The organism is Streptomyces sp. NPDC017225, from assembly GCF_044331465.1.
Taxonomy (GTDB): Bacteria; Actinomycetota; Actinomycetes; order Streptomycetales; family Streptomycetaceae; genus Streptomyces.
In genome coordinates this window covers 112,375-170,045 of the sequence record NZ_JBIRNE010000007.1, presented here as the reverse complement: position 1 = coordinate 170,045, position 57,671 = coordinate 112,375, and the positions used below count along the sequence as shown (strand labels likewise).

The 57,671-nt window shown below is 71.7% G+C and carries 42 protein-coding genes, 1 tRNA gene and 2 pseudogenes (2 of these 45 only partly in view); 12 read left to right on the top strand and 33 right to left on the bottom strand.

Translation table 11 applies throughout. The features are described from left to right. A protein-coding gene (locus tag ACH4NX_RS18225) for a dihydrofolate reductase family protein (RefSeq protein ID WP_351395725.1) crosses the window boundary here: on the bottom strand, positions 1-402 show its 5' portion. 171 nt of this gene lie to the left of the window's left edge; only the first 402 of its 573 coding nucleotides appear in the window; its start codon is at positions 400-402; its stop codon lies beyond the left edge, outside the window. 193 nt (positions 403-595) lie between these two features. On the opposite strand from ACH4NX_RS18225, the pseudogene ACH4NX_RS18220 reads away from it, so the two are divergent. Next, positions 596-1,354 (top strand): annotated as a pseudogene (locus ACH4NX_RS18220) (3'-5' exonuclease); the annotation flags it as partial. Between the two features lie 20 nt (positions 1,355-1,374). Here the strand turns inward: ACH4NX_RS18220 and ACH4NX_RS18215 are convergent. The 6 genes from ACH4NX_RS18215 to fusA all read right to left on the bottom strand — a co-directional run bounded on the left by ACH4NX_RS18215 (position 1,375) and on the right by fusA (position 10,714). Further along, positions 1,375-3,033 (bottom strand): class I SAM-dependent DNA methyltransferase, encoded by a 1,659-nt coding sequence (locus tag ACH4NX_RS18215; protein ID WP_398128028.1) that lies wholly within the window; start codon positions 3,031-3,033, stop codon positions 1,375-1,377. A 146-nt stretch (positions 3,034-3,179) separates the two neighbouring features. Beyond that, a complete protein-coding gene (locus ACH4NX_RS18210) occupies positions 3,180-4,520 on the bottom strand; it encodes a M64 family metallopeptidase (RefSeq protein WP_398128027.1) in 1,341 nt (446 codons plus the stop codon). Between the two features lie 648 nt (positions 4,521-5,168). Further along, positions 5,169-6,185, bottom strand: a complete 1,017-nt coding sequence (locus ACH4NX_RS18205) for an alpha/beta hydrolase (protein WP_398128026.1) — start codon at positions 6,183-6,185, stop codon at positions 5,169-5,171. A 120-nt stretch (positions 6,186-6,305) separates the two neighbouring features. Then, positions 6,306-7,940, bottom strand: a complete 1,635-nt coding sequence (locus ACH4NX_RS18200) for a phosphodiester glycosidase family protein (protein ID WP_398128025.1) — start codon at positions 7,938-7,940, stop codon at positions 6,306-6,308. A gap of 157 nt (positions 7,941-8,097) precedes the next feature. Next, positions 8,098-8,262 carry a hypothetical protein gene (locus ACH4NX_RS18195; RefSeq protein WP_351396120.1) on the bottom strand — a complete coding sequence of 55 codons (165 nt, stop codon included), beginning with the start codon at positions 8,260-8,262 and terminating at the stop codon, positions 8,098-8,100. A 319-nt stretch (positions 8,263-8,581) separates the two neighbouring features. Beyond that, complete coding sequence (gene fusA, locus ACH4NX_RS18190; RefSeq protein WP_398128024.1) at positions 8,582-10,714, bottom strand: elongation factor G; 2,133 nt, start codon at positions 10,712-10,714, stop codon at positions 8,582-8,584. Positions 10,715-11,420: 706 nt separating this feature from the next. On the opposite strand from fusA, the gene ACH4NX_RS18185 reads away from it, so the two are divergent. Then, positions 11,421-12,449, top strand: a complete 1,029-nt coding sequence (locus ACH4NX_RS18185) for a phosphotransferase family protein (RefSeq protein WP_398128023.1) — start codon at positions 11,421-11,423, stop codon at positions 12,447-12,449. 258 nt (positions 12,450-12,707) lie between these two features. Here ACH4NX_RS18185 and ACH4NX_RS18180 read toward each other — a convergent pair whose 3' ends face one another. Beyond that, complete coding sequence (locus tag ACH4NX_RS18180; RefSeq protein ID WP_398128022.1) at positions 12,708-13,616, bottom strand: NADP-dependent oxidoreductase; 909 nt, start codon at positions 13,614-13,616, stop codon at positions 12,708-12,710. A gap of 217 nt (positions 13,617-13,833) precedes the next feature. Here ACH4NX_RS18180 and ACH4NX_RS18175 point away from each other — a divergent pair, with 217 nt between their 5' ends. Next, the gene (locus ACH4NX_RS18175) at positions 13,834-14,190 is read left to right on the top strand and encodes a MerR family transcriptional regulator (RefSeq protein ID WP_398128021.1); all 357 of its coding nucleotides are present in this window, start codon (positions 13,834-13,836) and stop codon (positions 14,188-14,190) included. 413 nt (positions 14,191-14,603) lie between these two features. On the opposite strand, the gene ACH4NX_RS18170 is transcribed toward ACH4NX_RS18175, so the two are convergent. From ACH4NX_RS18170 to ACH4NX_RS18080, 19 genes are all read right to left on the bottom strand, one after another. Further along, a tRNA-Leu gene (locus ACH4NX_RS18170) sits at positions 14,604-14,688 on the bottom strand. A gap of 465 nt (positions 14,689-15,153) precedes the next feature. Further along, positions 15,154-16,380, bottom strand: a complete 1,227-nt coding sequence (locus ACH4NX_RS18165; RefSeq protein ID WP_398128020.1) for a sugar phosphate isomerase/epimerase family protein — start codon at positions 16,378-16,380, stop codon at positions 15,154-15,156. A gap of 115 nt (positions 16,381-16,495) precedes the next feature. Then, the gene (locus tag ACH4NX_RS18160) at positions 16,496-17,947 is read right to left on the bottom strand and encodes a nucleotide pyrophosphatase/phosphodiesterase family protein (protein WP_398128019.1); all 1,452 of its coding nucleotides are present in this window, start codon (positions 17,945-17,947) and stop codon (positions 16,496-16,498) included. Continuing rightward, positions 17,944-19,131 carry a metabolite traffic protein EboE gene (eboE, locus tag ACH4NX_RS18155; protein ID WP_398128018.1) on the bottom strand — a complete coding sequence of 396 codons (1,188 nt, stop codon included), beginning with the start codon at positions 19,129-19,131 and terminating at the stop codon, positions 17,944-17,946. The genes ACH4NX_RS18160 and eboE overlap by 4 nt, the downstream gene beginning before the upstream one ends. 3 nt (positions 19,132-19,134) lie before the next feature. Beyond that, positions 19,135-19,983 (bottom strand): TatD family hydrolase, encoded by an 849-nt coding sequence (locus ACH4NX_RS18150; protein WP_351396097.1) that lies wholly within the window; start codon positions 19,981-19,983, stop codon positions 19,135-19,137. Then, positions 19,983-20,720 carry an EboA domain-containing protein gene (locus tag ACH4NX_RS18145; RefSeq protein WP_351396094.1) on the bottom strand — a complete coding sequence of 246 codons (738 nt, stop codon included), beginning with the start codon at positions 20,718-20,720 and terminating at the stop codon, positions 19,983-19,985. The genes ACH4NX_RS18150 and ACH4NX_RS18145 overlap by 1 nt, the downstream gene beginning before the upstream one ends. Before the next feature lie 14 nt (positions 20,721-20,734). Then, a complete protein-coding gene (locus ACH4NX_RS18140) occupies positions 20,735-21,652 on the bottom strand; it encodes a sugar phosphate isomerase/epimerase family protein (protein WP_398128017.1) in 918 nt (305 codons plus the stop codon). Then, positions 21,649-23,019: an SCO3242 family prenyltransferase gene (locus ACH4NX_RS18135; RefSeq protein WP_398128016.1), complete on the bottom strand. Its 1,371-nt coding sequence runs from the start codon at positions 23,017-23,019 to the stop codon at positions 21,649-21,651. Before ACH4NX_RS18135 ends, ACH4NX_RS18140 begins: the two co-directional genes overlap by 4 nt. After that, positions 23,016-24,314, bottom strand: coding sequence for an inositol-3-phosphate synthase (locus ACH4NX_RS18130; RefSeq protein WP_398128015.1), 1,299 nt, complete (start codon positions 24,312-24,314; stop codon positions 23,016-23,018). Before ACH4NX_RS18130 ends, ACH4NX_RS18135 begins: the two co-directional genes overlap by 4 nt. Positions 24,315-24,444: 130 nt before the next feature. Then, positions 24,445-28,161, bottom strand: a complete 3,717-nt coding sequence (locus ACH4NX_RS18125; RefSeq protein ID WP_398128014.1) for a ThuA domain-containing protein — start codon at positions 28,159-28,161, stop codon at positions 24,445-24,447. Positions 28,162-28,427: 266 nt separating this feature from the next. Then, positions 28,428-29,426 (bottom strand): sugar phosphate isomerase/epimerase family protein, encoded by a 999-nt coding sequence (locus tag ACH4NX_RS18120; protein WP_398128013.1) that lies wholly within the window; start codon positions 29,424-29,426, stop codon positions 28,428-28,430. Between the two features lie 16 nt (positions 29,427-29,442). After that, a complete protein-coding gene (locus ACH4NX_RS18115; protein WP_398128012.1) occupies positions 29,443-30,720 on the bottom strand; it encodes a Gfo/Idh/MocA family protein in 1,278 nt (425 codons plus the stop codon). A gap of 88 nt (positions 30,721-30,808) precedes the next feature. Beyond that, positions 30,809-31,855 (bottom strand): substrate-binding domain-containing protein, encoded by a 1,047-nt coding sequence (locus ACH4NX_RS18110; protein WP_398128011.1) that lies wholly within the window; start codon positions 31,853-31,855, stop codon positions 30,809-30,811. 17 nt (positions 31,856-31,872) lie between these two features. Then, a complete protein-coding gene (locus ACH4NX_RS18105) occupies positions 31,873-32,892 on the bottom strand; it encodes an ABC transporter permease (protein WP_351396070.1) in 1,020 nt (339 codons plus the stop codon). Further along, positions 32,889-34,406, bottom strand: coding sequence for a sugar ABC transporter ATP-binding protein (locus tag ACH4NX_RS18100; protein WP_351396067.1), 1,518 nt, complete (start codon positions 34,404-34,406; stop codon positions 32,889-32,891). The genes ACH4NX_RS18105 and ACH4NX_RS18100 overlap by 4 nt, the downstream gene beginning before the upstream one ends. Positions 34,407-34,608: 202 nt before the next feature. Then, positions 34,609-35,790, bottom strand: a complete 1,182-nt coding sequence (locus tag ACH4NX_RS18095; RefSeq protein ID WP_398128010.1) for an ROK family protein — start codon at positions 35,788-35,790, stop codon at positions 34,609-34,611. 417 nt (positions 35,791-36,207) lie between these two features. Continuing rightward, positions 36,208-37,155: a beta-ketoacyl-ACP synthase III gene (locus ACH4NX_RS18090; RefSeq protein ID WP_351396062.1), complete on the bottom strand. Its 948-nt coding sequence runs from the start codon at positions 37,153-37,155 to the stop codon at positions 36,208-36,210. A 157-nt stretch (positions 37,156-37,312) separates the two neighbouring features. Continuing rightward, positions 37,313-37,456, bottom strand: a complete 144-nt coding sequence (locus ACH4NX_RS18085) for a hypothetical protein (protein WP_398128009.1) — start codon at positions 37,454-37,456, stop codon at positions 37,313-37,315. After that, entirely contained in the window at positions 37,425-38,765 is a 1,341-nt protein-coding gene (locus ACH4NX_RS18080; RefSeq protein WP_398128008.1) for an OFA family MFS transporter, read from the bottom strand. The genes ACH4NX_RS18085 and ACH4NX_RS18080 overlap by 32 nt, the downstream gene beginning before the upstream one ends. A 174-nt stretch (positions 38,766-38,939) precedes the next feature. Between ACH4NX_RS18080 and ACH4NX_RS18075 the strand changes: the two are divergent. The 3 genes and pseudogenes from ACH4NX_RS18075 to ACH4NX_RS18065 form a co-directional block, all read left to right on the top strand. Next, positions 38,940-39,112: pseudogene (locus ACH4NX_RS18075) on the top strand (Fe-S-binding domain-containing protein); the annotation flags it as partial. A 21-nt stretch (positions 39,113-39,133) separates the two neighbouring features. Then, complete coding sequence (gene fdhD / locus ACH4NX_RS18070) at positions 39,134-39,982, top strand: formate dehydrogenase accessory sulfurtransferase FdhD (protein WP_398128007.1); 849 nt, start codon at positions 39,134-39,136, stop codon at positions 39,980-39,982. Between the two features lie 309 nt (positions 39,983-40,291). Next, complete coding sequence (locus ACH4NX_RS18065; protein ID WP_398128006.1) at positions 40,292-42,166, top strand: exo-alpha-sialidase; 1,875 nt, start codon at positions 40,292-40,294, stop codon at positions 42,164-42,166. A gap of 20 nt (positions 42,167-42,186) precedes the next feature. Here ACH4NX_RS18065 and ACH4NX_RS18060 read toward each other — a convergent pair whose 3' ends face one another. After that, positions 42,187-43,230, bottom strand: a complete 1,044-nt coding sequence (locus ACH4NX_RS18060) for a bile acid:sodium symporter family protein (protein WP_398128005.1) — start codon at positions 43,228-43,230, stop codon at positions 42,187-42,189. A 169-nt stretch (positions 43,231-43,399) separates the two neighbouring features. Here ACH4NX_RS18060 and ACH4NX_RS18055 point away from each other — a divergent pair, with 169 nt between their 5' ends. The 3 genes from ACH4NX_RS18055 (at position 43,400) to ACH4NX_RS18045 (ending at position 47,259) form a co-directional block, all read left to right on the top strand. Continuing rightward, the gene (locus tag ACH4NX_RS18055) at positions 43,400-44,281 is read left to right on the top strand and encodes a LysR substrate-binding domain-containing protein (RefSeq protein WP_398128004.1); all 882 of its coding nucleotides are present in this window, start codon (positions 43,400-43,402) and stop codon (positions 44,279-44,281) included. 231 nt (positions 44,282-44,512) lie between these two features. Beyond that, entirely contained in the window at positions 44,513-46,339 is a 1,827-nt protein-coding gene (locus ACH4NX_RS18050; protein ID WP_351396043.1) for an AMP-binding protein, read from the top strand. A gap of 83 nt (positions 46,340-46,422) precedes the next feature. Further along, positions 46,423-47,259 (top strand): aldo/keto reductase, encoded by an 837-nt coding sequence (locus ACH4NX_RS18045; RefSeq protein WP_351396040.1) that lies wholly within the window; start codon positions 46,423-46,425, stop codon positions 47,257-47,259. 105 nt (positions 47,260-47,364) lie between these two features. On the opposite strand, the gene ACH4NX_RS18040 is transcribed toward ACH4NX_RS18045, so the two are convergent. Further along, entirely contained in the window at positions 47,365-48,273 is a 909-nt protein-coding gene (locus ACH4NX_RS18040) for a class I SAM-dependent methyltransferase (protein ID WP_351396037.1), read from the bottom strand. 152 nt (positions 48,274-48,425) lie between these two features. Then, entirely contained in the window at positions 48,426-50,168 is a 1,743-nt protein-coding gene (locus ACH4NX_RS18035; RefSeq protein WP_351396034.1) for a glycoside hydrolase family 6 protein, read from the bottom strand. Between the two features lie 507 nt (positions 50,169-50,675). On the opposite strand from ACH4NX_RS18035, the gene ACH4NX_RS18030 reads away from it, so the two are divergent. Next, the gene (locus ACH4NX_RS18030) at positions 50,676-53,597 is read left to right on the top strand and encodes a glycoside hydrolase family 48 protein (RefSeq protein WP_398128003.1); all 2,922 of its coding nucleotides are present in this window, start codon (positions 50,676-50,678) and stop codon (positions 53,595-53,597) included. Between the two features lie 326 nt (positions 53,598-53,923). Next, on the top strand, positions 53,924-54,169 hold the full coding sequence (locus ACH4NX_RS18025; protein ID WP_398128002.1) for a hypothetical protein: 246 nt from the start codon (positions 53,924-53,926) through the stop codon (positions 54,167-54,169). Positions 54,170-54,184: 15 nt separating this feature from the next. Here ACH4NX_RS18025 and ACH4NX_RS18020 read toward each other — a convergent pair whose 3' ends face one another. The 3 genes from ACH4NX_RS18020 to ACH4NX_RS18010 form a co-directional block, all read right to left on the bottom strand. Next, positions 54,185-56,062, bottom strand: a complete 1,878-nt coding sequence (locus ACH4NX_RS18020) for a rhamnogalacturonan lyase (RefSeq protein WP_398128001.1) — start codon at positions 56,060-56,062, stop codon at positions 54,185-54,187. A gap of 86 nt (positions 56,063-56,148) precedes the next feature. Continuing rightward, complete coding sequence (locus ACH4NX_RS18015) at positions 56,149-56,889, bottom strand: class I SAM-dependent methyltransferase (protein ID WP_398128000.1); 741 nt, start codon at positions 56,887-56,889, stop codon at positions 56,149-56,151. Between the two features lie 5 nt (positions 56,890-56,894). Further along, the gene (locus tag ACH4NX_RS18010; protein WP_398127999.1) at positions 56,895-57,200 is read right to left on the bottom strand and encodes a 4a-hydroxytetrahydrobiopterin dehydratase; all 306 of its coding nucleotides are present in this window, start codon (positions 57,198-57,200) and stop codon (positions 56,895-56,897) included. A 172-nt stretch (positions 57,201-57,372) separates the two neighbouring features. On the opposite strand from ACH4NX_RS18010, the gene ACH4NX_RS18005 reads away from it, so the two are divergent. Continuing rightward, positions 57,373-57,671: the 5' portion of a helix-turn-helix domain-containing protein gene (locus ACH4NX_RS18005; RefSeq protein WP_398127998.1), read on the top strand. 517 nt of this gene lie beyond the right edge of the window; the window shows 299 of its 816 coding nt (coding positions 1-299); the start codon lies at positions 57,373-57,375; its stop codon lies off the right edge, out of view.

The window sequence follows — 57,671 nt, the reverse complement described above, 5'->3', positions numbered from 1 at the left end:
GAGGGCCTGGTTCAGGGAGGCGCTGCCGTGGACGATGACCGGGCCGCCCTCGGTCTCCTTCAGCGCGGCGACCTCGTCGAGTGAGCGCAGGATCGTCGTCTCGCCCCAGTTCGTCACCAGGTCGTCATCGGTGAGGGTGGTGGAGACGACGTACTTGGGCATCAGCTTGTAGTCGGCGAAGTCCTCCATGTCGGGCCACACCGGGCTGAACGCCTCGTAGCTGGTCCGGCCCATCAGTATCGCGGTGGCTATTTCCTGCTCCTCGCCCTTGATGCCGAACGCCTCCGGGAGGAACTCGACGTCCTTGAAGGTCCATCCCGAGTTCCGGTAACCGGGTTCGCCGCCCGGGGCCTCCACGACGCCGTCGAGCGAGATGAAGGCCGTGCTGATCAGAGTACGCATTAGAGGATCCTCGGTGTCTCGTGTCCGGTTCTCAGCGGGGTCGATCGGTGTACGCTCCCAGCCCACTCGTGGCTGCGGCGCACCAACCATGATCTCTGACTGCTGATCACGAGGAAACTCATCGGTCGTCACCCGCCCATTCCGGCGACCTCGGTAGTCCGTCACCTCGAACTACGTATACGCGCGGCCGCGAGACCCGCCGGCGACGGCCTGGCGGGTCTTCCTGCACCCCTCACAGCGCCGGGTCGCCCAACGCGCGGGTCCCGCTCACCACGTACACCAACGCGCTGGCCGCCTCGCTGCGCGAGAACCTCGGCCTGCTCCTGGACGGCGACGCGGCGCTGCTCGACCGGGTCGAGGTGACCACGGTCAACGCGTACGCGCACGGTGTCGTGGCCCGTATCGACGGCAAGGTGCCCTCCCCCGTCGGTGACCGGGAGGAGCGGCAGGTGTGGCAGCGGGTCGTCAAGAAGCTCGGACTGCCGTGGCCGGAGCAGCTCCCGGCGCAGGAGTACCGGCATGTCGTCCTCGCCCAGGACCTGCGCACCCTGGACGCGTACCGTGCCGCGAGTCCATGCTGCGTGACCAACGGTCGACGACACATCTGAAGGTGTGCGCCCGGTTCAACGTGCTGCTGGACAAGGCGTACGCCAAGCTGGCCGGAGCCGAGGTGCCGGTGGCGCGCGTCAGGGACAGTCCGGGGCCCGATGTGGGCGGTGTGCGTCGCGCCACGATGCACGCCATGAAGGGGCTGGAGTTCCGCTGCGTGGCCGTGCTCGGAGTGACGGCGGGGGCGGTGCCGTTCACCCGGGAGGTGACTCCGGCAGCCGTGGACGCGTTGCAGCACGACTCCGACCTGTTGCGGGAACGCTGCCTCTTGTTCGTGGCCTGCACCAGGGCGCGCGAGGCGCTGGCCGTCTCGTGGAGCGGGGAGGGCAGTCCGTTCATGCCGGCACGCCTGATGACGGTACGTCAGGCCGGTGGACGTAGCGCTCCGTTGCCGATGCCGTCACGGGCCAGCTCGGCCGCCTGCCTGCTGAGCTCGGCGATCCGTCGCGTCCGTTCCTCGAACTCGCGCAGTCTGCGGTACGCGGTGCCGTAGCGTCGCTGCTCGGCGACGTCCATCTGCGGGATGCGGGCTCCCTTGCCGTCGAGCCGGAAGGTGCCGCTGGCGCTGGTGGAGCGTCGGGTGTTGGACGCGCTGCGCAGGAAGCCCTGCAAGAAGTCCGTGTCGAGCTGGTCGCTGGTCGAGACGGGTTCCGTGTCGCCGTACTCGACCAGCCCGGCGCGCGCGAGGTCGGCCACGCTCACCGACGAACCGTCCAGGACACCGGGGCCCTCGCCCGCCACCAGCTCCGGGAGCAACTCGGCCAGCTTCCCCACCTGCTCGGCCAGCTCCGTGCGAATGACTTGGTACTCGGTCGCGTAGTCGCGGTGCGACTCCCGCACGTGGCGGCCGGGCGTGAGGTCGACCGTGTCGTCCAGGAGGTCGATGAGGGGGACGACCGCGATCTGCTCGGGTGCGGGTTCCGGGGCCGCGTCCGGATCGTTCGCCGTCAGGTCGATCATGCGGACGCCTGTCGCGGCGTCACCGAGGGAAGACGGGCGGCGCAGGTGCCAGAGATGCACGGGCAGGGCATGCGAGGCGGCACTGCCGGCCGGCAGAGCGGTGACCTGGGTGAGAATGCCGCGCCGCACCAGCTCGGCTCGGATACGCCGGCCTGCCTTGCGGTAGGCGACCGACGCGGGCATGACCATGATGACCCGGCCGCCGGGGGCGGTGTGCGCGTAGGCGTGCTGGAGCCAGGCGAGCTCCCCTTCGGCGCGCGAGGGTGTGCCCAGTTCCCAGCGGGAGTCGAGCAGCAGCTCCTCCCGTCCCCAGTCCGCGTCTCCCACCGGGGGGTCGCAGACCACGAGGTCCGCCTTGAGGCCCGGCCACTTGTCATCCCGCAGGGAGTCCCCGGCGACGATGTCCAGCCCGGTGCGCCCTGTCAGGTCCGCGCGCAGCTGGGCGAGGCGGGCACTGTGGGGGTCCGTCTCCTGACCGCGTCGTGTCGGCCCGCGGTCAGGGCCGACGGCGAGCAGCAGGGTGCCGATGCCGCATGCTGGATCGAACACCGTGGCTTCTGGCTCGACCGGATCCGCGAAATACCGCAGAGCACGGACGATGCGAGGCGAGGTGACCTGGTCCGATCCGGCCCGGCGCACGGAGTCCGTGAACCGCTCCGCCAGAGCCTCCACCACCTCCCCCGCCGGCCCGCTCTCGGCGAGGACACGCGCCAGGCGGACGACCTCTTCCGGCAAGGCGTGGGCGTCCGGCGCACCGTCGTCTGCGAGGGCCTGTGCGACCGCTGCGATCCCCCGGACCATGTCGTCGCCGTATGCCGCCCGCAACGCCTGCCAGAGTTGCACCTCCTGCGAGACGTCCTGACCCTTCCGCTGCTTGTTCAGCCACGTCTGCACATCGGCCAGAGCGAAGAGAGGGCTGTTCACACTGCCACCGGCGGGCGCGGGAAAGTCGTCGTACCGCCGCCTCCAGTTGGATACGGCGGCACGCGTGACGCCCGCCAGCCGGGCGATCTCGGAGCCGGTGACCATGGGGCCGGCCGGGGTCGCGGGAGTGTCTGCCATAGTAGGCAACCGTACACAGCGCCTATCAGCGCTTCAATGACCGCCTTGTTGACCGCGCTAACGGTGAAGACATCTGATGTACGGGTAAACCAAATGTCGGGTCTGTGTCCCCGCCCGCAGCCGTCGTGGGAGCGGGCCGGAAGGCGTCAGCGTGTGACGGTCCAGGTGACGGAGTTGGACGTGAGGTCGCGGACGGCGGCACTCCGGACGGCGGACGTGGTGTCGACCACCGTGGCGGTCACCTTGTGGGTGCGCTTGTCGGCCGGGACGCCGAGGGCGGCCGGAAGGACGGAAGTCGCGCCGCGGGCCTGCTTGGCCTCACGGCCGTTGACGTACCAGCGGAGCTCGGGGCGGGCCAGGCCCGTGCCCGGGTCGGCGAGTGAGACGGACAGGCGGGTGAAGCGGGAGGCAGTGGCGGAGGTCGCCACCATGGGAGTGAGGGCGTTGGCGGAACGGTAGAAGCCGGCGATCATCGCCTCCCGGCCGGGGAGGTTGAACTTGTCGGTGTTCAGGGACCGCATGATGGAGTTCTCCGTGGGACGGTGAATTCCGTACTCGTAGTAGGCGGCGCCCTCGAAGGTACCGACGACGCCGCCGCTCGGGTCGGACTCGCCGAGCCATGACGCCCATTTGGTGCGCTGCGCGGCCATCCCCTCCGCGTTCAGCGTCGAGGTGTTGGGGGAAGCGGGCTCGGAGTAGGGGTAGTGGCCGTAGCCGGCGTACTGGTACTCGTCGGCGAGGAGGCCGATGGAGTGGGCCATTTCGTGGGCGGCGATGAGGGTGGACTGGGCGTTGTCGGAGGAGAGCGTCGACACACCGTCGTAGCCGTAGTCCGCCGCGAGACCGGAGTAGCCGGCGCCGCCGTAGTTGGCGGAGTTGGAGACCACCATCACCAGGTCGGTCGCGGGCGCCTTGTCGGCGTAGCTCTTTGTCCTGTCGAGGTCGACGCAGATCAGCCGCTCGATGCCGTCGCACCAGAAGTACGAGCCGAGAGCGGTGTTCCTGGTGACGCCCTGGTCCGGGTCGCCGGTGACGCCGGACTCGTCGGAGACCGCCTTGACCGCCCAGACATTGAAGAGGCCCTCGTAGCTCTTGTACGGGTCGATGTCCGTGACCGCGTCCCATTTGGCGCGGGCGTCCTCGAGGAAGTCGTCCTGTTCGGCGGCGGTGTAGCCGTCGCCGATGATCGTGACGTCGAGGCGGTCGGCGGTCGGGCCGGTCTGGGCGAGCGGGACGATCTCGCCGTCCTCGGAGGCGGTGGCGGTCCGCTGTCTCGCGTCGGCGGCGGGCTGGGTGTGCGGGCTGACGGCGGGAACGCTGGTGCGCGCGCCCTCGCCTGCCGGTTCGGGGAAGTACTCGACCTCGACGTGCGAGCCGGTATCGGCCGTGGGGGCGTCGGCGGCACCTGCGACGGTGGCCGCGGGAAGGACGACACAGAGGGCGAGGGCGGTTGCCACCGCGGGTCTGCGAATGCTGCCTATGTGCATGGTGCTCTCCCTGATCGATTGAGAGTGAAGTAGCGCGGAAGGGACGGAAGGGGACGGCGGGCAGAGACGGTTGAGAGGTCTGGGGCGCGCTTGGTCACGGTGTCGGGGAAGAGAACGACACGGCCGATCGATGTAACTGAGAATGTAAATGCGTTTAAGTTGATGCTTAAATCAGGGGGCCTGCGAGACTTCCGGCAAGGGCTGTTGGGTACGGCTGCGCGGTGACGAAACCACGAGCGACGGATGCGCGTCCCGGCGCAGGCAGTCCGGATGGCCAGGCTCACCCTGGCGCACGCGTTCGCTCGGCCCAGCGGACCTGCCGCGCCGCCGGGCAGGACGGGGCGGGCCGAGACCCGTTGCACCGTCCGCTGGACGACTTCCCGTGGGCCGGGGCGCCTTGCACCCGTGCGGCGCGCGCACCGCCTCCTCGATGACCTGCCGCGGAGCTCCGGCCATGTCGAGGAGGCGGTGGACGTGCGCTGGACCGGGCCCGCACCGGGCACGACCACCCTCGGCCCGGCACCGGCCGGGTCCCAGGAGCTGAGCCGGGTGGCAACGCCTTTCACACCACTCGTGGAGCCGTGATCCGGGCAGTCAGGCAGTCAGACGGTCAGACGGCGGGCGGCGGGCGGTCGGGACATCGCGGGGTCAGCGATCGACCCTCAGAGCCCCCAGCAGCATCGGCAGCGACGCGTGCAGCTCCCGCTCCCAGTACGCCCAGCCATGGGTCCCGGGGCCGTAGAAGTTGGTGGTCACGTGCCGCGCCCCCACCCGCTCCAGTTCCGCCGCGAGGGCGTGGTTCTGACGGTTGAAGTCGGCCTCCAGGGCGCTGGTCGCGCCCGGCGGATCCAGGGGCCCCGCGGTGCCGTCGCCGCAGGACAGGTAGACCGGGATCGACCTGAGTCGCTTGGCGAGGTGGAAGGGGTCGTGGGCCTGCCAGATCCGGCGTTGGGCGACCGGGTCGCCCCAGACGCGGAGCGGGTCGTTGCCCTGACCGGCGAAGAAGCCCATGATGCGGTTGACCGACTCGTCGTTCAGGAGTGGATGCGCCGAACCGGAATAGGCCGCTGTGGCCTTGAACATGCCGGGGTGCCTGGCGGCGTACATCAGGGCGCCTTGACCACCCATGGAAAGGCCGGCGACCACACGGTCGTTACCGGCACCCCAGTCACGTTCCAGGAGGCGGCGCAGCTCCACGGTGTGGAAGGTCTCCCATGCGAGGTCGCCGCCCTTGCCGTGGTTCCACCAGTCGCTGTACCAGCCGTTCCAGCCGGCCTCGGGCATGACGACGAGGACGTCGCGCAGGCTGTCGGTCCGCGCGACGTCCGTCATGCCCGTCCACGACGTGTAGTCGCCGCAGCAGCCGTGCAGCAGCCAGAGGGTGGGCCAGTGCTGTCGGCGCCGGTCGTGCGGGTTCCAGCCGTCCGGGGTGAGGAGGCGGACGTCGACCGTGCGGCCCCCGAGGGCCGTCGAGCGGACCGACAAATCGACCTGCCGGTCCGCCACCTGGGTGACGGCGACGACTTCGGCGCCGGGGCGGGCGCCGCCCTGCTGCCCGGTGGCCAGTGCGGGGGCGGTGGGTACGAGGGTGGCCAGAAGTACGGCCAGGATCAGGAGGACCCTGGCTCTCAGAGGGGTCAGGACGGACGGCACGTTCGCGAACACGGCGGCTCCCTGGGGTGGGTGGCTTTTCGTCGCGCTGTGGTGCGGGTCTTCCGGTCTGTGTCTGTGTCTTCGGATCTATGTGTCTTCGGGTCCTCGGGTCTGCGTGCGGAAACCTGGAAGTCAGTTCCCGTTCCTGCGGGGCAGGATCAGCAACGCGTCACCGACGGGGCGTTCGCCTGCGGCGTCCGACGGGGTGTTGATCACCGCGCCGTTCGCCACCATCGTCGTCGAACCGCCGCCGTCGAGGTTGACCGCGTCGCGCAGGCCCAGTGACTTGGCGACCTTCGCGCTCTCGCCGATGCTGAGACCGAGGGATTCGGTGCCGCGTCCGTCGGCCGTGACGAGGACGGTGCGGCCGGCGGCATCCACTCCGGCCAGGGTGCGCGGGTTGCGCTTGTGGACCCAGCCGTAGTACCAGCTCGGGTCGTCGGGGCGCACCATGCCGTCGGTGGCGGGCGTGACGTGGAGCCGTCCGTCACGGACGAGTTCGGGTCCGGCGTTCAGGATGTCGGTCCGGGGCGAGGGAGAGACGCGGTGGCCGCGTTCGTCGAGCAGGGTCGTGCTGACGCGGAGGCGGTGACCGGTGTGTGCCACGGCGGTCAGGTCGGCGACGCGCCTGCCGGTCGCCTGGACGGAGCTGCCGCCCGGCGGGAGTTCACCGCCTCGTGGTGAGCGCAGCTCCACGACCCGGTCGTGGGCGTCCAGTACGGCCTCCAGCCCTTCGCCCTGGGGGGTGTGCCGGCCGTACTCCGTTGTGAAGGCGACCAGTTCGTCGGGGTTGGTACAGGTCACGTCGTGCCGGGGCAGGGAGGTGGGGGCGTCGCCCTCGGTGCCACCGCAGTTCCGGATCAGGCCGGGGACGCGGTTGACACCGTTCAGGCGGAGGGTGGACTCGTGACCGGTGACCCGGCCTCGCCAGGTGAGACGGGTGACGTCCGTTCGTCGGCCGTTGTCATGGATCACCAGGCTGGGGCGGCCGGCCACCGGTTCGCTCAGCAGGCGTCCGTCGTACACGCCCACGCCTGCCGGGTCGCCCGGAGCGCCCGCCTTGGGGTCGAGGACGAAGAATCCGCCGTTGACCGCGGCGGTCGCGTCGGCCGACTTCGACAGTTCGCTGGTTGTCTCCCGCTTTTCCAAGTCGGGGCCGTACGACGCGTCGAGGCTCCCGCGGAACCTGCGCGGGTCGATGGTGAGCACGTCGACGCGCCATGGGCCGCGGTCAGTGGCGTCGCCGTCCCAACCCGTGTACACGGCGGATCCCGAGTAGCCGGCCGCCCGGAGTCGGGTGCGTTCGGCCGTCGCGGCGGTCTGTGAGTCGTACGTTCCGGTGCGGAGCCGCCAGCCGAGGGTGCCGCCCGCGTAGTCGGCAACCGGTGGCGTAGTCACCTCTTCCACCCGGGCCTGGAAGCCGTCCCGCTTCAGCTCGGCGGCCAGTTCGTCGGCGCTCGCCCTGTCCTTCAGGGCGGTCGGCGGCGCGTCGGGGTCCGGCGAGGTGTCGCCGCCGGGGATGGAGACCTCGACCGTCCAGTGCGGCGACGAGCCGAGCGACGCGTCTTCGGCGCCGCGCACGATGCGGGTGAGGGTGACGCCCGGCTGGAGTGTGGTGGTGGTGCGGGTCTCGGGCAGGCCTGTAGGGCCCAAGGGCAGGACACGCCCTCCTGGTTGGACGTCGGATGCCGACGCCTGCGCCGGCAGTGCGCCCACCGTGGTCAGGACGCCGAGGACGGCACCAGCGCCGCGCAGTCTCTTCTTCATCTGCCTCTTCTTCATCTGCACCGTATGGATCGAAGACCGGGGACGAACACGCGCCATCCTCTCCGTTCACTTCTGACACAGACATGGACAGCCGCCCAACGTCCACTGCACAAGTAGCGACCGGTTTCGGCGCAGCGTCAAGGTCCGGATCAGGCGCTCAGCCGTAACAGGCCGGCAAGGGCTCAAGACCTTGCGGCACCCCGTACTCGAAGACCGCCGTGTACGCCTCCGCGATGTCGCAGCCCCTGTCGAACCACGGGTAGGCGAACCCGCTCCAGATCAGGAGGCCGACGATCAGCGTGTTACGCGCCACCTTTGACATGTATGCGATTATTCCGTCCGGCTCGGCGGAATATGCCGCGCCGCCTGCTTTCCAACGAGTCGACCCGGTCGGGTTGTTCGCGCCTGCCGGGTCGGTCCGCGTCTGCCACGCCTTGACGAACGGGCACACCGGAGAGGGGCAGGCGGCCCCTCTCCGGTTACCGCCCGTGCTCGGCGGGACAGTACGGACGCGTCATCAACGAGGCGGGCGCGCCGACTTCGCGGACGTCGGCCGTGCCGCCGGCGGTGGTGTCCTGTTCCTGACCCGCCGCCCGGTCCGGGGCTGTCCCCTCCCGCGCGGGAGGGGACAGCCCGGCACGCTACCGCGCCGGTGCCGCCGGCGGCGATGTCGGCGCCGGTGCCGGTGCGTAGCCGGTGGGCCGGGCGGTGAAGGTGCCTCGGCCCTGGGTGCGGCTGCGCAGACGGGTCGCGTAGCCGAACAACTGGGCCAGCGGCACGGTGGCCGTGACGACCGCCGCGCCGCCCCGCGTGTCGGAGCCGGTGACCCGGCCGCGACGGGCGGCCAGGTCACCGAGCACACCACCGACCGCGTCCTCGGGGACGGTGACCGTGACCTCGACGACCGGTTCCAGCAGGACCATCGCCGAGGCGCGCAGGGCATCTCGGAGACCGAGCCGGCCCGCGGTACGGAAGGCCGTGTCCGAGGAGTCCTTCACATGGGTCTGGCCGTCGGTGAGCGTGACCCTCAGGCCGGTCACCGGGTGCCCGCCGAGCGGACCCGCGGCCAGGGCGTCCCGGCAGCCGGCCTCGACGGCCCGGACGAACTCCTGCGGCACGCGCCCGCCGACGACCGCCGAGCGGAACACGAACCCGCCTTCCTGCGATCCCTGCTTCGAGCCCTGCTTCGAGCCCACCTCCGTGTCCCCCGTCGTCTCCTCCTCCCACGGCTCCACGTCGAGCACGACATGCGCGAACTGCCCGGCTCCTCCGTCCTGTTTGACGTGCCGGAAGACGAAGCCGGACACGCCTTCGCCGACCGTCTCCCGGTACGCCACGCCCGGACGGCCGACGGTGACCTCGATGCCGTGCTCACTCCGGACGCGCTCCACCGCCACCTCCAGGTGCAGTTCGCCCATGCCCGACAGCACGGTCTGCCCGGTCTCCGGGTCGGCCCGCACGGCCAGTGAGGGATCCTCCTCGGTCAGCCGGGCCAGCGCCGAGGCCAGCCGGTCGGTGTCGGTGGAGCGACAGGCCTCCACCGCCACGTGCACGACCGGCTCGGCCACGCCCAAAGGCTCCAGGACGAGCGGGGCGCCCGGCGCGCACAGCGTCGAGCCGGCGCGGGCGGACTTCAGCCCGACGACGGCGACGATGTCCCCGGCGACCGCCCGCTCCAGCGGGTCGTGGCGGTCGGCACGCACCCGCAGGATGCGGCCGACGCGCTCGGTGCGGCGCGTGGCCGCGTCCCACAGGGTGTCTCCCTTCTCGATCGTGCCCGAGTACACCCGCAGGTACGTCAGCCGTCCCGTCGGGGTGGCGTTCACCTTGAACGCGAGTGCCGCCACAGGTGCCGCCGGGTCGGCGGGCCGGTCCTGCTCCGTGCCGTCGTGGGTGCCGCGTACCGGAGGTACGTCCAGGGGCGACGGCAGGTAGGCCACGACGGCGTCCAGCAGTGGTTCGACACCGCGGTTGCGGTAGGCGGAGCCGCACAGCACCACCACGCCCTCGCCGCCGCGCGTCAGGTCGCGCAGGGCGGCGGCGAGGGTGGCCGCGCTGAGCGTCTCCCGGTCGCAGAACTCCTCCAGCGCGGCCGGGTGGAGTTCCGCCACCGTCTCCTCCAGCAGTCGCCGTCTGCGGGCCGCCTCCTCGCGCAGGGCGTCGGGCACCGGTCCCTCCTCGGCCGTCTCCGCGCCATCGGCCCACGTCAGGGCGCGCACGCGCAGCAGGTCGACGACGCCGGTGAAGCCGTCCTCCGTGCCGATGGGCAGTTGCACCACCAGGGGCACCGGATGCAGCCGCTCGCGGATCGAGGCGACGGCCGTGTCGAGGTCGGCGCCCGCCCGGTCCATCTTGTTGACGAACGCGATCCTCGGCACACCGTGCCGGTCGGCCTGCCGCCACACGGACTCGCTCTGCGGTTCCACACCGGCGACGGCGTCGAACACGGCGACCGCGCCGTCCAGCACGCGCAGGGAGCGCTCGACCTCGTCGGCGAAGTCGACGTGTCCCGGGGTGTCGATCAGGTTGAGCCGGTGCCCGTTCCAGGAGCAGCTGACCGCCGCGGCGAAGATGGTGATGCCGCGATCGCGCTCCTGCGGGTCGAAGTCGGTGACGGTGGTGCCGTCATGGACCTCGCCGCGCTTGTAGGTGGTGCCGGTGGTGTAGAGAACGCGCTCGGTGACGGTGGTCTTGCCGGCGTCCACATGGGCGAGGATGCCCAGGTTACGGACGGCGGTGAGGGGGTCGGTGTGGAGGTTGGTGTGAGTGCGCACGGCCCGTGGCCTTTCGCTGTCGCGTGAACAGGGCGGCGCGATTCCCGGGACGAGCACAGGACGCGGATACGGCCCTCCACGGAACGGCGGGCGTGACGGCGCGTCAGATGGTCGTCGCGGGTATCCGGTGCCGGCCGCGCAGCGGACACCGGACGGCCGAGGACACCAGGATCACCTCGTACCGGGACGGGGGGACGACGGCAGCGGCGCGGATACGCACGGCCCGGCTCCCCTCACTCGTTCTCGGTGTCGTGGTGAGTGTAAGGAGGGCGCAAGGAGCACCGCATCGGGTTTTCCACGGCCCTGCCGGCGCCCGGACAACCCGGAATGTCGGCCGAGACCGCTCCCCCTTTCCGCCCCGGCCTCCCCGACCACCCCGTGACCAGGCGCTGCCTGTCTCCGATCTGCTCCAAGTGCGTCCTTCTCTGCCTGAACGGAGTGTGATGTCCCATGAGCGGCGCGACCCAGTTCACCCGGGCCGAGGCCCGTGCGGAGCGTGCTCGCCGAGGTACTGGCGGACACGGTCCTGCCGGAGCAGAACACGGCGACGCGGACACGGCCCAGGAACTCGGGCTGGACCTGGACGGCCGGGCGCGGCACCGGTGCGCCCGGTCGGCGGCGGCTCGGCCCAGGATCGCCACCATGGAGCGCGTACACCGAACAGCGCGGCGAGAGGTCGCGCCGATGTCTCCGGACAAGGAGCCAGATGAGTCCTGTAAGCCTCGATCCGGCGGTCGCCGCTCTGCTGTCGGCGGTCGCGGTCGCCCCGGCTGACGTCGTGGAGTGCGCGCCGCTGAGCGGCGGCACGTACAACTCCCTGCTACGGGTGGTGCTGCGGGACGGCCGGCGGTGGATCGTGAAGCGCCCGCCTGCCCCGCGCAGCGGGTCCACGCTGCGGTACGAGCACGATCTGCTGCGCGGCGAGGTCGTGTACTGCACCGCGGTGCGGGACATGCCGGGGGTGCCGGTTCCCCGCTTGGTCCATGTGGAGACCTCGGCCGAGCCGCCCGTCGTGTCGGGCCTCGTCTTGTCCGAACGCCCCGGCGTCCCGTGGCACGAGGCGGACGCGTCTCTGACGCCCGGTGAACGGGCGAGTTCGCGTCGGGAGCTGGGGGAGGTCGTCGCCCGTCTGCACACCGTGACGGGACCGGCCTTCGGCTATCCCGCCCGGCCGTTCGGCCCTGCGGCCGACGACTGGAGGGGTGCCTTCACCGCCATGACCGACGCCGTTCTGAACGACGCGGTGGCCTACGGAGTGGAACTGCCGCGCCCCGTCGAGGAAGTGCGGCAGGTGATCGTCGCAGCCGGGGACGTGTTCGACGAGGTGACCCGTCCCGTCCTCGTCCATTTCGACCTGTGGCAGGGGAACCTGCTGCTCGACGGAGTCGAGGGAGCCAGAGGACTCAGCGGAGTGATTGACGCGGAGCGCATGTTCTGGGGCGACCCGGTCGCTGAGTTCGTCTCACTCTCGCTGTTCGACGACATCGAGAAGGACGCCGACCTCCTCGCCGGGTACGCGGCGGCCGGGGGTGACGCCACGTTCACCGACTCGGTACGTCTGCGCCTGGAGTTGTACCGCTGCTATCTGTACCTGATCATGCTGGTCGAGGCCGTGCCCCGACGCTACTCCTCCGAGCAGCTGGCGTGGACCCGCAGGCACGTCGGAGGCCAGCTGACGGCGAGCCTCGACGCGGCGGCATCCGCCCTGTCGGGCCGACGGTGCTCGCGGTACTGACCTCGGGTGTGGCCCTCGGCGTCCATGTGCCGGGACCGAAGTGACCAGGGTGTTCTGAGCGGGCCGGGGGATGGTGGAGTCCTCGGCCCGCCGGGAGCCCCCGGTCTTGCCGGTGGGGAGGTTCGCCGAGGGCCGTCGTGGACGCCGGGTGGCCGCGTCGCGTCCGGTGACCTCCTCGGCGCGCAGGCCCGCACGTTGCGGGTTACCTGCCTCGTGGGCCTGTTCATCCGGATACAGTCCGGCCTGTTCAGATGCGGATCAGGTCTTTCCTCGGGTGCGCCCGCGCTCGGCGTGCGCGTGGGCGTCGGCGATCCGCTCCAGGGGGTAGGCCTGTTCGATACGGGGTGTGTAGCGGCCCTGCCGGCCCAGTTCCGCCGCCGCGGACAGGAGAGTGGAATCGTTCACCGCGTTGACCACATGTGTGCCCAGGCGCTGCCCGCCCGCATGGTCGGCGACCGTCGCGACGCGCTTCGGGTCGCCCGTGATCGCGACGAGGTCGTCCAGCGATCCGGAGGCCGCGGTGTCGAGCACGATGTCGACTCCGTGCGGAGCGAGGGTGGTGAGGCGCTGTGCGAGGCCGGGGCCGTACGTGGTGGGAACGGCGCCGAGGGAGGTGAGGAACTCGTGGTTGCGTTCGTCGGCCGTCCCGATCACGGTGGCACCTCGTGCCGCGGCGATCTCGACCGCCGCGCTGCCCACGCCTCCGGCGGCGCCCTCGACGAGAAGGGTGCGCCCCTCGAGGGAGCCGAGCGCGTTCAGTCCCCCCGTCGCGGTCACGGACGCGAGACCGGCGCCCGCCGCCTGCTCGTCGTTCCATGTGGCGGGGGCGTGGGCCCAGGCCGAGAGGATGACCAGCTCCGCGGTCGCGCCGGTGACACCGCCCAGCCCGAAGACGCGGTCGCCGGTACTCACTCCCTGCACTCCGTCACCGATTTCGTCGACCACACCGACGCCGTCGCGCCCGGGAATGGCGGGCAGCTCCAGGGGGATCAGCTGGTGCAGGGCGCCGGCGCGCAGCTTCCAGTCGATGGGATTGACGCCGGCCGCCGCGACGCGGACACGGATCTCACCGTGTCCGGGGTGGGGGCCGGGGGCCTGCTCGATCACCAGGCTCTCCGCTCCGCCGTATTCGTGGAACCGGGCTGCGCGCGTAAGGGTCTGCCTCACTTCGACGGGCCGGAATGACGTGTTCGTCCGACGCTCGTCACTCTAGAACCTGACGTTGACGTGAGGTGCAAGCCGCGACTGCCGCCCGTCACGGTCGACACCTGATCTCGGCGCCGGCAACGGTTCGACCTGCCCCCAGGGCTGCTCCGGAGCCGGTATTGCTAGCCTGAACCTGACGTCGACGTGAGGTACGAGTGGGAAGGGAGTGACCTGCGTCATGCGCATCGGACAGCTCGCCAGGCGGTCAGGGGTCAGCGTGCGGGCCCTGCGCTACTACGAGGAACAGCGGCTCCTGGAATCGGCGCGGACGCCCGGCGGGCAGCGTGACTATCCCGACGAAGCCCTGGAGCGGGTCCAGCTCATCCAGGACCTCTTCGCGGCCGGCCTCTCCAGCCGTACCGTCGTCGAACTCCTGCCGTGCGTGAGCACCGGCGCCGCGACTCCCGCCATGCTCGACCAGCTCGTCATCGAACACGACCGCATCGCCGCACGCATCCAGGACCTGACCCGGGCCAAGACCAACCTCGGCCGCGTGATCGAGAATGTGACCGCGGCGAACGTGGTGCAGGACTGATCAATCCGTCGCGAGGCATGAGGCCCCGACCTGTCCGGCACCTACCGGGCACTGGCCGGCCACGGGAAGCCCCAGGGGGATCCGGAGGCCGCCGAAACAGCGTTCGCCGCTCTCACCACCCCGGACACACACCGGGCAGCGGCGGGCGGGACAGGCCGCGGCTGACCACGGTGCCGGGCTCCCCCTCCCGCCCGCGCGACCCCGACGTGACCGCCGGGCGCCCGGCTCCTGGTACGCCGCGCCGTCATCGAGCCGGCCCCGCGCGACGGTCATCGGGGCGCGCGGCAGTTCCTGTGCCGCAGAGGCCCCAGAAGCGTTCCAGGTTTGCCGGTTCACATCCACCACGACGAAAGAGCCGGCCACAGCGACGGAGTGTCGCTCTGGCCGGCTCTTCTTGGCCGGTCGGCCATTTGTGTCCGAGGGGGGACTTGAACCCCCACGCCCGATAAAGGGCACTAGCACCTCAAGCTAGCGCGTCTGCCATTCCGCCACCCGGACCAGGTGTCTGTCGCTGTGCGGGGGCTTCCCCGCGGCGACATGGACAACCATACCAAGGTTTCGCAGTGCCTTTCACCTGCGTTTCCTTCCCCCCGCCCCACCCCGCACCCGTCCCCGGGACTCCAGCTGGGCGGCGGTGTGGGGCCGACGCCTCCGGTACCCCCGAGGCCGCACCATGAGTAACTGGAGGGTTACCCGAAGCCCGTTACCGCGCCGTCGGCCGCGTGTGCTGCCGGCGTTCGCAGGGTCTGGCCTTCGGGCTTCGCCGGCTGTCCGACATCGCGCTGCGGGCCCTGTCCTGCGCGGTCAACGGTCCGACCGGCCGCCGTGCGGGCGCTGGACCGTGTCGTGCGGATCCTGGCCGCCCTGTCCCTACGGCGCGCGGTCGGCTCAGCGGTACGGCGGCGGCCCTCCCCGCGAAAGTGACTCACGGGAGGAACCGCCGCCGTGTGCTGCCCGGAGTGACTAGCGGCGACGCTTGCGCAGGGCCGCCAGGTTGTCGTAGCTGATCTTGGCCTCACGCAGCGACTGCGCGGGATCGGTGGCGCTCGGGGAGTTGTCGTCCTCGATCATCGGGTTGTGGTAGTCGCGCTGCCCGACCCGCGAGAAGAACGTCGTGTAGTCGATGACGCCGGTACCGAAGGGCACCATGTCGTAGCCCATGCCGTTGGTCGTGCTGACGACGCCGTCCTTGGCGTGGAACAGCGGGTAGCGCTTGTTGTTGCGGGCGACGAGACCGGCCGGGTCGAAGACGCTCTTGCGGGTGGAGCCGTCGTGGGCCGTGTAGGTGTGGAACTTGTACTGGGCGACGTGTGCCCAGAAGATGTCCATCTCCAGCCAGACCGCCTTCGGGTCGGTGGCCTTCAGGAAGTACTCCAGCTTCCGGATGCCCGAGCTGCGGGTCGGCCGGCCCTGGTCGTCCAGCGGGCCGCCGTCGAGCAGGAAGCCGTAGGCGCTGTCGTGGTTGTGGGTGTAGAGCTTGACGCCCTCGCGGCGGGCTATCGCGCCGAGGGCGTTCCACTTGTCGGCGGCCACGTCCCAGTCGGCGCGGTACGAGCTGCCGGTGGGGTCACCACCGGTGCCCATGTGGTCCAGCCCGAGGATGTTGGCGATCTCCAGGTGCTTCTTGAAGGTGTCCTTGTCCGCCGTGGTCAGCGGCCATGAGGACGGGATGAAACCGTGGTTGCCCTGGGCGCGCAGGCCGTAGTCGTCGAGCCAGCGGCGCAGCAGCCTGGCGCCCTCGACGGATTCCAGGTCGGCGCCGCCGGGCGCGTTGGCGTGCTGGCGGTATCCCGCGAACTCCACCTGGCGGTAACCGTGACGGGCCAGCTGCTTGAACACCTCGCGGAAGCCGGAGGGCAGGTCGGAGGCGAGGGGGTCGCGGGCGGTGGCGTCCCGGACGGTGTAGAGGATGATGCCCCGCTTGTCCGCCGGGACGAGGGCGTGCCTGTCGCGGCCGTGTCCGTGTCCGTCACCGTGGTCGTGGTCGTGGTCTCTGTCCCGGCCGTGGGCGAGGGCGGGGGCGGCGCCGAAGACGGGGGCGGCGACGGCTCCGGCCGCCACGGCGGTGCACGTGCTGAGGAAGCGGCGCCGGTCCACGCCGAGGGAGCGGCGCAGGCCTTCGCCCGGGCCGTCGACGGCGGCCGGGTCCGTGGTGGCGTCAGTGCGGGAGGGGTCGGGGAACAGGGTCACGGGTGCCTGCCTTCTGGGTCGTGGCCTGCCCCGATGCCGCTGGGGCGGGCCGTTGTCAGTGCCGTGTGTTTCACTCTCGGTAGCTGGATCTCGGCAGGCTTCGCCTGGTGGCGCGTCAGCCGAGTCCGGCGAGCCGGAGCAGGAGTTGTTTCACATCGGTGGCCGCGACGCGGTCTCCGACAGCGCGGGGGGTGGAGCAGATGAGGAGCGGACCGTCGTCGTCGCTCGCGGGGAGGCGGCCGTGGCTGCCCCGTATAGGTGAGGCGTCCAGGGGCACGACCGCCATGCGGTAGCGCATGCCGAGTTTCTTGCGGGCCAGCGCGGAGGCCGCCTTGACCTTCACGTAGGGGTCGAGCGGGTCCATGAACAGCTCGACCGGGTCGTAGCCGGGTTTGCGGTGGATCTCGACCAGCTGCGCGAAGTCGGGCGCGCGGTCGTCGTCGAGCCAGTAGTAGTACGTGAACCAGGCGTCCGGCTCCGCGACGGCGACGAGTTCACCGGCGCGCGGATGGTCGAGATGCTGGGCCTTCTTGCCCTCGTCGTCGAGGAGTTGCTCGATGCCGGGCAGTCCGTCCAGGGCGGCGCGGGTGGCGTCGAGGTCCTCGGGACGGCGGACGTAGACGTGGGCGACCTGGTGGTCGGCGACCGCGAAGGCGCGGGAGGCCATCGGGTCGAGGTACTCCATGCCGTCCTGGGTGTGTACCTCGAGGAGTCCGGCGCGGCGCAGGGCCCGGTTGATGTCCACGGGCCGGTTCACGCGGGTGATGCCGTACTCGGACAGCGCGACGACGGTACGGCCCTCGGCTCGGGCGTCGTCCAGGAGCGGGGCCAGCGCCGCGTCCAGGTCGGCCGCCGCCTTCAGGGAGCGGGGGTCGTCGGGGCCGAAGCGCTGGAGGTCGTAGTCGAGGTGAGGGAGGTAGCAGAGCGTCAGGTCGGGGTGGCGGGTGCCCATGATGTGCCGGGTCGCGTCGATGATCCACTGGCTGGAGACCAGGTCCGCGCCGGGCCCCCAGAAGTGGAAGAGAGGGAAGGTGCCGAGTGCGTCGGTGAGTTCGTCGTGCAGGGCCGGGGGCCGGGTGTAGCAGTCGGGTTCCTTGCGGCCGTCGGCGTAGTAGACGGGGCGGGGGGTGACGGTGATGTCGGTGTCGGCGCCCATGGCGTACCACCAGCAGATGTTGGCGACGGTGTAGCCGGGGTGGACGCGGCGTGCGGCGTCCCAGAGTTTGTCGCCGGCGACGAGTCCGTTGTGCTGGCGCCACAGCAGGACGTCACCGAGCTCGCGGAAGTACCAGCCGTTGCCGACGATGCCGTGCTCGGAGGGGTGGGTGCCGGTGAGGAAGGTGGACTGGGCGGCGCAGGTGACGGCGGGCAGGACGGTGCCGAGAGGGGCGCGGGAGCCGGACTGGCCGAGCTTCTTGAGGTGGGGCATGTGATCGAGGAGACGGGGGGTGAGGCCGACGACGTCCAGGACGAGGAGGGGGGTCGGCCCGTCGGAAGAAGGCACCCCGTCGGAAGGGGGCGGTCCGTCGGAGGGGGGCGGTCCGTCGGGGCGGGTCGGTCGGGTCATGGCAGTTCCTTCAGGCCGAGGTCCGTCAACAGGTCGCGGGCGAGGGTGAGCTCGGCGGCGATGCCGTCGGTGAGCTGGGCCCGGGCGCGGGGCCGCAGCTCGGGCGGGAGGGCCTGCCAGGTGTAGGTCTCGACCTCCAGATGACGGGTGAGCGGGCGCGGGCCGCCGACCAGCCGGGTCAGCGCGGCCTTGAGCACGGGGAGCGTGGAGGTGAGGGGCGTGGCGGGGGCCGCGTGCAGGGGCACGTGGAAGTGGGAGCGCCAGGGCGCCGTGCCGGGCAGCGCGTCACCCGTCAGGGCCTCGTCGAGGTCGTCGGTGCCGTGCAGAGCGGCGGTGTCGGCGGCGTCGGCCGGGCCGGTGGTGCGGGTCTGGTGCAGGAAGCGGGGCTCGGCGAAGGCCGCGAGGGCCTCGCGGACCTCGGGAAGGTGAGGGTGTTCGGCGTGCAGGGCGGCCGACAGCTGGGACTTGACGACGGGGACGCCGGCCGCGGCCAGGGCGTCCAGGGCGGTGTGCGGGTCTTCGAAGGAGGTGGCGAGGTGGCAGGTGTCGACGCAGATGCCGATGCGGTCGTGGGCGATCGCGGTCAGGGGGGCGATGGCGTCGTGGGTCGTCTCCACGACACAGCCGGGTTCGGGTTCCAGGCCGATGCGGATGGAGCGGCCGGTCAGCTCCTGAAGGGCGTCGAGGCGTTCGCCGAGGGTGACCAGGGCGGTGCGGGCCTTGTCGGCGCGGGTCGCGTCGTAGGCGGTGCGCCAGGCCAGCGGCAGGGTGGAGATGCTGCCCTCGGTGACGTCGTCGGGCAGGAGGCCGGCCAGGAGCCGGGCCAGGGAGGTGGTGTGGTCGAGGCGTTCGGGGTCGGCCCAGTCCGGCTTGTAAACGCGGTACTTGACCTCTTCGGCGCCGAATCCCTCGTACGGGAAGCCGTTGAGGGTGACGACCTCCAGACCGCGCCGGTCGAGTTCGGTGCGCAGCCCGCGCAGCGCGGAGGGGTCGGTGACCAGGGCGTGGGCGGCGGACCGGGCGAGCCACAGCCCGATGCCGAGTCGGTCTCGGCCGAGGCGGCGGCGGACCGGCTCGCAGTGGTCGCGGAGCTGGGCGAGGACGCCGTCGAGGGTCTCGGCGGGGTGGACGTTGGTGCAGTAGGCGAGGTGGACGGTGGAGCCGTCGGGGTGGCGGAAGCGCATGGCTCACTCCCCGCCGCGCAGGATGGAGTTGCCCTCGTGCGTGGCGTCGGCCGAGGTCACCTCGAGGCTCAGGCGCCCGCTGAGTCCGTAGAAGGTGACGGGGTTGCGCCACAGCACCCGGTCCACGTCGTCCTCGGTGAAGCCCTCGGTGAGCATCAGGTCGCCGACCTTGCGGGTCTTGAGCGGGTCGCTCTTCCCCCAGTCGGCGGCGGAGTTCACCAGGACCCGTTCCGGGCCGTACTCGCGCAGCAGGGCGACCATGCGGGTTTCGTCCATCTTGGTGTCCGGATAGACGGAGAAGCCGAGCCAGGCGCCGCTGTCCTTGGCCTCCTTGACGGTGGTCTCGTTGAGATGGTCGACCAGCACCCGGTCCGTGGGCAGCGCGGACTCGCGGACCACGTCCAGGGTGCGGCGCAGGCCGGCGAGCTTGTCCCGGTGCGGGGTGTGCACCATCGCCGGCAGGCCGTGGTCGGCGGCGAGCTGGAGCTGGATGGACAGAGCCGTGTCCTCGGCGGGCGTCATCGAGTCGTAGCCGATCTCACCGACCGCCACGACCCGGTCCTTGACGAGATAGCGGGGCAGTTCGTCGAGGACGGGGAGGCAACGGGGGTCGTTGGCCTCCTTGGGGTTGAGCGCGATGGTGCAGTGGTGGGCGATGCCGTACTGCGCGGCGCGGAAGGGCTCCCAGCCGAGCAGGGCGTCGAAGTAGTCACGGAAGGAGGCGGGAGAGGTACGCGGCTGGCCGAGCCAGAAGGAGGGCTCGACGACGGCGCGGACGCCGGCGGCGTACATCGCCTCGTAGTCGTCGGTGGTGCGGGAGGTCATGTGGATGTGGGGGTCGAAGATGCGCATCAGGACTCCTTGCCGTGGGGGCCGGCCGTGCCGTGCGGGGGACGCTCGGACTCGGTCAGGGCCAGGACGCGGTGCAGGTCTTCGGGGACCGGGCGGTCTGCGGCGGTGCGTTCGGCGGCGTAGTCGGCGAGCATGCGGGCGAGTTCCGCGTCGGCGTGGGCCCGTCGGTCGAGGTCCGCCACGCGGTCGACGGGGACGCCGGTGAACAGGCACTTCAGGACGGCGTGCCGCCACTGGTGCGGGTCGAGGTGCCGGGCGGCGTACGGGCCGAGGGCGGCGGCGACCAGCCGGGTGTCGTTGGTACGCAGGGCGTCCTCGACGAGCGGGAGGGCGTCGGGCCCGGGCACGAGGTGGGGCAGCGCGTGCAGGACGGCGCGGCGTTCGTCGGCGGTGCCCTGGGAGTAGACCCGGGTCAGGGCCTCCGTGTCGGCGTGGGCCGCGTGCAGGACGAGGACGCGGGCGGCGTCGGCATGGGCGGGGCCGCAGCGGCGTCCCGCCTCGGCGAGGCGCAGCTCCCACACGGAGATGGGGCCGTGCGTGCCGGGGTGGACGGCGGCCTCCTCCAGGGCCTGGTCCAGCCAGGCGCGGGCGGCGCCGCCCAGGGCGGCGGTGAGGGCGGCGCGCAGTTCGGCGGGCGGGACGTGGGCGGGAGTGGTGCCCTGGGGGTTCTGCCCGGCGGGGGAGCCATCCGCGTCATGGGGGGTGGGGGTGACGTCGGTGGCGTGTGGCTGCGTCATGGGTGTGGCTCCCTTCAGCGGGTGGCGGAGGGCTCGCCCGAGCGGTTCGAGAGGGGGGACGCCGCCGCGGCCCGGCGGAGGAAGGGGAGGGAGTGTTCGGCGAAGTGGGGCCCCGCGTGGGAGTGGCGGGGCAGTTCGACGACGGTCAGGCCCTGGTAGCCGGTGGCGGCGAGGGCCTCGAGGACGGGCGGGAAGTCGATCTCGCCGTCACCGAAGGGGAGGTGGTCGTGGACGCCGCGGCGCATGTCCTCGATCTGTACGTGACGCAGCCAGGGGGCGGCGGCGCGCACGCAGTCGGCGGGAGGGGCCGGTTCGAGGCACTGGCAGTGGCCGATGTCCAGGGTGAGGCCGAGGTTCTCGGGGTCGCCGAGGGTGCGGCGCAGTCGGTGGAAGTCGGCGAGGGTGGCGAGGAGGTGGCCCGGTTCGGGTTCGACGGCCAGCGGGACGCCCGCGGTGGCGGCGGCGTCCAGGACCGGGGCGAGGGATGCGGCCAGCCGCTTCCACGCCGTGTCCTCGTCCGTGCCAGCCGGGGTGATGCCGCTGAAGCAGTGCACGGCGTGGGCGCCCAGGTCGGCGGCGACCCGGACGGCGCGGACGAGGAGGTCGGTGCGGCGGGCGCGGTCGTCCGGGTCCGGTTCGAGGAGGGAGGGGCCGTGTTTGCGGCGCGGGTCGAGCACATAGCGTGCCCCCGTTTCCACGGTGACGCCCAGACCGAGCTCGTCCAGCCGGTGGGCGACCTTGCGGGTGCGGGCCGCCAGGTCCGGGGCGAGCGGGTCGAGGTGCATGTGGTCGAGGGTCAGGCCGACGCCGTCGTAGCCGAGGTCGGCGAGGAGGGTGAGGGCGTCGTCGAGGCGGAGGTCGGCGAGGCCGTTGGTGCCGTAGCCGAAGCGGAGGGCGGTGCGGGCGGAGGCGTCGGCTGCCTTGGGCGTCACGTGATGCTCACCTTCCTCGCGAACTTCCGGCCGAGCGGGGCCAGCGCGGCGATCAGCAGCGCGGTGGCGGGTCCGCCGGTGCGGGCGGTGAGCGCGGCCTGGAGCGGGATCGTGGCGCGGATGCCGCCACCGACGGCGCGTTGGGTGAGCTGGGGTGAGGGGTTGAGGGCGGCGTGGAAGTAGGGGCGGGCCGCGGTGGCGGCGTATACGGCGGTGAGGGCGGCGGTGAGCGCCGCGGTGGTCCGGCCGGGGGTGAGCCGATGAGCCGGCCCGGACAGAGCGGCGCTACCGGACACTCCCGCCCTCTGCCCCGCCCTCTCGGACGGACCGGCGAGCCCGGACGGACCGGCGAGCCCGGACGGACCGGCGAGCCCGTACAGACCGGTCGGCCCCCGCCGGTCGGCTCCCGCCGCGGAGCCGGCTCCCGGCGTGGACGTGCCGCCCGGGGACGGGACGGCCACGCCCGCCGCCCCTCCCGGCCGACCGGCCCCGCCGGGCAGACCGGACGCGCCGGACGGACGAGGACCCTCGGGGGCGGGGTGGTGGGAGGTCGGGCCCGGCAGGCCGGGGGCGGCTGCTTCCCGTCGGTCTGCCGGGAGTCGGGTGGGGCGGTGGTGGGTCACCAGGCGGACCAGGAGGCCGGTCGTGGCGAGGGCCGCCAGGGGGGCGAGGGAGGAGCCGCCCCGGGTCTCCTCGCGGGAGACCGCCGTGACCGCGAGGGTGTGGGTGCCGAGCAGCGCCGCGGAGGGCACGGCCGCGCGGACGTCGCCGCCGGTCGCCGCGGCACCCAGCAGCAGGTCGAGGCCCCGGGCGGCGGCCATGGCCAGGGGCCCGGCGGGGGTGTGCTTCAGGCTGAGGTCGTACGCCCATACGGTCGCGGCCAGGGGGACGGCCACGGCCACGGCGGGCCGGCCGGCACGGGCCGCGAGGGCCAGGCCGGTCGCGGTCAGTCCGCAGGCCGCCGTGAGGGCGGCGGCCGGGTGGACTCGGCCGGACGGGATGGGCCGGTGCGGGCGTTCGGCGGCGTCCTCGGCACGGTCCGCCCAGTCGTTGAGTGCCATACCGGCCTCGTACAGACACAGGGAGGAACCGACGGCGAGCAGGGTGCGGGGGCCGGCCCGGACACCGGTCGCCGCCGCGCCGGCGAGTACGTCGCCGGGGACGGTGAACAGAGCGGGGAGACGCAGCAGTTCGGCCCAGGCGCCGACGCGGGCGCGGACGCCGAGGCGGCGCCCGTCCGCGCTCGGGCCGCCCCGGCCCGGCGCCTCGCGGTCCCGGCCCGGCCCCCCGCCGTCCGGGGGCGCCGCGCCGGCCGATGCCGTCGCCACACCCGGGCGGTCCGTGGGCACGGTCTCCGTCCGGCTCATCGCCGCTCCCCCGCGCCGGAGGCGTCGGCATCCGCCCGGCCGCCCCCCGGGCCCCCGCCCTCCGGGTCCCCGCCCCGCAGTTCCGCCGCGAACCGCGTCAGCTCCGCGTACTGTTCCGCGAGGCCCGAGGGGCCGTCGCCCACCGGGTCCTTGAAGTAGAAGCCCAGTTCGGCCAGCGGGCCGGACATGCCCCGCTCCCGGGCGCGGGCGACCAGACGGGCCAGGTCGAGGACGAGCGGGGCGGCGAGCGCCGAGTCGCAGCCCTGCCAGGTGGTCTGCAGGATCATGCGGGCGCCGAGGAAGCCGTCGAAGGCGATGTGGTCCCAGGCCGTCTTCCAGTCGCCGAGCGCGGGCACGTCGTCGATGTGGACCTCGCCCTGGGGCGCGGCACCCAGGGTGTCGGCCAGGACGCGTTCCTTGCCGGCGTTCTTGGCGGCGGCCGCCGCGGGGTCGGCGAGTGCGGCGCCGTCGCCGCCGCCCAGGAGGTTGGTACCGGACCAGGCGCGCACGGCGAGGGCCCGCTGCAGGAACATCGGGCCGAGTACGGAGCGCAGCAGGGTCTGCCCGGTCTTGCCGTCACGGCCCGCGTACGGCAGGCCCGACGACTCGGCGAGCGGGGCCAGCGCCGGGTGGTGCAGGCCCGTGGAGGGGGTGAAGTTGACGTAGGGGCAGCCGGCGCGCAGGGCGGCCGCCGCGTAGAGGGAGCTGGGCGGCAGTGTGCCGTCGGTGGGGGCGGGTTCGGTGGAGGCGACGTTCACCACGACGGCGCCCGAAAGGCCCTGGAGGCGCACGAAGTCGCGGATGTCGTCCGCGAAGACGTCGATCCATTCGTCCTGGGTGCGGTCCGGGCCGCCGTCCGTGTCACCGGGCAGGGAACGGCTGCCGGTCAGTGAACCGCCGGACAGGGGGCCGCCGGACAGGGGGCCACCCGGCGGGCGATCGCCGGACATGGGCCCGCCGAGCCTGATCTCCCGGTCGGCGGCGACGAGTTCGGCGTGCACGGCGGACGGCAGGCCGTGGGGCAGGACGCCGCCGGCGGCGAGGTGTTCGGCACGTTTGGGCAGCGGGCAGTCCACGGTGTCGTGGCCGCCGAAGACGAGGGACGACAACGCCGGCAGACCGGACGAGGTGAAGGGAGGGGTCTCGGTGATCATGCCGGTCGGTGGGTGGAGCCCGGCGGCGACGGCGGCGCAGCCGGCGATCGCCGTCGTGGCCACGGATCCGCGTGCCCCGATGAACCAGACGCCGAAGCGCGGGGCCGAGGTGGGGGCGGGCAGGGACGGTTCGGCGGACATGGGCAGCCTCCTTGTCGTACGCGAACCGGGTGTGAGCGCCGGAAGGGGACGAGCGGGGTGCCGGGCCCGAGGCCCGGCCGGACGGCGGGCGGAGGTCCGGCGTCCTCCGCCCGCCGCCGTTCCGGTGGCCCTAGGAGGACAGTTCCTTGAGCTGGATGTTGCGGAAGGAGACCTGGTCGTCGGCGCCGTGGTTCTGCAGGCCGATGTGGCCGTCGGTCAGGCTCCGCTCGGGGTCCTTGTTGGTGAAGTCGTTGATCTTGACTCCGTTGAGGAACACCTGGAGGCGTTCGCCCTGGACCTTGATCTCGTAGCTGTTCCACTGGCCGGGCGGACGCAGGACCTGGTCACGGGCCTTGATGTTCGCCGACTTGAACGAGTAGACGGAGCCCGTGGTGCGGTCGGCCGCGTCCGTGGCGTCGATCTGGATCTCGTAGCCCTTGTTCACCGCGGACCAGGGGTCGTCGGACGCCGGGAAGCCCACGAAGATCCCGGAGTTGTCGTCGCCCCGCATCTTCCAGTCGAGCTTGAGGGAGTACGACTTGAGCTCCTTGGCCTGGTACCAGAGCAGGCCCATGCCGCCGTTGGACTCCAGCGTGCCGTCCTTGACGTCGAAGGAGCCGGGGCCGGCCTGCTTCCAGCCGTCCCGGGTCTGGCCGTTGAAGATGTCCCGGTGGCCCTTGTCCGGCTTGCAGTCCGCCTTCACCTGGCCGGTGGCGTACTGCATGCCGCCGAGCAGGTGGGTGCGGAAGGCCTCGTCCGCGTAGGACTCCTTGGTGTGGCCACCGCCGGTGTAGAAGGAGCGGCCGCCGCCGTAGCTCTGGCACCAGGCGATCGGGTGGTCGCCCTTCATGTTGCCGCCGTCGTAGGTGGTCTCGTCGAGGGTGGCGAGGACCTTGGCCTGCTCACGCGGGTTGGTGCGGTAGTTGTACCACTCGTCGGTGCGCTCCCACGTGTCGTCCAGGTGCGCGGTGGACGGGTGGTCGTGGTCCTCGACGCGCACGGTGGCCTTCTGGATGGCCGGGTGCGAGTCGAAGTGGGCGCCGACCAGGCCGCCGTAGAACTCCCAGTCGTACTCGGTGTCGGCGGCGGCGTGGATGCCCATGTAGCCGCCGCCGTTCTTCACGTAGTTCTCGAACGCCTTCTGCTGGTCGGCGTTGAGGACGTCACCGGTGGTGGACATGAAGGCCACCGCGTCGTACTTGGCGAGGTTGGCCGTGGTGAACTGTCCGGCCTCCTCGGTCGCCGTGACCGAGATACCGGCGGGAGTGCCCAGCTCCTTCAGCGCGGCGACGCCCTCCGGGATGGAGTCGTGGCGGAAGCCGGCCGTCTTGGAGAAGACCAGGACCTTCTTGCCCTTCTTGAACGGCTCCTTGGAGAACTCGAAGTCGTCCACGTCGAACAGCGCGCCGTCGCCGCCCCGGAAGACCAGGTAGATCTCCGTGGTGCGCTTGGGCAGCGAGCGCAGCGGCACGTCGACGTTCTGGAACGTCTCCCAGCCTCCGGTCGGCGGGATGTACGCCGAGCCGTGCAGCTTGCCGGTGGGCGAGCCGGTGCGCAGCTCGACGAAGCCGCCGGCGCCGCCGGAGGAGGCCCGGACGGTCAGCTTCTTCTGCCCGTCGAACTTGTACGGGCTGAAGGAGATCCAGTCGCCGTCGTTGATGTCACCGACGGTCTTGCCGCCGTTGGCGCCGGTCTTGTCGATGACCGCGACACCCTCCTGGGTGGCGAAGTGCTCGGCCTGGCGGTGCGGCGGCTGGATGACGGTGCGCGCGGTGCCGGTCAGTGCCTCCTGGCCGTTGGCCCCGCCGTCGGTGTAGCTGGCGCCGACGACGCCGTAGATGTTGGCGTTGGGGTCGTGACCGCCGTCGCCCGGGGGCGGGTTGAGGGTGCCCTCACAGCCCATCTCGCTGGTCAGCTCGTGGGCGTGGGAGTCGTGGCCGAGGCTGTAGGCGACCTTGACCTTGGAGCAGTCGATCGTCTCCTCGGGGTCGGTGACCTTCACCTTGAAGGGGATGGGCTCCCCCATCGGCAGCAGGGTGCCGTTGCCCGGCGTCTCGATGGTCACCGTGGGCTCGGTGTTGCCGACCACGATCCGGGCGCTGGCGGTGCCGGTGTTGCCCTCGGCGTCCTTCGCGGTGAAGGTCGCGGTGTAGGTGCCGATTTTCTTGTACTTGTGGGTGGGGGTGAGGCCCTCGCCCTTGGTGCCGTCGCCGAAGTCCCAGCTGTAGGTGAGGTCCGGGGAGTCGGCGTCGTTGGCGGTGGCGGTGAACTTGACCTTCAGGCCGGCCGCACCCGACGTCTTGTTCGCGCTCACCTCGGCGATCGGGGAGAAGCCGTCGTCGGCGTTCTCGATCCGGTAGAGCGCGGAGTCCTTGTCCCCCTGGAACCAGGAGAGGCCGTAGTCCAGGACGTAGAGCGCGCCGTCGGGGCCGAACTCCATGTCCATGATCTGGGTGCCGGTCCACGGGAAGTCGTTGATCTTCGCGACCGCGCCGTCCTCGGTCTGCTCGATCCGCTTGATCCAGCGGCGGCCGAACTCACCCGCGAAGAAGTCGCCGTCGTACTCCTCGGGGAACTTCACGGAGGAGTCGAGGTCCGGGTCGTAGCGGTAGACCGGGCCGCCCATCGGGGACTCGGAGCCGCTGCCGAGCTCGGGCACGGAATCGCCGTCGTACGGGATCCAGGCGGCCTGCGCGGGCGGCAGGTCGACGAGGCCCGTGTTGTGCGGCGAGGTGTTCTTCGGAGCGGCGCAGTCGAACTTCTCGCCGGAGGTCTTGGTGGCGAAGTCGTAGTCGACGTAGGCGTCGTTGTCGCCGGTGCAGAAGGGCCAGCCGAAGTTGGCGGGCTTGGTGACCTTGGCGAACTCGACCTGTCCCGCCGGGCCCCGGTTCGGGTCGGCGGCGCCGGCGTCGGGGCCGTAGTCACCGACGTAGATGGTGCCGGTCTTCTCGTCGATGTTGATCCGGAAGGGGTTGCGGAAGCCCATCGCGTAGATCTCGGGACGGGTCTTCTCGGTGCCGGGGGCGAAGAGGTTGCCCTCCGGGACGGTGTACGAGCCGTCCTCGGCGACCTTGATACGGAGGATCTTGCCGCGCAGGTCGTTGGTGTTGCCGGAGCTGCGCCGGGCGTCGAAGGCCGGGTTGCGGTCCGGGCGCTCGTCGATCGGCGTGAAGCCGTCGGAGGCGAACGGGTTGGTGTCGTCGCCGGTGGACAGGTACAGGTTGCCCTCGGCGTCGAAGTCGATGTCGCCGCCGACGTGGCAGCAGGTGCCGCGGGAGGCCGCGACGTCCAGGACCTTCTTCTCGCTGGCCATGTCCAGCGTGCCGTTGGGGTTGAGGACGAACCGGGAGAGCCGGTTGACGCCGTCGAACTTCTTGAAGTCCTCGGCGGTGCCGTTCTCGGGGGCGTCGCCCGCGGGCGTGTCGAGCGGCGGGGCGTAGTAGAGGTAGATCGCCCGGTTGTTCTCGAAGTCCGGGTCGACGCCGACGCCCTGCAGGCCCTCCTCGTCATGGCTGTAGACGTCGAGCTTGCCGGCGACCTTGGTGACGCCGCCCTGGTCGGTGATGCGGAGCGTGCCGTCGCGGGCGGTGTGCAGGACGCTGCGGTCCGGGAGTACGGCGAGCGACATCGGCTCGCCCGTCTCGGGCTCGCCCTTGGCGAGCGGGACCTGCTGGAACTGGCCCTCGGCGGCCGCCGGTTCGTCGGCCGCCGGCTGGGCGCCGGCTACGGTCGCCGGGGTGCCCACGGCCAGCATCAGGCCGGTGAACAGGGCGAGGGTGGTGCGAAGCCTGGGACGCCTCGTGGTTCTGGTGCTGGTGCCGGTGCTTTTGAGTCTGCTTCTGTGCACGAAGTCCCTCCGGGAACGGGTGGGCCGTACGGAACGGGTGCGAAGACGTGCGATGCGGCGGGCGCCGGGGTGCGCCGTCACCCCGGGGGTCTGAGTGTCCTGAACACTTCAGGGACGGTAACCGCGTTCTTCCGGGGCGAACACCCCTTGGATCAGAACTGGTTCAACTTTTTCCCAATACAGGACAAAGCCGGATTCGGGCAGGCCGGACCGGGGACCGGCGAACGTACCGGCCCCCGCCCCGACCTGCGGTCACGGTGCGCTGATCAGCTGTTGAACGCGGCGTCGAAGGACGCGGTGGGCGGATCGAAGTCGAAGGCCTTGAGGCGGGTGAGCGCTTCGGGGGCGCCCTGGAGCCGGTCCATGCCGGCGTCCTCCCACTCGACGGAGACCGGGCCCTGGTAGTCGATGGAACGCAGCATGCGGAAGACGTCCTCCCAGGGGACGTCGCCGTGGCCGGCCGACACGAAGTCCCAGCCGCGGCGCGGGTCGCCCCAGGGCAGGTGGGAGCCGAGCCGCCCGTTGCGGCCGTCGAGGCGCTTGCGGGCCTCCTTGCAGTCGACGTGGTAGATACGGTCGCGGAAGTCCCACAGGAAGCCGACGGGGTCGAGGTCCTGCCACACGAAGTGGGAGGGGTCGAAGTTGAGGCCGAAGGCGGGCCGGTGGCCGACCGCCTCCAGGGCGCGCTGGGTGGTCCAGTAGTCGTAGGCGATCTCGCTGGGGTGGACCTCGTGGGCGAACCGCACGCCCTCGGCGTCGAAGACGTCGAGGATCGGGTTCCAGCGGTCGGCGAAGTCCTGGTAGCCGCGCTCGATCATCGACTCGGAGGCGGGCGGGAACATGGCGACCAGGTGCCAGATGGCCGACCCGGTGAAGCCGATGACGGTGTCCACGCCGAGGCGCGCGGCGGCCCGTGCGGTGTCCCGCATCTCGGCCGCGGCGCGCTGCCGTACGCCCTCCGCGTCGCCGTCGCCCCAGATGCGGGCGGGCAGGATGGCCTCGTGGCGTTCGTCGATGATGGCGTCGCACACGGCCTGGCCGACCAGGTGGTTGGAGACCGCCCAGCACTTCAGCCCGTACTTGTCGAGCAGCTGGTGGCGCGAGTCCACGTAGGAGGGGTCCGCGAGGGCCTTGTCGACCTCGAAGTGGTCGCCCCAGCAGGCGAGCTCGAGGCCGTCGTAGCCGAAGTCACGGGCGAGGCGGCAGACCTCCTCCAGGGGGAGGTCCGCCCACTGGCCGGTGAAGAGAGTGAAGTTGCGCGGCATGTCGCTGCCAGCCTCCTCAGGGGGCGATCGGGGTGTAGACGGAGTTCTTCTCGGCGCTCTCCTCCACCGCCGCGAGCACGCGCTGCACCTGCAGCCCGTCGGCGAAGGAGGGTACGGGGCGGTGGCCGTCGGCGACGGCGTGGACGAGGTCGCGCACCTGGTGGACGAAGGTGTGCTCGTAGCCCAGTCCGTGGCCCGGCGGCCACCAGGCCTCCAGGTAGGGGTGCTCGGGCTCGGTGACGAGGATGCGCCGGAAGCCGGCGTGTTCCCCCGGCTCCGTACCGTCGTGGTACGACAGCTCGTTGAGCCGCTCCAGGTCGAAGGCGAGCGAGCCGCGCTCACCGTTGAGCTCGATGCGCAGGGAGTTCTTGCGGCCGGTGGCGTACCGGGTGGCCTCGAAGGAGACCAGTGCGCCGGAGGTGAGGCGGCCGGTGAAGACGGCCGCGTCGTCCACGGTGACCTGGCCGGTGGCACCGTCCGCCGAGCCGGCCGACAGGCCGCGGGGTGCGCCGTCGGGCAGCGGGCGTTCGCGTACGAAGGTCTCGGTGAGGGCGGAGACGCCCGCGATCCGCTCCCCCGTCAGGTACTGCGCGAGGTCGACGATGTGGGCGCCGAGGTCCCCGAGGGCTCCGGAGCCGGCCAGCTCCTTGCGCAGCCGCCAGGTCAGTGGCGCCTTGGGGTCCACCAGCCAGTCCTGGAGATACGTCACCCGCACGTGCCGCAGCCGGCCGATGCGGCCCTGGTCCACCATCCGGCGGGCCAGCGCGGTGGCCGGCACCCGGCGGTAGTTGAACCCGACCATCGCCAGCTGTCCCCGTGCGCCCGCCTCGTCGGCGGCCCGGGTCATCGCCTCCGCCTCCGCGACGGTGTTGGCCAGCGGTTTCTCGCACAGGACGTGCTTGCCGGCGGCGAGCGCGGCCAGCGCGATCTCGGCGTGGCTGTCGCCGGGGGTGCAGATGTCGACGAGGTCGATGTCGTCCCGTTCCACCAGGGCCCGCCAGTCGGTCTCGGTGCTCGCCCAGCCGTGCCGGTCGGCCGCCGTGCGGACGGCGTCGGCGTCCCGGCCGCAGATCGCGGCCATGACCGGGTTCAGCGGCAGGTCGAAGACGCGGCCGGCGGTGCGCCAGCCCTGGGAGTGTGCGGCACCCATGAAGGCGTAACCGACCATGCCGACGCGCAGCGGCGGTCTGGTCGCGGACGCCCCCGTCGCACTGGTCCCGGTCCCGCTGTCGGTCCCGGTTCCGGCGGCTGATGCCTCCGCCCCGGCCCCCTCGGGCTGCTGCGGCTGTCCCATGCGGATGTCCTCCTCGTCGTGGTGGCGCGGTGGGGGGTGGGCCCCGCCCGACGGCCGGCTGGTCAGGCCGGCCGTGGGGCGGCGGCCCTCACTTGAAGCCCGTGGACATGTACTGGTCGACGTTCTCCTTGTCGACGACGGCCGAGTAGCAGGTGACCGTCGAGGGGATCTCGAACTCGGCGAGGCCGCTGATGCCCTTGCCCTGGCCGAGGGCGCGGCCCAGGTCGATCGCGGAGGCGGCCATGGTCGGCGGGTAGAGCACGGTCGCCTTCAGTACGCCGCTGTCCGCCTTGATGGCCTGGAAGGCGGAGAGCGCGCCCGCGCCGCCGACCATCAGGAAGTCGTCGCGGCCGGCCTGCTCGATGGCGCGCAGCGCGCCCACGCCCTGGTCGTCGTCGTGGTTCCACATGGCGTCGAAGTCCGACTGGGCCTGGAGCAGCTGGGCCATCTTGGCCTGGCCGGACTCGACGGTGAAGTCGGCGGCCTGCCGGGCCACCTTCTTGATGTTCGGGTAGTTCTTCAGGCCGTCGTCGAAGCCCTTGGTGCGCTGCTGGGTCAGTTCCAGGTTGTCCAGGCCGGCCAGCTCGATGACCTTGGCGTCCGGCTGGTCCTTGAGCTTCTCGCCGATGTAGTGCGCGGCGTTGAGGCCCATGCCGTAGTTGTCGCCGCCCACCCAGCAGCGGTAGGCCTGGGGGCTGTTGAAGATGCGGTCGAGGTTCACGACCGGGATGCCGGCGCGCATGGCCTGCAGTCCGACCTGGGTGAGCGCCTTGCCGTCGGCGGGCAGGATCACCAGGACGTCGACCTTCTTGTTGATGAGGGTCTCGATCTGGCCGATCTGCTGGGCGGTGTCGTTGGAGCCCTCGGTGACCTCGAGGGTGACGTCCGAGTACTTCTCCGCGCGCTGCTTCGCGTTGTCGTTGACGGCGTTGAGCCAGCCGTGGTCGGCCTGCGGGCCGGCGTAGCCGATGGTGACGGCCTTGCCCGGCTTGTCGTCTGCGGCCGGCTGCGTGTCCGTGGAGGCCTTGTCGCCGCCGTCGTCGGGGTCGTTGCTCGTACACCCGGTGAGGACGGCACCGGCGGACACGGCGGCGGCTCCGAAGAGCAGCCCTCTGCGACTCGTGAGCTCTGTCATGGCGGTGAACCCTTTCCTCAATGCGTGCTTGCGGTACGGCGCTGGACCAGCACGGCGGCGACGATGATCGCGCCCTTCGCGATCTGCTGGACGTCGCTCTGCAGGTTGTTCAGGGCGAAGATGTTGGTGATCGTGGTGAAGATCAGGACGCCGAGCACGGAGCCGAGGATGTGGCCGCGCCCGCCGGTCAGGAGCGTTCCGCCGATGATCGCGGCGGCGATGGCGTCGAGTTCGTAGAGGTTGCCGTTGGTGTTCTGGCCGGAGCCGGCCAGGACGATCAGCAGGAAGGCGGCGATGCCGCAGCACAGCCCGGACAGCAGGTAGAGGTAGAGCCGCTGGCGGCGGACGTCGATGCCGGCGAGCCGGGCGGCCTCCGCGTTGCCGCCGACGGCGACCGTGCGGCGGCCGAAGGTGGTCCGGTTGAGCACCAGCCAGCCGATCACGGTGACGGCGGCGAACACCAGCACCAGGGGCGGTATGCCGAGGATGTAGGCGTCGCGCTCGCCGAGGTCCAGGACGCTGGGGACCGTGACGACCTGGGTCCGGCCGTCGGTGATCTGCTCCGCGAGGCCGCGCGCCGAGGCCAGCATGGCCAGGGTGGCGATGAACGGCACCATCTGGCCGAACGCGATGAGCACCCCGTTGACCAGTCCGCAGCCCACGCCGACCACGACCGCCGTGAAGAGGATGCCGGCGAACCCGTACTCCTGGGTGGCGACCGTGGTCGCCCACACCGAGGCCAGGGCGACGATGGCGCCGACCGACAGGTCGATGCCGCCGGAGACGATGACGAAGGTCATGCCGACGGTGACGACGCCGATCACGGACGCCTGGGTGAGCACCAGCTGGAGGTTGCGGGTGTCGAGGAACGAGTCGGGCTGGGTGATGCCGCCGATGAGGACCAGTGCGGCGAGCACGCCGAGCAGGGTGAGGGTGCGGACGTCGGCGCGGCCCAACTGGACCCGCCAGGCGGGCGGACCGTCCACCGGTGCCGCCTTGCCGGTGCCGTCCCGCGGCGGGGACACGTGCTGCGTCATGACGCCGGGCTTCCTTCCATCACGAGGTCGAGTACGCGGTGTTCGTCGAGTTCGCGGGCGGGGGCCTCGTGCACGACACGGCCCTCGCGCAGCACCAGCACGCGGTCGGCGAGGCCCAGTACCTCGGGCACCTCGCTGGAGACCAGCAGGACGGCGAGGCCCTCGTCGGCGAGGCGGCGGATGACCGCGTAGAGCTCGGCGCGGGCGCCGACGTCGACGCCGCGGGTGGGTTCGTCGAGCAGCAGGACCCGGCAGCCGCGCAGCAGCCAGCGGGCGAGGACCGCCTTCTGCTGGTTGCCGCCGGACAGGGTGCGCACGGGCGCGGAGGGGTTGTCGGGCCGCAGCGACAGCTCGCGGGTCGCCTTGCGTGCGGCCGCCAGTTCCGCGCCGCGGTCGATCCAGCCGCCGCGCGAGAAGCGGGACATGGCGGAGACCGACACGTTGCGGGTGACGGACTCCAGCATCAGCAGGGCCTGCGCCTTGCGTTCCTCGGGGGCGAGTCCGAGCCCGGCGCGCACAGCGGCGCGCACGCTTCCCGGCCGCAGCGGGCTCCCGTCCACGAGGACCTGTCCGGCACTCGCCTTCCGGGCCCCGTAGACCGTCTCCAGGATCTCGGAGCGGCCGGAGCCGACGAGGCCGGCGAGTCCGACGATCTCGCCGGGGCGGACCTCCAGGTCGAGGGGTTCGAACTCACCGTCCCTGGTCAGTCCCCGCACGCTCAGCACGGGCTCGGCCAGGGGTGGTGAGGTGGGCCGTTGCGGGAAGACGTACTCGACGTTGCGTCCGGTCATCAGCGCGACCACCTCGTTGGTCGGCGTCGACTCGGCGGGCAGCCCGCCGGCGACGGCCCGGCCGTCCTTGAGGACGGTGACCCGGTCGCCGATGCGGCGGATCTCCTCCAGCCGGTGCGAGATGTAGACGACGGCGACGCCGTCGGCGGTGAGGTCGGCGACGATGCGGAAGAGGTTGTCCACCTCGTCGGGGTCGAGCGCGGCGGACGGCTCGTCCATCACGATCAGCCGCACCTCGTGCGAGAGCGCCCGCGCCATGGACACGATCTGCTGCTGCGCCGCCGAGAGCTCGCCGACCAGCCGCCCGGGATCGACCTCCGGGTGCCCGAGCCGCCTGAGCAGGTCGGCCGTCGACTCCTTGGCCGCCTTTGCCCGTACGACGAAGCCGGCGGCGGTCGGTTCGTGACCGAGGTGGACGTTCTCGGCGACCGACAGGTGCTCCACCAGGTCGAGTTCCTGGTAGATGGTGGCAATGCCGAGGCGCATGGCCGCGATGGGCGAGCGCAGGGTCACGTCCTCGCCGCGCCAGCGGATGGTGCCGGTGTCGGGCTGATGGGCGCCGGCCAGCACCTTGATGAGGGTGGACTTCCCGGCGCCGTTCTGGCCGAGCAGGCAGTGCACCTCGCCGGCCTGGACGTCGAGATCGACGCCGTCCAGGGCCCGGACTCCGGGGAACGACTTGGTGATGCCGGACATGCTGAGCAGCGGTGGTTCTGGTGCCATGTGAGGTCCCCTCGGCGGGCGTGCGGGCCGGTGTCAGGGCAGAGCGGAGCAGGGCAGGGCGAAGCGGGACAGGACAGGACAGGGCGCTGTGCTGATGGAGCTCGGAGATCCGAGTGGTGCCTACGCGGGTGACAGGTGGCGCCTGCGCGGGTGACGTTGGTGCTACGCGAGTGACAGTGGTGCTGCGCGGGGCCGGGTGGTGCTACGCGGGTGAGAACAGGTGGTCGCTGATCAGCCGGGCCGCGCCGATGACTCCGGCGCTGGGGCCCAACTCCCCCAGTACGATGGGCAGGTTGCCGGTCGCCAAGGGCAGCGACTGGCGGTAGACCTGGGTACGGATCGCGGCGAGCAGGTTGTGGCCGAGGCCGGTCACCCCGCCGCCGATCACCACCAGGCCCGGGTTGAAGAAGCTGACCAGGCCGGCGATGACCTGGCCGGTGCTCCGGCCGCCCTCCCGGATCAGCTCGAGTGCGGTGGCGTCACCCGCGGCGGCCGCGGCGGCGACGTCGGCGGCGCTGAGGCCCCCGTTCGCCTCCAGACGGCTCGCGAGTTCGGCCGACAGGCCCTGCTGGGCGGCCTCCGTGGCGTCGCGGGCCAGCGCCGCGCCGCTGAAGTGGGCCTCCAGACAGCCCCGGTTGCCGCAGGCGCACTGACGTCCGTCGGGCACGGCCTGGATGTGCCCGATGTCGCCCGCGCTGCCCGTCGTCCCGCGGTAGACCTCACCGCCGACGACGATGCCGCAGCCGATGCCGGTACCGATCTTGACGACGAGGAAGTCGTGCACGGTGCGGGCGACGCCCGCGTGCTGCTCCCCCAGCGCCATCAGGTTCACGTCGTTGTCGACCATGACCGGGCAGCCGAGTTCCTGGCTGAGCGCCTCCCGTACGGGGAAGCCGTCCCAGCCCGGCATGATCGGTGGAGCCACCGGCACACCCTCGGGGAAGCGGACCGGCCCCGGGACGCCGATACCGGCGCCGTCGAAGCCCTCCGCGAGCCCCGAGGCCCGCAACTTGGCGGCCATGGCGAGTACCTGCTCGAAGACCGAGACCGGCCCCTCGCGTACGTCCATGGGCTGGTTGATGTGTCCGAGGATCTCCAGCTCGGCGTTGGTGACGGCGACGTCGACCGAGGTCGCGCCGATGTCGACGCCGAGGAAGCGCAGCCCGGGGTTGAGGCGGATGTTGTGACTGCGGCGCCCGCCGCGCGAGGCGGCGAGTCCGTCGGCCACGACCAGCTCCGTCTCGAGCAGCCGGTCCACCTCCACGGCCAGCTTCGACCGCGACAGGTCGACCTGGTCGCCCAGCTGGGCACGGGAGTTGGGCCCTCCGTCGCGCAACAGCTGGAGCAGTCGCGCTTGGTGAGCGTTGGCGGGTCGTGCCGTCATGCGTCTCACGAGCCCCTCCCCGCCTCAATCGGCCTTGAGTGTGTGCCGGTTTCCGGCCACGTCCAGTGGCTTGCTTTCGGAGGGAACGTAGCAGTGGGCGCCGGGTGTGGGAAGAAGTCACGCACGAATTGCTGCGAACTTTCTCCACTGAGTGGACAAAGAAGGTCCCGATGTCCGGCGGCCCGGGACACGACGGGGCCGCCCGGCCCTCGCGCCGGGCGGCCCCTGGACAGCCTCTGACCTCACGATTCTTCCCGCGCGTGGCAGGAACGCCGGGTGTGCTCGGTGTGCTCACGCCTCAGCCGGGGCGCCGTGCCCGTCCCGGCCCGTGATGTGCGGGCGAAGGGGCCGTCGCCGCCGATGACGTGGACGCCGCCATCGCCGCGCCACGTCGCACGACGGAGCGGGGGTGGTCGTTCAGGGGCAGCGGACGACCTGTCCGGCGTAGGAGAGGTTGCCGCCGAAGCCGAAGAGCAGCACCGGGTCGCCGGTGGTGATCTCGCCCCGTTCCACCAGCTTGGAGAGGGCGAGGGGGATGCTCGCGGCGGAGGTGTTCCCGGACTCGACGACATCGCGGGCGACCACGGCGTTGACGGCGCCGATCTTCGCCGCGAGGGGTTCGATGATGCGCAGGTTCGCCTGGTGCAGGACGACCGCGGCCAGGTCGGCCGGCTCCACCCCGGACCGCTCGCAGGCCTGGCGTGCGATGGCGGGCAGCCGTGTGGTCGCCCAGCGGTAGACGCTCTGCCCCTCCTGCGCGAAGCGGGGCGGCGTGCCCTCGATACGGACGGCGTTGCCCATCTCGGGCACCGACCCCCACAGCACGGGACCGATCCCCGCCTCCTCGCCGGGCGCGCAGGCCTCCACGACGACGGCCCCCGCCCCGTCGCCGACGAGCACACAGGTGGTGCGATCGCTCCAGTCGGCCACCTCGGACATCTTGTCCGCGCCGATGACCAGGGCGCGGCTCGCCGAGCCGGCCCGCACGGCGTGGTCGGCGGTGGCCAGGGCGTGCGTGAAGCCCGCGCAGACGACGTTGACGTCCAGCGCGGCGGGCCCCGGGATGCCGAGGCGGGCCGCGACACGAGCGGCCATGTTCGGGGAGCGGTCGATCGCGGTGGAGGTGGCGACCATGACCATGTCCACGTCGGCGGGGGTCAGCCCGGCCGCCGCGAGCGCCTTCGCCGCGGCGTGCCCGGCCAGCTCGTCGACCGGCTCCTCGGGTCCGGCGATACGGCGGGTGTGAATGCCCACCCGGCTCCTGATCCACTCGTCGCTGGTGTCGACCATGCCCGCCAGATCCTCGTTGGTGAGGACCCGGGCGGGCTGGTAATGACCGACGGCGGTGATGCGGGAGCCGTGCATGGGTGGAGACCTCACTGCCTCGGGTACGGGATCCACCAGTGTGATGAGTGACCGACGGGTACGACGGCAGGTGATACGACAGGAAACGGACGCCTGGCTTGTCGGCTTCGGTCAGCATCCCCGGCGTCCCTCCCCGCGTCCCCGTCCTCGGCGGGCCTCAGCCGGTGAACAACTGGGTCGCCTTCCGGACGAGTTCGTACAGCCCGTAGGCGAGTGGTGCGCCCACCCAGAGCCAGGTGAAGGTGATCAGCGGCCGCCGGCCGGGAAGGTCAGGCGGACTCTGGCTGCTGTCGTCGGGCATCGGTGGCCTCCTTCGGTGTGGGGGCGGCGGGCAGGTGGTGGCGGGCGTGGACCGGACGGACTAGCTCGTTGGCGACGAAGCCGACGACCAGCAGCCCGATCATGATGACGAAGGAGGTCCCGTACAGGGCCGAGCCGTGCCGCCCGGCCTCCTCCTGCCGGTCGGCGACCCAGTTGACGATCAGCGGCCCGAGCACGCCGGCCGTGGACCAGGCGGTGAGCAGCCGTCCGTGGATCGCACCGACCTGGTAGGTGCCGAAGAGGTCCTTGAGGTAGGCGGGGGCCGTGGCGAAGCCGCCGCCGTAGAAGGACAGGACGACGAGGGCGCACAGGACGAACAGCGGCTTGGAGACGTCGCCGAACAGGGCGATCAGCGTGTACATCAGCGCGCCGACGCCGAGGTAGACGCGGTAGATGTTCTTGCGCCCGATCAGGTCGGAGGCCGAGGACCAGCCGATCCGGCCCGCCATGTTGGCGGCCGACAGCAGCGCCACGAATCCCGCGGCGGCGGTCACCGACACCGGTGTGGAGGTGTCGGCGAAGAAGTCGGTGATCATCGGCGCGGCCTTCTCCAGGATGCCGATGCCGGCCGTGACGTTCATGCACAGCACGACCCACAGCAGCCAGAACTGCGGGGTGCGCACGGCGGCGCGCGCCGAGACCTGGACGCCCTCGAGCGCGGCCGGTGAGCCGTCCGCCCGTTCCTTCGGGCGGGGCACCCGTACCAGGAGCACGCCCAGCAGCATGAAGACGGCGTACGTCAGTCCGTGTACGAGGAAGGCGAGCGCGATCCCTGAGTTGTCGGCGCCGAAGGACTTCAGCATCTGCGCCGACCAGGGGGAGGCGATGAGCGCGCCGCCGCCGAATCCCATGATGGCGATGCCGGTGGCCATGCCGGGCCGGTCCGGGAACCACTTGATCAGCGTGGAGACGGGCGAGATGTAGCCGATGCCGAGGCCGATCCCGCCGACGAAACCGTAGCCGAAGACGATCAGCCAGTACTGCTCCACCGCCGCGCCGAGCGCGGAGAGCAGGAAACCGGACGAGAAGCAGACCAGGGCGACGGTCATCGCCCAGCGCGGCCCGTGGCGCTCCACGAGCGTGCCGCCGAACGCGGCCGACAGCCCGAGCATGACGATGCCGAGCTGGAAGGGCAGCGCGCTCTGCGTGCCGCTGAGGCCGAGGGCGGATTCGAGGGGCGGTTTGAACACGGACCAGGCGTAGGCCTGGCCGATGGAGAGGTGGACCGAGAGGGCGGCGGGGGGAACGAGCCAGCGGCTCCAGCCCGGGGGCGCGACGGGGGGACTCATGGGTCCCCCACCGTAGGCAGCGGGAAAGCGGTTGAGAAGACGGTTGAGCAGACAACCACCGTCCTTGCACAAAGCCTTGCCGGGTCAACCTCCATATCGTGGACGATATTTCGCCGACGGAACCGGCCGAATCGCCTGAATCGCCTGAATCGCCCGAATCGGCGCCTGCGTCGGCGGAGCGAGACGACCACGGTGCGCGCGTACCGCGGGGTGGGCCGCAACGTCGCCCTCACGTGCAGGACAATGAGACCGTGAAGGTCATCTCGCCGTACGACGGCCCGGTGACCCACGGCGACCTCCGCATCAAGAGCCGCTTCGGCTACCAGCACGTACAGAACCGGGACTGACCGGCACAAGGGGCACGGACCATGGGACGAGTCACGGAACGACGCAAGGTGATCCGCATCCGGGACGGGGCGGTCTCCACCCGTCCGGACACGCTCGTCGCCGAGGAACCGCTGGAGATCCGGCTCAACGGCAGACCTCTCGCGATCACGATGCGCACCCCGGGCGACGACTTCGCGCTCGCGGCCGGGTTCCTGGTCAGCGAGGGGGTCCTCGCCGAGCAGGACGACCTCCAGAACATCGTCTACTGCGCGGGCGCCACGGCCGACGGCTCCAACACCTACAACGTCGTCGAGGTGCGGACGACGCCGGACGTGCCGATCCCCGACATCACGCTGGAGCGGAACGTCTACACGACCTCCTCCTGCGGGCTGTGCGGCAAGGCGAGCCTGGACGCGGTGCGCACGACGGCCCGCTGGCCCATCGCCGACACTCCCCCGGTCCGCGTCACCCCGGAGCTGCTGGCGGGCCTGCCGGACCGGCTGCGCGCCGCCCAGCGGGTCTTCGACCGGACCGGCGGACTGCACGCGGCGGCCCTGTTCACCGAGGACGGCGAACTCGTGGACGTACGGGAGGACGTGGGCCGGCACAACGCGGTCGACAAGCTGGTCGGCCGCGCGCTGCAGAACGGTGACCTGCCACTGTCCCGGTCGGTTCTGCTGGTGTCGGGGCGGGCCTCCTTCGAGCTGGCGCAGAAGGCCGTGATGGCGGGCATCCCGGTGCTGGCCGCGGTGTCGGCGCCGTCCTCGCTCGCGGTGGACCTGGCCGCCGAGACGGGGCTGACGCTGGTGGGCTTCCTGCGCGGCAGCTCCATGAACGTGTACGCGGGCGAGGACCGGGTGGCCCTGCGGGCCGCGGCCGCCCGGGGCTGACCCGGTTCCCCGCGGCACGGCGGCGGGGGCCCGACCGGTGGGAAGGGCGCCCCGCACCGCGGGGGCTCCGTCCCGGCCCGAGGTCCCCGTGCGCCTTCCTCACGCCTTCCGCGCGTCTTCGCGCCTCCCCCAGGCGTTTTCCACGCTCCTCCCAATCGTTTTCCACGCTCCTCCCAGGCGTCTTCCGCCGTCCCGTCGAACGACACGCGCGCGGGCATACGAGACGTATCAGGCGCGACACGTCCTGATGTACTGATGTCCTGACGACCGGCTCCCTCCCGACCAGCCGCCCGAAGGGCAGACCGTTCCATGCCGTCACCTCCCCGTACGCGTCCGCGCTCCTCCCTGTTTGCCCTCCTCTCCCTGTCCGCCCTGGCCGCCTCCTCGCTCCCCGCCCCCGCCGAAGCCGCGACCAGGGCGCCGGAGTTCGAGCAGCAGGTCCTCTTCAGGGCGGACCGGGACCCCGGCGGCTACGCCTGCTTCCGCATTCCGGCGATCGTCCGGACGACGGACGACACCCTGCTGGCCTTCGCCGAGGGCCGCCTGCTGAACTGCGGGGACGCCGGCGACATCGACATCGTCGTCAAGCGGTCCACCGACGGCGGGCGCACCTGGGGCCCGCTCCGGGTCGTCAACGACGGCGGCGGCGACACCCACGGCAACCCGGCCCCGGTCGTGGACCGCGCCACCGGTCGCGTCCTGCTGGTCGAGACGTACAACGCCGGCCGTACGGACGCCGCCGGCTGCGCGGTGCCCTGCGCCCGCACTCCCCACCTCCAGTACAGCGACGACGACGGCCGCACCTGGTCCGCTCCCCGCGACCTGAGCGCCGGGATCCTGCCGCCCGACTGGAACTCCTGGTACGCCACCGGCCCCGGGCACGGCGTCCAGCTCACCGGCGGCGCCCACCCCGGGCGGCTCGTGGTCGGCGTCAACGCCGAGACCTGGGACGACGACCGGGTCACCGCCAACCACGCGGCACTCGTGGTCAGCGACGACGGCGGCGAACACTGGAGGCTCGGGGCCACCGACACCCGGCCCGTCGCCGCCGACGGCACCTTCCGGCAGAAGCCGTCCGAGCTCACCCTCGCCGAACGCGCCGACGGCACCCTCCTGGTCAGCGGCCGGGAGGAGCACGGCACCGACCTCGGCCACCGCACCCAGGCCGTCAGCCGCGACGGCGGGGACAGCTTCACCGGCCCCTTCAGCGCCCTCCCGGACCTGTACACCCCGCAGGTGCAGGGGGCCCTGCTCCGCCTCGGCGACCGGATGCTGCTGTCCGCGCCGGCCGACCCCGACCGCCGCCGGACGATGACGGTCCGTTCCTCCTACGACGGCGGCGCGACCTGGGACGCCGTGGACCGCGGCACGGTCGTCACCCGCGACTGGTCCGGCTACTCCGACCCGGCCGCCGTCGACGACGAGACGGTGGGCCTGCTGTACGAGGGCGGCACGGCCGACGCCCGCGACGAGATCCGCTTCGCCCGCTTCACCGAGGACTGGCTGCGGCCGCGCCGGGCCGCCGATCCCACCACCCCCGACCTCGCCGCGGGTGCCGCGCCCGCGACCGTGCTCGGCGGCGCCGGGACGACGGACGGCATGGTCGGCGGCGCGCTCGCCCTCGACGGCGCCGACGACGCCGTACGACTGCCGTACGACGAGCGGCTGCCGCTCGGGACCGGGGACTTCACGGTGTCGCTGTGGTTCCGGTACGCGGCGGACGACGGGGAGCAGCCGCTGCTGTGGATGGGCGGGGTCGGCCCCGCACAGCCCCAGGTGTGGCTGCGCGCCGAGCCCGGCAACGGCCGGATCCAGGGGCTGATCACCGCGCGCGAGGGCGGGGCGGCCCCGCGCTCGGCATGGGTGCGCACCGACCACGCCCACAACGACGGGCGTTGGCACCACCTGGCGCTGCGGCGCGGCGGAGGCCGGCTCACGCTGTCCGTCGACGGTACGGCGGCCGGCGCGGCGGACGTGCCGGGCTCGGTCAGCCGGAACTCGCCGTTCGGTGTGCACGTCGGCGAGCGCGTGGACGGCCGGGCCCGCTTCACCGGCGCGATCGACGAGGTGCGCGTGTGGGACCGGGCGCTGACCGACACGGAGATCGGTGCCGGAAACCCGCCCGCGGCCGCCGGGAACACCGTCCTGCACCTGCCCATGGACCGGGTGGAGGCGGGCGGCTGAGGGCGCGCGCTTCCGCCCGCTCAGCGGTTCCCGGTGCCTGCCGTGGGGCGCGGCGGGCCCGCGGACGCCTCGGCCCCCTCTGGCTTCTCGGCCCCCTCTGGCTTCTCGGACGCCGCGACCGCCTCCGGGTCGTGCGACCGGCGCTTGGCGATGACCGCGCACACCATCAGCTGCATCTGGTGGAAGAGCATCAACGGCAGCACGGCCAGCGAGGCCTGGGCGCCGAATAGGACGCTCGCCATCGGCAGTCCGGCGGCGAGGGACTTCTTCGACCCGGCGAACTGGATCGCGATCCGGTCCTCCCGGCCGAAGCGCAGCGCCTTCGCCCCGTACCAGGTCAGCAGCAGCATCACGGCGAGCAGTACGGCCTCGACGGCCAGCAGTCCGGCCAGCCGGGCCGCACTGACCTGGCCCCAGATTCCCCGCACCATGCCCTCGCTGAACGCCGTGTAGACGACGAGGAGGATCGAGCCCCGGTCGACGAGCCCGAGGACCTTCCGGTGCCGGGCGACGAAGCCCCCGACCCAGCGGCGCAGCAGCTGCCCGGCGACGAACGGCACCAGCAGTTGCAGCACGATCGAGACCACCGAGTCGGCCGAGAACCCGCCCCCGCCGCTGCCGAGCAGGGCGGCGGCGAGCAGCGGCGTGAGGACGATGCCCACCAGCGAGGAGAAGGACCCGGCGCAGATCGCGGCGGGCACGTTGCCGCGGGCGATGGAGGTGAAGGCGATGGACGACTGGATGGTCGACGGGACCAGGGTGAGGAAGAGCAGGCCCTGGTGGAGGGGGTCGGTCAGGAAGACCGGGACGAGTCCGCGGGACGCGAGCCCCAGCAGCGGGAAGACGACGAAGGTGCAGGCCAGCACGGTGACGTGCAGCCGCCAGTGCCGCACCCCGTCCATCGCCTCACGGGTGGAGAGCCGGGCGCCGTAGAGGAAGAAGAGGAACGCGATCGCGGCGGTGGAGGCGCCGGAGGCGACGTCCGCGCCCGTGCCGCGGGCCGGCAGCAGCGCCGCGAGGCCCACCGTCCCGAGCAGCAGCAGGATGTACGGGTCGATCGGCATCCAACGCGGCCATCGCAGGCGTTTCACGGTGCTCCACTTGCTCGTTCGCTGTCGTCCGGCGGGGACACGGACGGTTCACGGGTTCCGCTCCATCCTGCTCCCTCACCCAGCGATCGGGAATCCGGTATACCGCTCTGACTGTCATCACGTCGCGCGATAACCTGGAGGGATGTACGACCCCTCCCACCTGCGCACCTTCCTGTCGGTGGCCCAGACGCTGAGTTTCACGCAGGCCGCCCGGCGGCTCGGGCTGCGCCAGTCGACCGTGAGCCAGCACGTGCGGCGGCTGGAGGACGCCACCGGGCGGCAGCTGTTCAGCCGTGACACGCACTCCGTGGAGCTGACGGAGGGCGGCGAGGCGATGCTCGGGTTCGCGCGCCGGATCCTGGAGGTGCACGAGCAGGCGACGGCCTTCTTCACCGGGACCCGGCTGGGCGGCCGGCTGCGGTTCGGGGCGTCCGAGGACTTCGTGCTGACCCGGCTGCCGGAGATCCTGGAGGGCTTCCGGCACGTCCACCCCGAGGTCGACCTGGAGCTGACGGTGGAGCTGTCGGGCACGCTGCACGAGCAGCTGGCCGCCGGGAAGCTCGACCTGGTGCTGGCCAAGCGACGGCCGCAGGACCCCCAGGGCGAGCCGGTCTGGCGGGACCGGCTGGTGTGGATCGGCGCGGAGCGGCTGCGCCTCGACCCGGACCGTCCGGTGCCGCTCATCGTGTATCCACCGCCGGGCATCACCCGCGCGCTCGCGCTGGACGCCCTGCGGCGGCAGGGCCGCGAGTGGCGCGTCGCGTGCACCAGCGGCAGCCTCAACGGCCTGATCGCGGCGGCCCGGGCGGGCCTCGGCGTGATGGCGCACGCGCGCGGGCTCATCCCGCCCGGGCTGGTACGGGTGCCGGAGCGGGCGGGACTGCCCGAGCTGGGCCGGGTCGACTTCGTACTGGTCCACGGCCGCCGCCACGCCTCGGCGCGGGGCGCGGCGGACGCCCTGGCGTCGGCGATCCTGGCGGGCGGCGACCGGTTGCACCGGCCGCGGCGGACCGGCCTCGGATAGCCGGGCGTACCGACGGTAAGCAGGTCGTACAGATTCGGTGGAGATAACCGCACCGAAACTTGCTCAACGGTCAGGAAAGTGTCCGACCCTTCCCCATGTGAGCGCATTTCCGCGCGCTGACCAGCGCGAACACAAGCGCTGTCCATCTTTTGCGCCCCTCCCGCCCCCGTTCGGCGTGGGGTAGCTTTCACCGCGCTGTGCGGGGGCGTCACGAGAAGCGGGGAGCGGGGTTTGCGCGAGTTCAGCAGTCCTCCGTCGGCGTCGGCACCGCCGGTGGGCGGTCTCGCCGACGTCGTCTTCCGGCACGCCCGGGAGGATCCGCGGCACATCGCGCTCGGCCGCAAGGACGACGCCGGGCGGTGGCGGGACGTGACCGCCGGGGCGTTCCGCGACGAGGTGCTGGCCCTCGCCAAGGGCCTGCTCGCCCAGGGCGTCCGCTTCGGCGACCGGGTCGCCATCATGTCCCGCACCCGCTACGAGTGGACCCTCTTCGACTTCGCCCTGTGGACGATCGGCGCCCAGGTGGTGCCCGTCTACCCGACCTCGTCGGCCGAGCAGTGCGTGTGGATGCTGTACGACGCCGAGGTGACGGCCGCGGTCGTGGAGCACGAGGACCACGCGATGACGATCGCCACCGTCATCGACCGGCTGCCGCGCCTGCGCGACCTGTGGCAGCTCGACTCCGGCGCCGTCCAGGAGCTGTACGAGGCGGGCGCCCATCTCGACGACGACGTGGTGCACCGGCACCGGAAGGCGATCACGCCCGACACGCCCGCCACCGTCATCTACACCTCGGGCACCACCGGCCGCCCCAAGGGATGTGTCATCTCGCACGGCAACTTCATGTACGAGGCGGACACCGTCATCGAGCGCTGGGAGCCGGTGTTCCACTCCAGGAAGGGCGACGAGGCGGCGACGCTGCTCTTCCTGCCGCTCGCCCATGTCTTCGGCCGGATGGTGGAGGTCGCGGCGATCCGCGGCCGGGTCCGCTTCGGGCACCAGCCGCAGCTGAACGCCGCCGCCCTGCTGCCCGACCTGGCGGCCTTCGGGCCGACGTTCATCCTGGCGGTGCCGTACATCTTCGAGAAGGTGTTCAACGCGGCCCGGCGCAAGGCCGAGAAGGAGGGGAAGGCCGGTCCCTTCGAGAAGGCCGTCGACGTGGCCGTGAAGTACGCGGAGGCGGTGGAGGCGAAGGCCTGGGGCACCGGCCCCGGCCCGTCGGCGGGGCTGCGCGTGCAGCACCAGCTCTTCGACAAGCTCGTCTACGCCAAGGTGCGGGCGGCGATGGGCGGGCGCCTGCGCAACGCCATGTCGGGCGGTTCGGCGATGGACCGGCGGCTCGGCCTGTTCTTCGCGGGCGCGGGCGTGCGGATCTACGAGGGATACGGCCTGACCGAGTCCACGGCGGCGGCCACCGCCAACCCGCCCGAGCGCACCCGCTTCGGCACCGTCGGGGTGCCCGTGCCCGGCGTCACCGTGCGCCTCGCGGACGACGGCGAGATCTGGCTGAACGGCGACAACGTCTTCCAGGGCTACCTCAACAACCCGAAGGCCACCCACGAGAGCCTGCGGGACGGCTGGCTGGCCACCGGCGACCTGGGCGCGCTGGACGAGGACGGTTACCTCACCATCACCGGCCGCAAGAAGGAGATCCTGGTGACCTCCGGCGGCAAGAGCGTCTCACCGGGTCTGCTGGAGGAACGCGTCCGGGACCATCCGCTGGTCGACCAGTGCATCGTCGTCGGCAACGACCGGCCCTACGTCGCCGCTCTCATCACCCTCGACCAGGAGGCCGTCGACCACTGGCTGACGATGCGCAACAAGCCCCGGCCGCCCGCGGCCGAGCTGGTCCACGACGCCGACCTGGAGACGGAGGTCCGGCGCGCGGTCGTGGCGGCCAACACGCTGGTGTCGCAGGCCGAGTCGATCCGCACGTTCCGTGTCCTCGCGCAGCCGTTCACCGAGGAGCACGGGCTGCTGACGCCCTCGCTGAAACTGAAGCGCAAGGCCATCGAGAAGGCCTACGGCAGCGAGGTCGAGGCGCTGTACACAGCGTGAGTTCGCGGGTCAGGAATGCATTACGGGCCGTGATCGTTGACGATGTGAGTACCACCTGACCACAACCGAAGGATCAAGAGCTCGTGAGCAGCAAGGTCCCCCCGATCATCCTGAACAACGGCGTCGAGATGCCCCAGCTGGGCTTCGGCGTCTGGCAGGTTCCGGACGGCGAGGCCGAGACGGCCGTCGCCCACGCGCTGGAGGCCGGGTACCGCAGCATCGACACAGCGGCGATCTACGGCAATGAAGAGGGCACCGGCAAGGCGATCGCCGCCTCGGGCGTCGCCCGCGAGGACCTCTTCGTCACCACCAAGCTCTGGAACAACGACCAGGGATACGACTCCACCCTCCGCGCCTTCGACACGTCGCTGGCGAAGCTGGGCCTGGAGTACGTCGACCTGTACCTGATCCACTGGCCCATGCCGGCCAAGGAGCGGTACGTCGACACGTACAAGGCGTTCGAGAAGCTGCACGCCGACGGCCGCGTCCGGGCCATCGGCGTCTCCAACTTCTACCCGGAGCACCTGGAGCGGCTGATCGGCGAGACGTCGGTCATCCCGGCGGTCAACCAGATCGAGCTGCACCCGCACCTCCAGCAGCACGCCGCCCGTGAGTACCACGCGGAGCAGGGCATCGCCACCGAGGCCTGGTCCCCGCTCGGCCAGGGCAAGGGCCTGCTGGAGGTCCCGGCGATCGTGGCGATCGCCCAGAAGCACGGCCGCACCCCGGCCCAGGTCGTGCTGCGCTGGCACCTCCAGATCGGCAACGTGGTGATCCCGAAGTCCGTGACGCCGTCCCGGATCAAGGAGAACATCGACGTGTTCGGCTTCGCCCTGGACACCGAGGACCTCGCGGCGATCAGCGCGCTGAACGAGGACCGGCGGCTGGGATTCGACCCGGCGGAGTTCAACGGAGAATGACCGACGGGGGATGAGGCGCTCCCCCGCGCGAAGGGGCCCGGCCAGTGCGGCCGGGCCCCTTCGCGGATCTCGGCCGGGCTGCCCCGGCCGCCGCCGGCCACCCGGTCAGGAAGGCCGCCGGGCCGTGTAGACCGTGTGCGCCACCAGCACGAACACGTCCTGGCGCCGGTGCACGCTCGCCTCGTCCCCGGGGTCGAGCAGCCGGTCCAGGGTGGCCCGGTCGCCCGCGTCCAGACCGTCCCCGACCCGGTCGCGCATCCGGGACAACGAGGAGACGACGTACGCGCGGGCCTCCTGCGGAACGGGCGCGGGCAGGTCGAGCAGGAAGCTCCGGGTGCCGCTGTGCTCGAGTCCCGCCGAGGTCATCAGCGCCGGCCAGTCCTCGGTCACGGCCACCGTGCCGGGCAGGCTCGCGCGCATCTCCGCGAAGAAGTCCTCCTCCACGGCGTGCATCCTGGCCTGCAGCCCGGGACGCCCGATGCCGAGGTCGCGGGGCAGGAACCGGGCGGGCAGTCCGCCCTCCAGGACCGCCAGGGTGCCGCCGGGTGCCAGGTGCCCGGCGAGCGCGGCGAGGGCCGCGCGCTGGTCTCCGAGGTGGTGCAGGCTCTGGCTGGCCCACAGCAGGTCGGCGGGGTAGTCGAGTTCGCCCAGTACGCCGGGCAGGTCACCGGCGAGGGTGCCGAAGCGGTCGCCGACGCCGAGCCGGGCGGCGCGGGAGCGGGCCCGCTCCAGCAGCGGTCCGGCGCCGTCGACGGCGATGACACGGGCGCCGGGGAAGGTGTCGGCGAACAGGCAGGAGACGACGCCGGGTCCGCTGCCGACGTCGACGACCAGGCCGGGCTCGGTCACCTCGCGTGCCAGCCAGGTCATGGCCTGCCGGTACAGCGGCGTGTACAGCTCCGCCTGCGCCTCCAGCAGCGGGGCCATCTCGGCCCAGTCCATATGGTCGTGATTGTGGTCGTGGTCGTGGCCGTGGCCGTGTACGGAGTCGTGCTGGTGGTGGTCGTGCGCCATGGTGGTCAGCCTCCCGTTCGCGATGCCGCCAGGGTGCGACGACTCACCGCGTCGGGGCAAATCAAGTTGCCGCAATCGCAAAAACACACCACCGGGGCCCGGCCCGAGGACCGGACCCCGACGGCGTCACCTACGCGGGACCCCGCTTACGCCTACGGCAGCGGCGGGTAGGCGTTCTTCATCAGCTCCTGGAACTGGGCGGAGAACCAGTGCCCGGACACCGGGGCGTTGTCCAGGGCGCCCGACAAGTTGTTGCCGTTGCGCTCGTTGCCCTCGTACGTCGGGTCGCACATCCGGTCGAAGCCCTTGCCCTCGTCGTTGTCGATCGGCTCGCTCGCGCCGTCGGACTCGCCCGGGGGCTTCATCCAGACGTACGCGTCGATCCCGGCGGCGGGAGAGGCCTGCGGGCGTTCACCGAGGCCGGCTCCGGACTGGTTGCACCAGTTGCCGAGGTGGATGCGGCGGTCGTAGCGGCCCCCGTCCACGTAGGCGTCGACGCTGGTCTGCGGGCCGGGACCGGCGGGCCGGGCCGTGCCGCCCCAGCCGTTGCGGGAGGTGTCGATCAGCATGCCGAGGTTCTGGTCGAAGCCGAGTGTGACCAGCTTGTCGCGCATGGCCTGGGCGTAGGAGAGCTCGTCGGTGTACTGGTTCCAGTCCACCCAGCCGGACTGGCGCACGGGGGTTCCGTTCACGGAGTCCGTGATCTTGAAGTTCTCCTCCTTCAGGGCGCTGTAGTTGGCGGTGTTGACGATGAAGCCGTGCACGTCGTCGACGGTCGCCCCCTCGGTGGTGGCGGCGGTCTTGAACATCTCGGCGGAGGGGTCGAAGTTGCTGTCCCAGCCGAGCCAGCCGTGGTGGCCGGCGTCGACGTAGTTGTAGACGTTGGCGGTGTCGCCGAGCTTGTTCAGGGCGTAACCGACGCCCTTCTGGTAGTTGCCGTTGGCCTTCATCTCGTCGCAGTTCTTCGTGGCGGTCGGCCGCCCGGAGACGTTGGTGACGAGGTTGGGCAGCGAGTCGATCTCGACCGTGGTGACGATCCTGAGGTCCGCGTACTTCGGGTCGGCCAGGATCGCGGCGATCGGGTCGATGTACTCGGTCTTGTACCGGTCGATCTCCGTCGCGTCCAGCTCGCCGTTGGAGGCGAGGGCCGCGCAGTCACGGCCGGGCAGGTTGTAGATGACCAGCTGGATGGCGAGTTCGCCGGAGCCCTTCTGCACCAGCGCCTCGTCGAGGTGGTCACGCAGGCCCATGCCGCCGTTCACGCCCTCGATGGCGGCGATCCGGTCGAGCCACACGCCGGTGGGCTGGTCGGAGATGCGGTCACCGCCGGGTTCGGCGGCGGCCTTCTCCTGCCACTCGGGGTTCACGTAGACCTTGGCGCCGTCGTAGGGGTTGTCCACCCGGTCGGACGGGCCACCGGGGTCCGGCGGGTCGGTCGGGTCGGGGTCGGTCGGGCCCGGGTCGGTCGGGCCGCCGTCGTCGACGTTGCAGGTCTCGCCGTTGAGGGTGAAGGTGGCCGGGATCGCGTTGCTGCCGCTGTAGGTGGCCTGGAAGCCGAAGCTCGCCGAACCGCCCGTGGACAGGGTGCCGTTGTACGACTCGTTGGCCGCGGTGACGGCGGCACCGCTCTGGCTGACCTTCGCGTTCCAGCTGTTGCTGACCTTCTGGCTGCCGGCGTACGTCCACCCCAGCGACCAGCTGGAGGTGGCGGCGCCGTTGTTGGTGACGGTCACGGCCGCGGTGAAGCCGCTGCCCCAGTCGTTCTGTACCTCGTAGTCGACGGTGCAGGGGACGGCCGCCGCGCCGGCGTTCGCGGAATGGGCTGCGAAGGCCGTGCCGGACGCCCCGGCGACCAGCGTCAGGGCAGCGAGCATCGCGGTTCTGCTACGGGTCATGAGTGCGGGTTCCTTCTTTCGTGGGGGTGCGGGTGCTGTCGTCCGGGGCCGCGCGCCAACTGGGCGCGGCCCGCTGCCGAACGGCATGGGGGTGCCGTGTCCGGAGATCAGGAACGGCCCGCGGGCACGGTGGGACCGCCCGGGGGATGTGCGAGCCGGCACGCCGGCCGATGACGCGTGGGACTGGCCGCGACCGCGGCTAAAAGTCCTGAACACGGAAGGTGGAGCGGGGGGTGTCGCATGAGCGACTCCTTGCAGTTCGGGCGCGCCGTGACGAACGCGTCGACTGATGGAACCGCTCCCACTGGTGCCGATGAAGGTAGCGCCAAGTGACGGTGAAGAACAGAGGAGTCACCGACTTTCTCGCGGCGACGACTGTCGAATCTTTTCGACTGTTCACACCTCTTGACCGCTATGGACCCGCTCTTCACTATGGGAGCGCTCCCACTGGTTCAAGGCTTGTTGCTCCTCCCCCACCGCCCCCGAGCCGCAGGAGGAACCAGCACCATGCACCCCCGACACAGACCCGGACGCCGCACCACGCGGCGACTGTGGACGGCCGCGCTGGCGGCACTCGCGCTCCCCCTCACGATGGTGGGCACCGGCTCGACTCCCGCCCAGGCGGCCGCCCTCCAGTGCGGCGTGGACTACCGGACCAACGACTGGGGCTCCGGCTTCACCGCGGAGCTGACGCTGACCAACCGCGGCGGCGACGCCATCGACGGCTGGACGCTGACGTACGACTACGCGGGCGACCAGAAGCTGACCAACGGCTGGAACGGCACCTGGTCCCAGTCCGGCCGGACCGTCACCGTGAAGAACGCCTCGTACAACGCGAGGATCGCCGCCGGGGCCGCCGTCTCCACCGGCGGGCAGTTCACGTACAGCGGCACCAACGCCGCGCCGGCCGGCTTCGCGGTCAACGGCACCACGTGCGCCGGCGCGCACCAGCCGCCCATCACCGTGCTGACCAGCCCGGATGCGGGCGCGGTGTACTCGCAGGGCGAGGCGGTCCCGCTGGCGGCCACGGCGGCCGCCGCCGACGACGCCACGATCAGCAAGGTGGAGTTCTACGACGACACCACGCTGCTGGGTACGGACACCAGCCCGCCCTTCACGCACTCCGCCTCTGGCTTGACCGTGGGCAGTCATTCCCTGGTGGCGAAGGCGTACGACAGCACGGGTGCCTCCGCGAGCTCGACGCCGGTCGGCATCACGGTCGCCTCGGGACCGACCGTGGTGGCCACCCCCGCCCAACTGGGTGTTCAGCAGGGCGAGTCCGGAACGTACGAGGTGAAGCTCTCGAAGCAGCCGACCGCGAACGTCACGGTGGCCACGGCCCGCGCGAGCGGCAACACCGGCCTGACCGTCTCGGGCGGGGCGAGCCTCACCTTCACCCCGTCGAACTGGGACACCGCCCAGGAGGTGACCATCGCGGCCGACGCCTCCGGCACCGGCTCGGCCCTCTTCGAGTCGACGGCCCCCGGCCACGGCAAGGCCGCGGTCAACGTGACCCAGCTGGCCGCCGCGAAGGACTACGACGCCCGCTTCCTGGAGCTCTACGGGAAGATCACGGATCCGGCGAACGGCTACTTCTCGCCCGAGGGCATCCCGTACCACTCGGTCGAGACGCTGATCGTCGAGGCGCCGGACCACGGGCACGAGACCACGTCCGAGGCATACAGCTACCTGCTGTGGCTCCAGGCCATGTACGGCAAGGTCACCGGCGACTGGTCGCGGTTCAACAACGCCTGGGAGATCATGGAGACGTACATGATCCCCACGCACGCCGACCAGCCGTCCAACTCGGCCTACAACGCCTCGAAACCGGCGACGTACGCACCCGAGCTGGACACGCCGGAGGAGTACCCGGCGCCGCTGGACGGCGCGGTCTCCGTCGGCCCGGACCCGATCGCCGCCGAGCTGAAGTCGGCCTACGGCACGGACGACGTCTACGGCATGCACTGGCTCCAGGACGTCGACAACACCTACGGCTACGGCAACTCGCCCGGCAACTGCGAGGCGGGTCCGTCGGACACCGGCCCGTCGTACATCAACACCTTCCAGCGCGGCGCGCAGGAGTCGGTGTGGGAGACGGTGCCGCAGCCGACCTGCGACGCCTTCAAGTACGGCGGCGAGAACGGCTATCTGGACCTCTTCACCGGCGACGCGTCCTACGCCGAGCAGTGGAAGTTCACCAACGCCCCGGACGCCGACGCGCGAGCCGTGCAGGCCGCCTACTGGGCGGACATCTGGGCCGAGGAGCAGGGCAGGGGCGACGAGATCGCCGGGACCCTGGACAAGGCCGCCAAGATGGGCGACTACCTGCGCTACGCCATGTTCGACAAGTACTTCAAGAAGGTCGGCGACTGCGTGGGGCCGACGAGCTGCCCGGCCGGCACCGGCAAGGACTCCTCGCACTACCTGCTGTCCTGGTACTACGCCTGGGGCGGCGCCGTGGACAGCTCGGCGGGCTGGGCCTGGCGCATCGGCTCCAGCCACACCCACGGCGGCTACCAGAACCCGCTGGCCGCGTACGCGCTGAGCACCTACGACGACCTGAAGCCCAAGTCGGCCACGGGCGCGCAGGACTGGGCCAAGTCGCTCGACCGGCAGGTCGAGTTCTACCGCTGGCTGCAGTCCGACGAGGGTGCCATCGCGGGCGGCGCGACCAACAGCTGGGCGGGCCGGTACGCGACGCCGCCGGCCGGTACGCCGACCTTCTACGGCATGTACTACGACGAGAAGCCCGTGTACCACGACCCGCCGTCCAACCAGTGGTTCGGCTTCCAGGCGTGGTCCATGGAGCGGGTCGCCGAGTACTACCAGCAGAGCGGCGACGCGGCGGCCGAGGAGGTCCTGGACAAGTGGGTCGACTGGGCGCTGTCGGAGACGACGGTCAACCCTGACGGCACCTTCCGGATCCCCGCGACGATGCGGTGGTCGGGGCAGCCGGACACCTGGAACGCCTCCTCCCCGGGTGACAACAGCGACCTGCACGTCACCGTCTCGGACTACACCAACGACGTCGGTGTGGCGGCGGCGTACGCCAAGACCCTGACGTACTACGCCGACCGCTCGGGCGACACGGAGGCGGCCGCGACGGCCAAGGCGCTGCTCGACGGCATGTGGGAGCACAACCAGACCGCGCTCGGCATCGCCGTCCCGGAGACCCGCGCCGACTACAACCGCTTCGACGACCCGGTGCACGTCCCGGACGGCTGGAGCGGCACCATGCCGAACGGCGACACGATCGACGCGTCGTCGACCTTCTCCTCGATCCGCTCCTTCTACCAGGACGACCCGGCCTGGTCGAAGATCGAGAGCTATCTCGCGGGCGGTGCCGCGCCCACGTTCACGTACCACCGGTTCTGGGCCCAGGCGGACATAGCCCTCGCCATGGGCTCGTACGCGGAGCTACTGGAATAGCCCCCGCGAGGCGCTCCGCGGGCCGGGCGGTTCTCCGGCCCCGGTAGCGCTTGACGGCTCCGCGTACACGGTCTTGTCACCGGACGACGAGACCACCCGACCGGGCGGCCCCCACCCACACCGGGGGCCGCCCGGTCCTCGCGCGTTCCGCTCCCTCCTCGGGACCGGGTCTGTGAGGGGGGAGGGCCGCCCGGGAGGGCGCGTGCGGACGGCGCGTTCTCCCGCCTCCGTGACCAGTGCGCCCGTTTCACGCCCTTGTGGCCCCGCTGTACTTCTTCGACCGTTGTGGGAGTGGGAGTGGTGGTGGCGAGGACAGGGGGCGCCGCATGGCGCGAACGTGGGAGGGCACGGCCGGGCGGCTGTCGCTCGCACTGGCGGTGCTGCTGCACCGGACGGTCGCGGGCGAGGCCGCGAAGAAGAGACTCCAGAACTGGCGGGACTCCGCTCTGCGCGGTGCGCACCGGCGGGGTCTGCCGGTGGAGGTGATCGCTGCCCGGACGCGGCTGTCCCAGAGCCGGGTCCGTGCGGTGGTCACCGGCGGGAAGCCCCCGCCGGTGGACCGGGCCGCCTGAAGGGGCGGACGGGGTTCAGGGCGTGCGGACCGCCGGCCTGGGTGCCGTCGGCATCCCGCTGCCGATGAAGAAGCTCGGGTGCGGGGGCTGGTTGTAAGCCGTGTTCTGCCAGGCCAGGGCCGTGCGGTACTGGGTGTCGTGCAGGAGGGTCGTGATCCTCCGGTCCGTGTCGTGCGGGGTGGAGTAGATGCGCAGGGCCGTGTTGTTGGTGCTGCGCCAGACGACCTCCTCGCGCCAGTCGCCGAGGATGTCGCCGGCGAGGACCGGTGTGGCCTTCGTGCCGTTGTCGGAGACGACGCCGGAGCCGGTGAGGAGGCGGGTGTCGCCGGAGGTGCCGTACTTGTCGACGCGGGTGCCGTCGAGGAGTTCGCGGACGGGGTCGCCGTCCCACCAGGACAGGAAGTTCGCGCTGGAGGGCTTGCGGCTGTTCACGACCGTGCCCTTCGGGTCGCGGATGCCGCTCTCGGCCGACGACCAGGACTCGGCGCCCGCGCTGCCGGACCAGATGTCGGCGGAAACACCCCGGCCGTTGTCGCCGCTCGCACCGGTGGACCAGATGACCTGGCCCGTGCGCGCGTCCGCCATCCACGACGACGGCTTCGAGCTGTCCTCGTCGACCTTGAACTCCTCCAGGCCCGCGCGGGACGGGTCGAGGTCTCCGACGTGCATGGCGTCGCCGTGGCCGTTCCTCGTGGTCCACAGTCCGTGGCCGTTGTCGTCGACGGCCATCGCGCCGTAGACGATCTCGTCCCTGCCGTCGCCGTCGACGTCGGCGACGGACAGCTGGTGGTTGCCCTGGCCGTCGTAGCCCTTGCCGGCGTTGGTGGAGGAGTTGGTGTCGAAGGTCCAGCGTCGGGTGAACCGTCCGTCGCGCCAGTCCCAGGCGGCGATCACCGAGCGCGTGTAGTAGCCGCGCGCCATGATCAGGGAGGGGCGGGAGCCGTCCAGGTACGCCGTGCCGGCCAGGAAGCGGTCGACGCGGTTGCCGTAGGAGTCGCCCCAGGAGGAGACGTTGCCCCGGGCGGGGACGTAGTCGACGGTGCCCATCGCCCTGCCGGTCTGCCCGTCGAACATGGTCAGGTACTCGGGGCCGGAGAGGATGTAGCCGGAGGAGTTGCGGTGGTCGGCCGAGGAGCTGCCGATGACCGCGCCGGTGCCGTCCCTCGTGCCGTCGGCGGTCTTCATGGCGACCTCGGCCCTGCCGTCGCCGTCGTAGTCGTACACCTGGAACTGCGTGTAGTGGGCGCCGGAGCGGATGTTGCGGCCCAGGTCGACGCGCCACAGCCGGGTGCCGTCGAGCCTGATGCCGTCGACGATCGTGTTGCCCGTGTAGCCGGACTGCGAGTTGTCCTTGGCGTTCGTCGGCTGCCACTTGAGGACGATGTCCAGCGCGCCGTCGCCGTCGAGGTCGCCGACGGAGGCGTCGTTGGCCTCGTAGGTGTAGGAGACGCCGTCGGGTGTGGTGCCGCCGGACGGAGCGCTGATCGGCACGTCCTTGTAGCCGGCCCGGAACTGGATCGCGTGGACCGAGTCGCCCTGCTCCGTACCGCCCACGACCGCGCGGACGGTGTAGTCGGCGTGGGAGGGGGCGCCGGAGTGGAAGTAGGTGGTGGAGCCGGTGACCGGTGCGGGGTTGACCTTCGTGCCGGCCCGGTAGACGTTGAACGACACGTCGTCCGGGTCGGTGCCCAGCCAGCGCCAGCTGACCAGGTTGCCGTCACCGGTGTGGACGCTGACCACGCCCCGGTCGAGGGCCTCGACCTGCCGGGCGGTGGCGGCCTCGGCGGTGTCGGTGGTGAGTGCCGTCAGACCGGTGCCGACGAGGCCTGCGGCGGCGAGGGCGGCGCCCAGGACGAGCGGACGGCGTCTGCGGTTCTTGTGGGGGTGCCTCACGGGTCGAACCTCCTGGAGGACGGATGGATTCCGTCTGTGGGTCGCCGCCCGGGGCCGCCGGGTTGCCGCCGCCGGCCCACGGCTTCCTACGGCCTCGCGAACGCTCGCAGGGTGAAGACCGGATCGGGGCGCGGCCGTTCCTGGTCGGGGAGGGCCGCGAGCCGGGCGGCGAAGCGCTCCGCGAGCGGGTCGCCCGGCGGCAGTGTGACGAACCAGCCGCGTCGCAGGTCGGCGACCGTGCGACGGGGGCTGCGGCCCTGACCCTGCCCGGTGAACCGGGCCTGCCCCGCCGGGTTCAGGCCGTGGTCGCGGGCGTACGACTCGACGAGGGCGGCGGCGTCGTGGGCGGTGCTGGGCGGGCGGGAGGCCAGCACGGCGTCGATGTCGCTGCCCACGTTGTGCGAGGCGCCCTTGTCGACCGTCGTCACGTACACCCCGCCGGGCCGCAGGACACGGGCGCACTCGCCGACGATCGCCCGCACGTTCTCGGCGCCACCGGCGAGGTGCAGCAGCCATACGTTGCTGACGGCGTCGAACTCCCCGTCCCGGAAGGGCAGTCGGCGGCTGTCGGCCAGCACGACGGCGCCGGGCAGCCGGGCGGCGGCGTAGCGGGCCATGGCGGGGGCGAGGTCGGCGCCGGTCACGCGCATGCCGTCGCGTCCGGCGGCGAGGCGCCGGGTGACGATGCCGGTGCCGCAGGCGACGTCGAGCAGGCTGCGCGCCTGCCGCGGCACGAGGCTCAGTACGGCCCGCGCGGCGGCCTCGGCGCGGGGCTCGCCGCCTCGGGAGGCGTCGTACCGTTCCGCTTCCTTGTCGTAGTCGAGCACATCCGTCAGTGTGCCGCATGGCCGGCGGCCAGGTCCTCCACCCTGCGGGCGAGCTCGACGTCCTTCTCGGTGACGGCACCGCCCGCGCTGTGGGTGTGCACGGCCAGGGAGAGCGTGTCGTAGCCGAGGGTCAGCTCGGAGTGGTGGTCCAGTTCCTCCTGCGTCTGGGCGATGTGGACGACCATCGCGGCGGCCGCGAAGTGGGAGCCGAGCCGGTAGGAACGGGTGAGGCGGCCGTCCTCCAGGGACCAGCCCGGCAGCTCGGCCAGCCGCTCCTCGATCTCCTTCTGCGACAGCGGTTCGACGGGCACGGGCCGCGCTCCCTTCCTGGGGTGGTCCTACTGGTACATCGGTACCTGGATTCCGTCCGGTACACGGGTCTTCCCGTGTACCCGTTCAGCCTGCCACAACGCGGCCGTCCGAGCCCTGGGCAGAAGCGTCGGCCGGTCCCGGTGCGAAGCGCTGTCGGCTACCGTTCGGCGTATGACCGCACTCATGTCCGGCAGCGCCTCCACCGCCCAGGGCGTGGGCCCGCTGCTGCGGGCCTGGCGGGAGCGGCGGCGGGTCAGCCAACTGGAGCTGGCGCTGCGCGCCGACTCCTCCGCCCGGCACATCAGTTTCGTCGAGACGGGCCGCTCCCGGCCGAGCGAGGAGATGGTGCTGCGGCTCGCCGCGCACCTGGACGTGCCCGTGCGTGAGCGCAACGCGCTGCTGCTCGCGGCCGGTTACGCCCCGCACTACCCGGAGACCCCGCTGGACGACCCGGCGCTGGACGCCCTGCG

Excerpts from the sequence above, each read along its gene's own strand:
- ACH4NX_RS18215 (WP_398128028.1), bottom strand. The coding sequence starts at position 3,033 with ATGGCAGACACTCCCGCGACCCCGGCCGGCCCCATGGTCACCGGCTCC.
- ACH4NX_RS18210 (WP_398128027.1), bottom strand. The coding sequence starts at position 4,520 with ATGCACATAGGCAGCATTCGCAGACCCGCGGTGGCAACCGCCCTCGCC.
- ACH4NX_RS18200 (WP_398128025.1), bottom strand. The coding sequence starts at position 7,940 with ATGAAGAAGAGACTGCGCGGCGCTGGTGCCGTCCTCGGCGTCCTGACC.
- ACH4NX_RS18195 (WP_351396120.1), bottom strand. The coding sequence starts at position 8,262 with ATGTCAAAGGTGGCGCGTAACACGCTGATCGTCGGCCTCCTGATCTGG.
- ACH4NX_RS18185 (WP_398128023.1), top strand. The coding sequence starts at position 11,421 with ATGAGTCCTGTAAGCCTCGATCCGGCGGTCGCCGCTCTGCTGTCGGCG.
- ACH4NX_RS18175 (WP_398128021.1), top strand. The coding sequence starts at position 13,834 with ATGCGCATCGGACAGCTCGCCAGGCGGTCAGGGGTCAGCGTGCGGGCC.
- ACH4NX_RS18160 (WP_398128019.1), bottom strand. The coding sequence starts at position 17,947 with ATGACCCGACCGACCCGCCCCGACGGACCGCCCCCCTCCGACGGACCG.
- eboE (WP_398128018.1), bottom strand. The coding sequence starts at position 19,131 with ATGCGCTTCCGCCACCCCGACGGCTCCACCGTCCACCTCGCCTACTGC.
- ACH4NX_RS18150 (WP_351396097.1), bottom strand. The coding sequence starts at position 19,983 with ATGCGCATCTTCGACCCCCACATCCACATGACCTCCCGCACCACCGAC.
- ACH4NX_RS18145 (WP_351396094.1), bottom strand. The coding sequence starts at position 20,720 with ATGACGCAGCCACACGCCACCGACGTCACCCCCACCCCCCATGACGCG.
- ACH4NX_RS18135 (WP_398128016.1), bottom strand. The coding sequence starts at position 23,019 with ATGAGCCGGACGGAGACCGTGCCCACGGACCGCCCGGGTGTGGCGACG.
- ACH4NX_RS18130 (WP_398128015.1), bottom strand. The coding sequence starts at position 24,314 with ATGTCCGCCGAACCGTCCCTGCCCGCCCCCACCTCGGCCCCGCGCTTC.
- ACH4NX_RS18120 (WP_398128013.1), bottom strand. The coding sequence starts at position 29,426 with ATGCCGCGCAACTTCACTCTCTTCACCGGCCAGTGGGCGGACCTCCCC.
- ACH4NX_RS18115 (WP_398128012.1), bottom strand. The coding sequence starts at position 30,720 with ATGGGACAGCCGCAGCAGCCCGAGGGGGCCGGGGCGGAGGCATCAGCC.
- ACH4NX_RS18110 (WP_398128011.1), bottom strand. The coding sequence starts at position 31,855 with ATGACAGAGCTCACGAGTCGCAGAGGGCTGCTCTTCGGAGCCGCCGCC.
- ACH4NX_RS18105 (WP_351396070.1), bottom strand. The coding sequence starts at position 32,892 with ATGACGCAGCACGTGTCCCCGCCGCGGGACGGCACCGGCAAGGCGGCA.
- ACH4NX_RS18100 (WP_351396067.1), bottom strand. The coding sequence starts at position 34,406 with ATGGCACCAGAACCACCGCTGCTCAGCATGTCCGGCATCACCAAGTCG.
- ACH4NX_RS18095 (WP_398128010.1), bottom strand. The coding sequence starts at position 35,790 with ATGACGGCACGACCCGCCAACGCTCACCAAGCGCGACTGCTCCAGCTG.
- ACH4NX_RS18090 (WP_351396062.1), bottom strand. The coding sequence starts at position 37,155 with ATGCACGGCTCCCGCATCACCGCCGTCGGTCATTACCAGCCCGCCCGG.
- ACH4NX_RS18085 (WP_398128009.1), bottom strand. The coding sequence starts at position 37,456 with ATGCCCGACGACAGCAGCCAGAGTCCGCCTGACCTTCCCGGCCGGCGG.
- ACH4NX_RS18080 (WP_398128008.1), bottom strand. The coding sequence starts at position 38,765 with ATGAGTCCCCCCGTCGCGCCCCCGGGCTGGAGCCGCTGGCTCGTTCCC.
- fdhD (WP_398128007.1), top strand. The coding sequence starts at position 39,134 with ATGGGACGAGTCACGGAACGACGCAAGGTGATCCGCATCCGGGACGGG.
- ACH4NX_RS18065 (WP_398128006.1), top strand. The coding sequence starts at position 40,292 with ATGCCGTCACCTCCCCGTACGCGTCCGCGCTCCTCCCTGTTTGCCCTC.
- ACH4NX_RS18060 (WP_398128005.1), bottom strand. The coding sequence starts at position 43,230 with ATGCCGATCGACCCGTACATCCTGCTGCTGCTCGGGACGGTGGGCCTC.
- ACH4NX_RS18055 (WP_398128004.1), top strand. The coding sequence starts at position 43,400 with ATGTACGACCCCTCCCACCTGCGCACCTTCCTGTCGGTGGCCCAGACG.
- ACH4NX_RS18040 (WP_351396037.1), bottom strand. The coding sequence starts at position 48,273 with ATGGCGCACGACCACCACCAGCACGACTCCGTACACGGCCACGGCCAC.
- ACH4NX_RS18035 (WP_351396034.1), bottom strand. The coding sequence starts at position 50,168 with ATGACCCGTAGCAGAACCGCGATGCTCGCTGCCCTGACGCTGGTCGCC.
- ACH4NX_RS18030 (WP_398128003.1), top strand. The coding sequence starts at position 50,676 with ATGCACCCCCGACACAGACCCGGACGCCGCACCACGCGGCGACTGTGG.
- ACH4NX_RS18025 (WP_398128002.1), top strand. The coding sequence starts at position 53,924 with ATGGCGCGAACGTGGGAGGGCACGGCCGGGCGGCTGTCGCTCGCACTG.